We start from the raw sequence: 55284 nt of genomic DNA, 5'->3' as shown, positions 1-55284 counted from the left end.
CCGGCAGCAGGCTCTTGTGGTCCTGGGCAAGCGCCTTCACGGCGCCATCGTCCAGCACCAGGGTGCCACGCATCTGCAGGTGGCCGGCCAGCCACTGCTTGCGCGCCGCCTTGCGGCTCTGCTCAGGGGTCAGCAGGGTGCCGAGGCGCTCGCCGGAGCGCAGGCGATCCAGCACACGCTCGATACGCCCGCCGACGATCACCGTATGCGCACCGGAACGTGCCGCCAGGCGCGCCGCGCGCAGCTTGGTCTGCATGCCGCCACGCCCCAGCGCGCCAGCGCTGCCGCCCGCCACCGCATCGAGCTGCGCATCGTCGGCGCGCGCCTCGAAGATCAGCTGGGCATCGGGATTGTTGCGCGGATCGGCATCGAACATGCCGTCGCGATCGGTGAGGATCACCAGCAGGTCGGCCTCGACCAGGTTGGCCACCAGCGCCGCCAGGGTGTCGTTGTCGCCGAAGCGGATCTCGTCGGTGACCACGGTGTCGTTCTCGTTGATCACCGGGATCACGCCAAGATCGACCAGGGTGCGCAGGGTGTTGCGCGCATTCAGGTAACGCTTGCGGTCCGAGAGATCATCATGGGTCAGCAGGACCTGGGCGCTCTGCAGGCTGTGCACGCCGAAGCTGGACTCCCAGGCCTGCACCAGCCCCATCTGCCCCACCGCGGCGGCCGCCTGCAGCTCGTGCATGTCGCTGGGCCGGGAAACCCAACCCAGCCGGCTCATGCCCGCCGCCACGGCACCAGAGGACACCAGCACCAGCTCGACACCCGCGCAGTGCAGCGCGACCATCTGCTCGACCCACACCGCCATGGCCTCGCGGTCCAGACCACGACCGTCGGCGGTCAGCAACGCACTGCCAATCTTGACGACCCAGCGCTTGGCGCCGGTTACCTTCTCACGCATACCCTCAACCTTAGAAGTCAGGCTTCACACGTTTCATCCGGGCCGGCAGGCGCCGCTCCGATCAAGGCACGTAGAAGATTTCCGGCCCGTCGCCGTCGTCTTCGTCATCCTCGAAATCATCATCATCCAGATCATCGGCATTCTTCAGGCCGGCACGGCGCAGGGCGCGCGCATCGTCCAGCGCCTGCAGACGGGCACGGGCCTCGTCCTCGATACGCTGATCCAGCGCCGCCAGGGCTTCGCCATAGGCCGGCTCTTCCTCGATGCGCAGGGTGCGCTCGTCGAGGTACTTCATGATGTCCTGGCTCAGGGCCTCGGTGCCGTCACGCTCCAGGGCGGAGATCACGTAGACCGGACCTTCCCAGCCCAGACGCTCGACCACTGCCTGCTTGCGGCGCTCCTGCTCCTCGGGCTCGAGAATCTGGTCCATCTTGTTCAGCACCAGCCAGCGATCACGCTCGGTCAGCGCCGGGCTGAATTTCTCCAGCTCGTTGACGATGGTTTCCGCGGCATCGGCCGGATCGCTCTCGTCCAGCGGCGCCATGTCGACGATGTGCAGCAGCAGGCGGGTACGCGCCAGGTGCTTGAGGAAGCGGATACCCAGGCCGGCGCCTTCGGCGGCGCCTTCGATCAGGCCCGGGATGTCGGCGACCACGAAGCTCTTGAAGCGGCCAACGCTGACCACGCCCAGGTTCGGCACCAGGGTGGTGAAGGGATAGTCGGCGACTTTCGGCTTGGCGGCGGATACCGCGCGGATGAAGGTGCTCTTGCCGGCGTTCGGCAGCCCCAGCAGACCGACGTCCGCCAGCACTTTCAGCTCCAGCTTGAGGTCACGCGCCTCGCCGGGCTTGCCCGGGGTGGTCTGGCGCGGCGCACGGTTGGTGCTGGACTTGAAGCGGGTATTGCCCAGGCCGTGCCAACCGCCCTGGGCAACCATCAGGCGCTGACCGGGAGCGGTCAGGTCGCCGATGATCTCATGGGTGCCGGCATCGATCACGGTGGTGCCGACCGGCACGGGCAGGACCAGATCGTCGCCCTTGGCGCCGGTGCAGTCCTTGCTGCCGCCGTTCTCGCCGCGCTGGGCGTCGAAACGACGGGTGTAGCGGTAGTCCACCAGGGTATTCAGGTTTTCGTCGGCCTCGAGGAACACCGAGCCGCCGTCGCCACCGTCACCGCCGTTGGGACCGCCTTTCTCGATGAACTTCTCGCGGCGGAAGCTCATGAGGCCGTTGCCGCCGTCACCGGCTTTCACGTGGATGGATACTTCGTCGACGAATTTCATTGCGAACGCCTCCCGCCGGACCGGCGGGTTGAAAATAAGAAAAGGAGCATAGGATACAGCCAAGTCCGCGCAAACGCCCGAACCGACAGCACCTCGCCTGGAAACGCCAGAAACAAAAAAGCCCCGTCGCGAGACAGGGCTTTTTCAGTGAGGGCTCGCTTAGGCAGCGACGACGCTTACGTAGCGACGGCCAAAGGCGCCTTTCACTTCGAACTTGATCACGCCGTCGATTTTCGCGAACAGGGTGTGATCCTTGCCCATGCCGACGCCGTAGCCAGCGTGGAACTGGGTACCGCGCTGACGCACGATGATGTTGCCTGCTTTCACAGCCTGGCTGCCGAACAGCTTCACGCCAAGGCGTTTACTTTCGGAATCGCGGCCGTTGCGGGTACTACCGCCAGCTTTTTTGTGTGCCATGAGTCAATCTCCTGAAAAGGAATTAGGCCTGGATGCCGGTGATTTTGATTTCAGTGAACCACTGGCGGTGGCCCTGACGCTTCATGTGGTGCTTGCGGCGGCGGAACTTGATGATGCGCACTTTGTCGTGACGACCGTGGGAAACCACTTCAGCGGTCACTTTCGCGCCTTCTACCACCGGCAGGCCGATCTTGACGTCATCGCCGTTGGCAACCAGCAGAACGCGATCCAGGTTGATCGCTTCGCCGGTGGCGACGTCGAGTTTCTCGACCTTGAGGAATTCGCCTTCGGTGACTTTGTATTGCTTGCCACCAGTAACAATTACTGCGTACATCTGGATGTCTCCGTTAGACCTGCTCACCCGACGCTTTATAGAAAGAGGAATCGGTCGGCATGGCTGCATGGGGCCGGAAGGGACGCCCGTGCAATTGCGTAAGGCAGGGTATGCCAGGGAAGTTCGGGGCCGCGATTGTACGCAAAGCGATGTCCCGGATCAAGCCTCATGGGGCCTTGCCTTGACAGCCCTACCCCCGGCACCTAGCATGCCGCGCAATCTACGAGGAGCGCTGTCTTTGATGCAACCCCAGGCTTTCTATCGCGTGGTGGCGGACGACTTCACCGCCGTCGACGGCATCATCCGTCGCCAACTCACTTCCCGCGTTCCCCTGGTGGAAAAGATCGGCGACTACATCATCTCCGCCGGCGGCAAGCGCCTGCGCCCGCTGCTGGTGCTGCTCTCGGGCAAGGCCCTGGGCTATTCGGGCGATGACCTGCAACTGCTGGCCGCCACCATCGAATTCCTGCACACCTCCACCCTGCTGCACGACGATGTGGTCGACGCCTCCGGCCTGCGCCGCGGCCGCGCCACCGCCAACGCCCAGTGGGGCAACGCGCCGAGCGTGCTGGTGGGCGACTTCCTCTATGCGCGCTCCTTCGAAATGATGGTCGAACTGGGCTCCATGCCGGTCATGCGCATCATTTCCCAGGCCACCCGGGTGATCGCCGAGGGCGAAGTGCTGCAGCTGTCCAAGGTCCGCGACGCCAGCACCACCGAAGAAACCTACATGGAAGTCATCCGCGGCAAGACCGCGATGCTCTTCGAAGCCTCCACCCACAGCGCCGCCGCGCTGGCCAACGCCCAGCCGGAACAGGCCGAGGCGCTGCGCCTGTTCGGTGACGCCCTGGGCATCGCCTTCCAGCTGGTGGACGACCTGCTCGACTACCGCGGCGACGCGGCCAGCCTGGGCAAGAACGTCGGCGATGACCTCGCCGAAGGCAAGCCCACCCTGCCGCTGATCGCCACCATGCGCGACGGCACCCCGGAGCAGGCCACGCTGGTGCGCAAGGCCATCCAGCAGGGCGGCAGCCAGGACCTGGAAGGCATCCGCGCCGCCGTCGAGGCCGCCGGCGCCCTGGACTACACCGCCAACCTGGCCCGCGAGTACGCCGCCCGCGCCATCGATTGCCTGAAGGTGCTGCCGGAAAGCGAATACCGCGCCGCGCTGACCGAACTGGCCGAGTTCGCCGTCGCCCGCACCCACTGATCCAGCGCTTTTCGAAAAGCCCGCCCCGGTTCGCCGCGGCGGGCTTTTTGTTGCCCATCCGCAAACCGAGGCAACAGATCGACGCCTGCGCAAGAAAATTTTCGATCCGGGCTTGCTATTGAGATAATAAGAATTATTCTCAACAAACGCTTTGCACGGAGGAACTGCCATGACCTACATGATCGACGCTTGGCTGGATCGCCCGCATCCCTACCTGCGCATCCTGCATCGGGATACCGGGGAAGTCTGCGCGGTGCTGGAAGAGGAAGCCCTGGAGGAACTGCGCGAGCAGGGCGGACTGGAGCTGTCCGAGCTGTCCACCAGCGAACCCGGGGTGCACAAGGAGCTGGTGCGCAACCTGTTCCTGTTCTGTTACGCCCGCGCGCTGCGCTGAAGTCACTGGACGGCGCCGGATGCACCGTCGGTGCTCCGCTGCCCGGGAAGCGGATGCACAAAGGGGCGCCGCAGCGCCCCTTTTCCTGCGGAGTCGCCAGGGACGGCACTCCGCAGCGAACCTCCGGGTATCAGAGGATTTCCAGCAGCTCGACGTCGAACACCAGCACGCTGTGCGGCGGGATGCTGCCGACGGCCTGGCCACCGTAGGCCAGTTCGCTCGGCACGTGCAGACGCCACTTGCTGCCGGCGTTCATCAGTTGCAGCGCCTCGACCCAGCCGGCGATCACGCCGCCCACCGGGAATTCCGCCGGCTGGCCACGCTCGTAGGAGCTGTCGAACACGGTGCCGTCGACCAGGGTGCCGTGGTAGTGGGTGCGCACGGTGTCCTCGCGGGACGGCTTGGCGCCTTCGCCGGTGACCAGCACTTCATACTGCAGGCCCGACGGCAGGACGGTCACGCCCTCGCGCTTGGCGTTGTCCACCAGGTACTCGCGGCCAACGGCGGCGGCGGCTTCGGCCTTCGCCTGGGCCTCTGCCTGCATGCGCTCGCGGATCACCTGGAAGCTGGCGGACAGGGCCTCGCCCGGTACACGGCTTTGCGCATCGGCATAGGCGTCGGACAGGCCGGCCAGGACGGCGTCGAGGGTCATGCCCGGAACCGGGTTCTGGCGCAGCTGGTCGCCCAGCTGGCGGCCGATGCCGTAGCTGACGCGGGCTTCGTCGGTGGAAAGGTTGAGTTCGCTCATGGCGGGCTCCGCTGGGGGTCGAAAAAAGGGCCGCCAGCCTAGCACAGAAGCGCCACCTGCCCTACCGGCGCCCGCCTAATGCAGCGGGATGGGCACGCCATCGCCGATATCGAGCTCGTCCTGCATGCCGACCATCTCGTCATGCACCACCGCGTGCACCAGGCGGAACGGCACCACCGGCAAGGCATGCAGCACCTCGCGGGCATGGGCGACGGAGCGCACGCTGAGCACATGGCCCAGTACGTCCTGGACCGGATAGAAACGGCCGCCCATCCGCGCTTCCAGCACATAGATGTCGCCCTCCAGCGACACCAGGTTGATCTCGTCGATATCCCCGGCAAGGGAGCGGTTGGTCAGTTCCTCGAGGTTCATGGGGCACCTCCTGCACATGGCTTCATGCAAAAAGTCTTGTACAGCCACCCGTCACCGCAAGCCGGAAACGCAGCCGCCCGTCCGTTTCACAACGGCCGGGCGGCTGCAGAAACATGAACCGGGGTCAGTGGTCCTCGCGCGTGAACCTGTCCAGGGAGCCCATGGCGAATGCGGAGAGGACGAAGGTGAGGTGGATGATCACGTACCACATCATCTTGTTGTCATCGACGTTCTGGGCGTCCATGAAGATGCGCAGCAGGTGGATCGAGGAGATCGCCACGATGGAGGCGGCCACCTTCTTCTTCAGCGAAGTGGCATCCATCTTGCCCAGCCAGTGGAGCTTCTCCTTGCTGTCGTTGATGTCCAGCTGCGACACGAAGTTCTCGTAGCCGGAGAACATCACCATCACCAGCAGGCCGCCGACCAGCGCCATGTCGATCAGCGACAACAGCAGCAGGATCAGGTCCGCCTCGGCGATCGCGAGGACGTTCGGCAGGATGTGGAAGATTTCCTGGAAGAACTTGATGGTCAGGGCCAGCAGCGCCAGCGACAGGCCGATATAGATGGGCGCCAGCAACCAGCGGGCGGCATACAGGGTGTTTTCGACGATACGTTCCATGGTATTCGCGGGATTATTTGGGAGAACCGCAGTATAGCCAACGGATATTTGCCGGCTGCCCGGCTTCACCGTGGACAAACGCGGCCCGCCACGGGAGCGCCGGGTGTCCCGCGGACCGGCCAGCGTTCCGCGTCAGGATTCCGGGTGGAACTGATAATTCCCGAGGTGGCGGCAACGCTCGCCGTTCAGGCGGCGCAACTCCGCCTGCAGGTGCAGTTGCCAGATCGGTGGGTCGGAAGCCTCGACATAGCCCTGCTGGGCCAGGCAGTCGGAAATCGCTTCGAGCACGCCCTCGGCGACGAAGGGCCCGAAGAACGGGCCTTGCGCCTTGATGGCGGTAGGTTGTGCGCCGGCCATGCCGGCCGCACACAACAGGGTCCAGAGTCCATTCTCTCCGGCCAGCGGCCTGATCGCGCATTCGATTCGCGTGGTCAGCCCCAGACAGGGGCGGATAAGGCAGAGGTTACGCGGCATGGCGGCACCCTCGCGGTTGTCCTGATTTTGAGACTACACCCAGGTTCCGACACGCGAAAGCGCCGTTTTATCCACGCCGATTGTGGATAAGCATGTGAACTGCGCGGGGGCAGGCACGTCGGAACGGCGCCCCGCGCGGCCTGGAGCCGGCTGGTCAGGTTCTGCTCAGTCGGCGTCTTTCTTCTTGCGCGCCCGCTCCTTCTCCACCGCAGCCTTCTCCGTCCTGGCCTTCGCGGCGGCTTCCCTGGCCGGTTTTTCCTTCTCGTCCTCGTCCATGCCCAGCTCGGAGATTTCCTTCAAGCGCTCGACGACGCGGGCATTCACGCTGCCTTTCGGGAAATTGCCCTTGGCGTCCGGCGCACCGGCCGGCTGGCCGACCAGCAGGCTCAGCGCCTCGTCGGCCTGGCGCACCGCATAGATATGGAACTGGCCGTTGCGCACCGCCTGCAGCACGCGCTCATCCAGCATCAGGGTGGAAACGTTGGAGCGCGGGATGATCACCCCCTGCTCGCCGGTCAGGCCGCGGGCCTCGCAGAGGCGGAAGAAGCCCTCGATCTTCTCGTTGACCCCGCCGACCGCCTGCACCTCGCCGAACTGGTTGATCGAGCCGGTGATGGCGAAGCACTGCCGCAGCGGCGTGCGCGACAGCGCGGAAATCAGCGTGCAGACCTCGCCCAGCGAGGCACTGTCGCCGTCCACGTAGCCGTAGGACTGCTCCAGGGCGATGCTCGCGGAAATCTCCAGCGGGAATTCCTGCGCATAGCGGCTGCCCAGGTAGCCGGTGAGGATCATCACGCCCTTGGAGTGAATCGGCTGGCCGAGGCTCACCTCGCGCTCGATGTCGACGATGCCGCTGCCGCCCGGGTAGACGGTGGCGGAAATCCGCGCCGGCACGCCGAAGGCCGAGTCACCCACCTCCAGCACGGTCAGGCCGTTGCACTTGCCGACGGCGGCGCCTTCGGTGTCGATCAGGATGATGCCGGCGAGCATGTCGTCGAGGATCCGTCCGGACACCCGTCCGGTGCGGGTTTCCTTGGCCTTCAGGGCGCGCTCGATGTGACCGAGGTCGGTCACCCCCTCGCTTGCCAGTTGGCGGATGAAGTCCGCCTCGCTGACCAGTTGGAACAAGTCGCTGATGCGCGCCGACAGGCGCCCCTGGTGCTCGGCCAGGCGCGCGCTGTAGGTCGCCAGGCGGGCGACGGCGGCACTGGTCAGCGGCGCCAGCCCCTCTTCCGAGGTGCGGGTCTTCAACAGCTGGGCGAACTGTTCGAGGCTGTCCTCGCCCAGCGGGATGTCCTCGTCGAAGTCCACCAGGACGCGGAACATCTCCTGGAAGTCCGGGTCCAGGTCCTGCAGCGTGTAATAGATCTGCCGCGAACCGATGATGATCACCTTGATGTTCAGCGGGATCACCTGCGGCGTCAGGCTCATGGCAGCCAGGCGGCCCAGTTCGGCCAGCGGCGACTCCATCTTCAGCTGGCGCGAGTGCAGCGCGCGCTTGAGCGCATCCCAGACGAACGGCTCGCTGAGCAGCTTCTCCGCCTCCAGCACCAGGAAGCCGCCGTTGGCGCGGTGCAGCGCGCCCGAGCGCAGCTGGCGGTAGCTGGTGTACAGCGCGCCCTGGTCGGAGGCGTATTCGATGCGGCCGAACAGGTTGTCGTAGGTCGGATGCGACTCGAAGATCACCGGCGCGCCGCCGGTGGCATGGTGGCCGATCACCTGGTTGGGCGCGTACTGCTCCTGCAGCCCCAGCTTGCGCTGCGGATCGGTGCGGTCCGAGTCCACCAGCTGGTCGACCACGGTCTTCAGCAGGTTCAGTTGCATCGCCTGCAGGTAGGCGCTGACCCCGGAGTTGTTGTTGTACTTCTCCACCAGCGGCGCCAGCAGCGGCTGCAGGGCCAGGGTGATGGTTTCCTCGTTGAGCTGGCGCAGCTGGTTGCTCGACTCGCGCTTCCACTGCGGCAGGCTGGCCAGTTCCTCGTTGAGGTGCTCCTCCAGCTCGGCGATATCGATGTGGAAGCGCTCGCGCTCGGCCTCGGGCAGCTGGGCGAACTCCGCTTCGTCCAGCGCCTTGCCGTCCTTCATCGGGGTGAAGGCGATGTTGGCGCTGTCGCGGTACAGCGCGACTTCCTTCTCCAGCGCCAGGCGCTCGACGGTGTCCAGCGCCTTGTCGTAGCGCTGGTTGAAGGCGCGGTCGATGGCGCTCTTCTTCTGCTGGTAGGCCGGGTTCTCGAAGACCGAGGGGAAGGTCGAGAGCAGGTTGTCGATCAGCAGATCGAGGTCGGCGCCGAAGTTCGCCGCGCTGCCCGGCGGCAGCTCGATGGCGCGCGGCTCGCGGGACTCGTCGAAGTTGTTGACGTAGACCCAGTCCGCCGGCGTCGGCAGGCGCTTGCCTTCGGCCTTCAGGTAGCGCTGCACGAACGAGAAGCGACCGGTCCCCGGCTCGCCCATGACGAACACGTTGTACCCCGGACGCGGCATCGCCACGCCGAACTGCAATGCCTCCACCGCGCGCTCCTGGCCGAGTACGCCGAGGAAGGGCTCCAGTTCGTCGGTGGTGGTGAAGGGAAACTGTTCGGGGAAGAAGGGGCGGGTCAGTTCATCGGGCGCCAGGCGCAGGCCTGCTGCAACGGAATCGGGCATCGGAAGTCCTTGCTTCGGGCGGCGCGAAGCCGCGGAGAGTTGTCCGCATTCTCGCGCCGCCCGCGCGCCACTGGCAAGGCGGTATTGGTGACACTTCAGTCCACTTCATCGGCGCAGCGCAGGCAGTGCTCCGTGGCCGGCAGCGCCCGTAGCCGGCGCGCTTCGATCGGCTCTCCGCAGCGCGTGCACAGGCCGTAGGTGCCGTCCGCCAGACGCAGGCGCGCCAGCCCGACCAGCCGCATGCCCGCCTCCGCTTCCGCCAGCAGCGCGCGCAGGACGTCGTCGTTCTGCCGCTGCTGGGCCTGCTCGGCGAAATCCGGGGAATGGGTTCGGCCGAGATCGTGGCGGATCGCCTCGGCACGCCTGGAATATTCCGCCGCCAGTTGATCCAGGGTTGGACGCGGATCGAAATCGGCCATGACGAGCTCCTAGCACAGGGGACTCATTCAAGTGTGGCCCGTTCCCGGGCAACTGCCGCTGATGCCGATCAATAACCTGCCGGCGGCTCGCCGGAGGCTTGAATGCGCCGCACAAGGGCGAGCCTCTTGCCTTGACACCATCAGACCATTCCTAAAAGCTTCAGCCGGGCGCTGTTTGCTGTCAGCGATGCCAGTCCAAATTCGAAAGAGAGAAAAACGATGAAAAGGATTCTGCTCGGTACCCTCCTCGCCACCACCTCCCTCGGCGCTCTGGCCGACGCCCCCGGCAGCGACGGCTGCGGCTGGGGCAACATGCTCTTCAAGGGCCAGCGCGGCACCCCCGTCCACGTGCTCGCCGCCACCACCAACGGCACCAGCGGCAACAACACCTTCGGCATGACCACCGGCACCAACGGCTGCCACACCAACGGCGCCCTGACCTACGGCGGCAAGTCGATGATCGTGCTCAGCAGCATCATGGACGAACTGTCCGAAGACATGGCCAAGGGCGACGGCGAAGCCCTGACCACCTACGCCGTGGTCCTGGGCGTAGCGCCGCAGGACCGCGCCCGCTTCGCCGAAGTGACCCACCAGCACTTCGCGCAGATCTTCGACAAGGCCGACGCCACCGCCGCCGACGTGTACACCAACACCCAGGCCGTCCTGAAGCAGGACGCCCAGCTGGCCAAGTACGCCGAACAGGCCTGACGGCCGCGCGCGAGCCCACCGCCACGGTGGGCTCACCCCACTCCCTCCAGTAGCCCCTTCCATGCTCAAACGCCTGTTGCCCTGGATGGCGCTGTGCGCCTGCCCTGCGCTGTTCGCCGCCCCCCAGATCGCCCCGCAGCGCCTACAGGCACTGGCCGGCGAACCCTACTGGCTCGCCCTGGGCCACTACGAGCACGCTAGGCTGGGCGGCTGGCGCAGCTTCGTCGACGACCCGAAATTCTTCCTCGCCGCCGACGGCGACAGTCACCCCGACGCCGAACTGGCCGCCACCGTGAAGGCGCTCTACGCCCCCGCCGGGCTCGGCGACAGGCACGCCCAGTGCGTCTACCCGGCGCGCACCCGCTGGCTGCGCCAGCAGCTGCAGCTCGACGACCTGCCGCAGGTGACCTGCCAGGAGTACCGGACCTGGTACGCCGACATCAACCCGCACAGCGCGGTCCTGGTGTTCCCGGCGGCCTACCTGAACAGCCCGTCCTCGATGTTCGGCCACACCCTGCTGCGCATCGACCAGGCCGACGTCGACTCCGACAACACCGCCCTGCTGAGCTACGCGCTGAACTTCGGCGCCTACATCGAGGGCATGGACAACAGCATCCTCTACGCCTGGAAGGGCCTGATGGGCGGCTACCCCGGCCTGTTCGCCCTGGTGCCCTACCGCGAGAAGCTCTCCGAATACAGCCGGCTGGAGAACCGCGACCTCTGGGAATACCGGCTCAACCTCAGCCCCGAGGAAACCGGGCGGATGGTCGAGCACGTCTGGGAACTCAAGCAGGTCCGCTTCAAGTACTACTTCTTCGACGAGAACTGCTCGTTCCGCCTGCTGGAACTGCTGGAGATCGCCCGCCCCGGCACCGAACTCACCGACCAGTTCCCGCTCACCGCCATCCCCACCGACACCGTGCGCGCGGTGAAGAACGCCGGGATGATCGAGCGCATCGACTACCGCCCCTCCCGCGAGCGCGAACTGCTCGCCCGCGGCGCCCCGCTGAGCCACGAGGAAAAACTCCTGGCGCAGCGGATGGCGGACGACGACCGGCTGCTCGACAGCCCCGGATTCAAGGCCCTGCCCGCCGACCGCCAGGCGCTGGTGCAGGACACCGCCTTCCGCCTGGTGCGCTACCGCGCCACCGCCCGCGAGCGCGACAACGCCACCGCCACGCGCAGCTACAACCTGCTCAGGGCCATCAACCAGAACCCGCCGCCGGCCCTGGCGCTGGAGCGCCCCGGCCAGCCGGAAGACGGCCATGAGTCGCGCACCTGGCAGCTCGGCGCCGGCAGCCGCGACGGCGAAGCCTTCGCCCAGTACGGCCTGCGCATGGCCTACCACGACCTCGCCGACAACCAGTACGGCTTCCCCCTCGGCGCGCAGATCGAACTCGGCCAGCTCAAGCTGCGCCAGTACGAGGGCAATCGCTGGCAACTGCAGCAACTGGACCTGGTCACCATCCGCTCGATGACGCCGCGCAACGAGCTGCTGCAGCCGCTCTCCTGGCAGGTTTCCGGCGGCTGGGAGCGGGTGCCCGGCAAGCGCAGCGACGACGACCACGACACCCTGGCCGGCCACCTCAACGGCGGCGCCGGCGGCAGCTGGAAGCTGACCGACGACCTGCAGGCCTACGCCCTGGGCACCGCGCGCATCGAGAACAACCCGGACTTCGCCGCGACCATCGCCCCGGCGCTCGGCTTCGACAGCGGCCTTTTGTGGAGCAACCCGCTGGGCAACCTGACCCTGGAAGCTAAGGGCGACTACTTCCACAACGGCGAAGTGCGCCGCAGCCTGGGCTTCGGCCAGCAGGTGGAACTGGGCCGCAACCTCGGCCTGCGCCTGTCGGCCCAGCGCGAATTCAGCCACCTGGCCAGCCCGGTCAGTGAAGTGATGCTGGAGCTGCGCTGGTATCACTACTGAGCCCGGAGGTTCCGGCGCACAATGGCTTGTCGAGTGACCGCCGGAACCGCCCATGAGCAGCAAGACCCACCAACTGCTGGAAGTCCCCAACGGCAAACCGATCAAGCTCTGGACCCAGGGCGTGCCGGTGGAGGAAGACGCCCGGCAGCAACTGATGAACACCGCGAAGATGCCCTTCATCTTCAGGCACCTGGCCGTGATGCCGGACGTGCACCTGGGCAAGGGCTCGACCATCGGCAGCGTGATCCCCACCAGGGGCGCGATCATCCCGGCCGCCGTGGGCGTGGATATCGGCTGCGGGATGATCGCCGCGCGCACCTCGCTGATGGCGGCCGACCTGCCGGACAACCTGCACGGCCTGCGCACCGCCATCGAGAAGGCCGTGCCCCACGGCAAGACCTTCGGCCGCCGCGATCAGGGCGCCTGGGAGCACGTGCCGGATAACGCCGATGACGCGTGGAGGGCGCTGGCCGGCCGCTTCAGGGCGATCACCAGCAAGTACCCGACGCTGGAAAAGACCAACAACCGCCATCACCTGGGAACCCTCGGCACCGGCAACCACTTCATCGAGGTCTGCCTCGACGAGGCCGATCGCGTCTGGTTCATGCTGCACAGCGGGTCGCGCGGTGTCGGCAACGCCATCGGCAACCTGTTCATCGAACTGGCCCAGGCCGACATGCGCCAGCACCTCGCCAACCTGCCGGACCGGGACCTTGCGTACTTCGAGGAAGGCAGCCGGCACTTCGACGACTACGTGGAAGCCGTCGGCTGGGCCCAGGACTTCGCCCGGCAGAACCGCGAACTGATGATGTGCGCGGTGATCGCCGCGGCGCGACGGATCATCCGCAAGCCGTTCGAGGCCAGCCTGGAAGCGGTGAACTGCCACCACAACTACGTGCAGAAGGAACGCCACTTCGGCGAAGAGGTGCTGGTGACCCGCAAGGGCGCGGTGTCCGCGCAGAAGGGCCAGCTGGGCATCATTCCCGGGTCGATGGGCGCCAGGAGCTTCATCGTCCGCGGCCTGGGCAACGAGGAAGCGTTCTGCTCGTGCAGCCACGGCGCCGGCCGGACCATGAGCCGGACCCGCGCGAAGAAGCTGTTCAGCGTGGAAGACCAGGTGCGCGCCACCGCCCACGTCGAGTGCCGCAAGGACAAGGACGTGATCGACGAGATCCCGATGGCCTACAAGGACATCGACGCCGTGATGGACGCCCAGCGCGAGCTGGTGGAAGTGCTGCATACCCTGCGCCAGGTGGTGTGCGTGAAGGGGTAACGCCGCCCCGGAAACGACAGCACATCCGCGTCACACCGGCTTGACGCTTTCCTCACACGCCGCCCCATAGAGTGCCGCCACGCCACCCAGCCGGTGGCGTGCCTCTCCATCCGGCGCGTGCGCCCGCCCATCGGCGCACCGGAGTTTCCATGGCGCCCCGCGCCGCCCTCATCCTGCTTCTGCTCGCGTCCCTGGCCGGCTGCGAGACCACCCGCCAGACGCTGCTCGCCCAGGGCTATCCGCCCGCCTACGCCGACGGTTTCGACGACGGCTGCGGCAGCGGCCGCCAGGCGGCGGGCGCCATCACCGGCGCGTTCCGCAAGAACGTGCAGCGCTACCTGGCGGACAAGCAGTACGCCCTGGGCTGGGGCGACGGTTTCCAGCAATGCCAGGTCGGCTACCTCAGCCAGCAGCGCCAGCGCTATGAGTCGCAGCGCTACAGCGATCTCGACCGCGACTGGGAGCGGGACAAGGACCGCGCCCTGGGGCATGCCCTGCGCGGCGAGTGAGGCTGCGGCAAAGCCGCTCAAGCAGCTCGACGCGGCGGAAGTCGGCGACATCGTCGCCTTCCTCAAGACCGTCAGCGGCAGGCAGCCGCAGGTGGAATACCCGCTGCTGCCGCCGGTGAATTGACCGGGCAGCGGAATGCTCGCGTAGGAGCGGACCTTGTCCGCGATCACCGCGATAGCGGTGCAGGACCCAGCCACCGGCCTGTCGGCCGGATCGCGGACAAGGTCCGCTCCTACGAAAGCGATGCCGTCACCGACTGGAAAGAAAAACGGGCCCGATGGGCCCGTTCTTCATGCTGCCGGGGTGATCAGACCACGCCCTGGGCCAGCATCGCGTCGGCGACCTTGACGAAGCCGGCGATGTTGGCGCCCTTCACGTAGTTGATCCGGCCATGCTCCTCGCCGTGGGCGACGCAGGCATGGTGGATGTTCTGCATGATGCCGTGCAGGCGCTGGTCCACTTCGCCGGCGCTCCAGTGCAGGCGCATGGCGTTCTGGCTCATCTCCAGGCCGCTGGTGGCGACGCCGCCGGCGTTGGAGGCCTTGCCCGGCGCGTAGAGGGTGCCGGCCTCGAGGAAGATATCCACAGCGTCCAGGGTCGACGGCATGTTCGCGCCTTCGGCCACGCAGATGCAGCCATTGGCCAGCAGGGTGCGCGCGTCGTTGGCGTCCAGCTCGTTCTGGGTGGCGCAGGGCAGCGCGATGTCGCAGGCGAGCGCCCACGGGCGCTGGCCGGCCAGGAAGCGCAGGCCGGCGCCGGTCATTTCGCTGAGGCGGCCGCGACGGACGTTCTTCAGCTCCATCATCTCGTCCCACTGCTCCGCGGTCAGGCCGTCCTCGGCGAACAGGGTGCCTTCGGAATCGGACAGCGAGATCACCTTGCCGCCCAGCTCCATCACCTTCTGCGCGGCGTACTGGGCGACGTTGCCGGAGCCGGAGATGGCCACGCGCTGGCCGTCGAAGCCGCTGTCGCGGGCCTTGAGCATTTCCTGGGCGAAGTACACGCAGCCGTAGCCGGTGGCTTCCGGGCGGATCAGGCTGCCGCCGTAGGACAGGCCCTTGCCGGTCAGCACCGAGGTGAACTCGTTGGACAGGCGCTTGTACTGGCCGAACAGGTAGCCGATCTCGCGGGCGCCGACGCCGATGTCACCGGCCGGCACGTCGAGGTCCGCGCCGACGTGGCGGTACAGCTCGCTCATGAACGACTGGCAGAAGCGCATGACTTCGGCATCGCTCTTGCCCTTGGGATCGAAGTCCGAGCCGCCCTTGCCGCCACCCATGGGCAGCGAGGTCAGGGAGTTCTTGAACACCTGCTCGAAGGCCAGGAACTTGAGCACGCCCAGGTTCACCGACGGGTGGAAGCGCAGGCCGCCCTTGTACGGGCCGATGGCGCTGCTCATCTGGATGCGGAAACCGCGGTTGACCCGCACTCGCCCGGCGTCGTCCACCCACGGCACGCGGAACAGGATCGCGCGTTCGGGCTCGACGATGCGTTCGACGATGCCGGCATCCAGGTAATGCGGATTGGCTTCGAGGAAGGGCCAGAGGGAGCGCAGCACTTCTTCCACCGCCTGGTGGAATTCGGGCTGGTCGGGGTCGCGCCGCTTGAGGCGCTCGAGGAACGAGTCAACGGATTGGGTCATGTCTACACCGGTTCTTTTCTGGTTATGTAACGCTGTTTTTGCCGGCAGACTCTAACAATCCATGCCGCACCGAGATAGTGCGACATGACGCCTTTTTGAATCTTTTTGGTGCAAAATATATAAACCCAAGCACGCATCGCCCGGCAGGAAGGCGAAACATTGTATACAAAACAAATAACAAATCGCACACACGAATTCCCGCCCCGAGGTTCTCCCGATGCGCTTCCGCCCCGCCGTACTCCTCGCCGCCATCGCCTGCAGCCTCGCGCCGCCAACCCAGGCGGCCATCAGGATGGGCAGTTTCACCGAGTCCGGCGCGCTGCTGGTGGCCGACACCTTCGACAGCGAGGTTGTCCACAAGTCGGCGTTCAGCACCGACGACCTCAAGCGCATGACCCGGCAACTGGAAGACCAGCAACGCACGCTGCAGGAGCAGGCGCGGCAAATCGACACACTGCAGCGCCAGCTGGAAGAGCAGCGCCGCGCACTGGACGACCTCCAGCGCAGCCGCTGATCCCCGCCGGAAAAGACGCGGAAACGAAAACGGGGCCCGAAGGCCCCGTTTTCAGTGCGAAGCGGCTTACGCCAGCTTCTTGTAGCGCACGCGGTGCGGCTGCGAGGCCGCGTCGCCCAGGCGCTTCTTGCGATCGGCTTCGAACTCGGTGTAGTTGCCTTCGAAGAAGACCACCTTGCCGTCGTCCTCGTAGGAGAGGATGTGGGTGGCGATACGGTCGAGGAACCAGCGGTCGTGGGAGATCACGATGGCGGAGCCGGGGAAGTCCAGCAGCGCTTCTTCCAGCGCGCGCAGGGTTTCCACGTCGAGGTCGTTGGACGGTTCGTCGAGCAGCAGCACGTTGCCGCCCTGCTTCAGGGTCAGGGCCAGGTGCAGGCGGCCACGCTCACCGCCGGAGAGGTCCTTGACGAACTTCTGCTGGTCGGCGCCCTTGAAGTTGAAGCGGCCGACGTAGCTGCGCGACGGGACTTCGTAGTTGCCGATCCTGATCTGCTCGAAACCGTCGGAAACCTGCTCCCACACGGTCTTGTTGCCTTCCAGGCTGTCGCGGCTCTGGTCGACGCTGGCGATCTGCACGGTTTCGCCGATCTCGATGGTGCCCGAGTCCGGTTGCTCCTTGCCGGTCAGCATGCGGAACAGGGTGGACTTACCCGCGCCGTTGCCGCCGATCACGCCGACGATGGCGCCCTTGGGAATGCTCAGCGACAGGTCGTCGATCAGCTCGCGGTCGCCGTAGCCCTTGCAGACGTTGTGCAGCTCGATGACCTTGTCGCCCAGGCGCGGACCGGCCGGGATGTAGATCTCGTTGGTCTCGCTGCGCTTCTGGAATTCCTGCGACTGCATTTCCTCGAAGCGCTGCAGACGGGCCTTGGACTTGGCCTGGCGGCCCTTGGCGCCCTGGCGCACCCATTCCAGTTCGGCCTTCATGGCCTTGGCGTGGGAGGCTTCCTGCTTGGCTTCCTGGGCCAGGCGGTTGGCCTTGGATTCCAGCCAGCCGGAGTAGTTGCCTTCGAACGGGATGCCGTGGCCACGGTCGAGTTCGAGGATCCAGCCGGCGACGTTGTCGAGGAAGTAGCGGTCGTGGGTGATCGCCACCACGGTGCCGGGGAAGTCGTGCAGGAAGTGCTCCAGCCAGGCCACCGAATCGGCGTCCAGGTGGTTGGTCGGTTCGTCCAGCAGCAGCATGTCCGGGGCGGACAGCAGCAGGCGGCACAGCGCCACGCGGCGCTTCTCGCCACCGGAGAGGTGCTCGATCTTCGCGTCCCACGGCGGCAGGCGCAGGGCGTCGGCGGCGACTTCCAGCTGGCGCTCCAGGTTGTGGCCGTCGGAAGCCTGGATGATGGCTTCCAGCTTGGCCTGCTCGGCGGCCAAGGCGTCGAAGTCGGCGTCCGGCTCGGCGTAGGCGGCGTAGACCTCGTCGAGGCGCGCCTGGGCGGCCTTGATCTGGCCGACGGCTTCCTCGACGACGTCGCGCACGGTGGCCTGCGGGTCGAGCTTGGGCTCCTGCGGCAGGTAGCCGACGTTGATGCCCGGCATCGGGCGGGCCTCGCCCTCGATCTCGGTGTCGACGCCAGCCATGATACGCAGCAGGGTGGATTTACCCGCGCCGTTCAGGCCCAGCACGCCGATCTTGGCGCCGGGGAAGAACGACAGGGAGATGTCCTTGAGGATTTCACGCTTGGGCGGCACGACTTTGCCGACCCGATGCATGGTGTAGACGTATTGAGCCATGGATACCTGACTTCCGGGATGAAAAGTGATCGGAATGGGCCGGAACGGACTGCCGCAGGTTCCGGATCGCCGGCGCTGCTGGCCGGATACGGTGGAGCGCCGCCACCGGCGGGCGCGAAGGGCCGGTGCAGAGCCTTCGCGCGAAGCGTGGCGCGGTAGATTCAACCCGCGCGCGTGCGGCAAAGCTACCGGAATGGGCCGGGAAGGGCAAACGACGCTCGTCGGCCGTACTGGCACATCGCCGCACTTCCGGGCATCCTACGCGGCGCTAATCCCGCCGTATCGCCCCAGGTAACAGGTCCTTGTCTACAACACCCCGCCCCTCCCCGGACTCCCTGGCCAGGCCTGGCCGCGTGGCGAGCCGGACTGCCCTGTTGCTGCTGGTGCTGCTGATGCTCGGCCTGCTGCTCTGGCAGGTGCACCAGGATTTCCGCAACCAGGAACACTTCGAGCGCGAGCGGGTGTTGCTGCACGGCGAGCAGCTGGCCCAGCGCATAGCGCTGACCCAGGAGCTCAAGGCATCGGCCGCGCAGACCCTGCTCCAGCAAGGCGACGCCCCTGACGAAACCGACGGCCAGCCGACCCTGTTCGCCAGCCTGCGGCGCATCTATCCGGCGTTCCACAGCCTGGTGCGCCTGGACGCCGACGGCCAGCCCCTGAGCGACTCCGCCAGAGATTCCAATGACGCGGCCTTCATCGACGCCCTGCGCCAGCGCGGCGGGCAGCAGAGCTATCACTACGCCTTCAGTGAAGAGAACGGCGGCGTGTTCTACGTCTGGCTGCGCTCGCCCACGCCCGGCCAAGGCGACAGCGTCATCCGCCTCGACGGCAACCTCGCCCGCCAGCGCTGGAGCGCACAGATCCGCCCGGGGTCGCCGCCGTGGATTCTCGAGGACCGGCTGCGGCAGAAGGTCCTGTTCCGCTCCAGCGGCCTGCGCCCCGGCCCGCTCAGCGCCGCCTCGCCGCTGGAACAGGCGCAGAGCCTGGAAGGACTGCCGATCCCGAACACCGACTGGCAACTGCACCCGCTGTTCGACGCCCAGCGCGTGCGCACCGCGCTGCTGCCGCGGCTGAGCGGCGAACTGGCGCTGCTGCTGTTGCTCGCCGGCGTCGCCGGTGCCGCCCTGCTGCGCCTGCAGCGCGAACAGCAGAACCTGCGGGCGCTCACCGCCGACTCCCAGCAGCGCCTGCGCCAGGCTGCCCAGGCGCTGGGCGCGATCGACGAGCGGGTGCTGGTGACCCGCGCCGACGGCCACCTGGCCTACCTCAACCCGCAGGCCGAGCAATTGTTCGGCATCCCGGCCGAGCAGGCCGCCGAGCATCACCTGCTGGAACTCCTGCCGGGGCTGGGTGCGCTGCTCAACGGCGACGCCAGCCTGGCCGACGGCGGCAGCGAGCTGGTCCGGGTCAACCAGAGCGGTCAGGCGCGGCTGTTCGCGGTCAACCGCCACTCGCTGGACGACAATCCCCTCGCCCCGGCCCTGCCGTCGGCGCTGCGCGGCAACCTGCCGCAAGGCGGCCAGGTCTGGGTGCTGCGCGACGTCACCGAGGAGCAGCAGGCGCTGCACATCCTCGAAGAGACGCGGCGGCGCTACCAGGACATCTTCGACGGCGTCGGCGTCGCCCTCTGCGTGCTCGACCTGTCGGCGCTGCGGCAGAGCCTGGTGGACCTCAACCTGCGCCGCCAGGCCGACCTGCAGGCGTGGATCGCCGCGCACCCCGAGCGCCTGCCCTGGCTGCTGCGCCAGGTGCGCATCACCGAGATCAACAACGTCGCCCGGCGCCTGATGGGCGTCAACACCACCGAGCAGGCCTGGCAGGTCCTGATCGGCTGCACCGGCATGCGCCCGGACGGCGTGCGCAGCAAGGTGCTCGAAGCGGTGCTGGCCGGCCACGGCATGGTCGAGCTGGAAGCCTGCATCCGCACGCGCCAGGGCGAACAGCGCCACCTCTGGCTGCAACTGCGCGTGCCGGAGATGATCCAGGACTTCCACGCGGTCACCCTCAGCCTCTCCGACATCACCTCGCGCAAGGAGGTCGAGCTGTCGCTGATCGAGCGCGAGAAGTTCTGGTCCGACGCCGTGCGCGCGGTCCCCGACACCCTGTACATCCACGACATCGCCGCGCGCCGGGTGATCTTCAGCAACCACAACCTCGGCCATCAGCTGGGCTACAGCGACGCAGAGCTGGGCGCGATGGGCGAGCGCTTCTGGGAAAAGGTGCTGCACCCGGACGACGCCGAGTATTACTGGCGTGTGCGCAACCTGCAGCAGGTGGTGGGCGACGGCCTGCTGCTCGACAGCCAGCTGCGCTGGCGCCACCGCGACGGCAGCTGGCACTGGTTCGACGTCCGCGAGCAGGCTTTCACCCGCGACGCCGCTGGCCGCGTGGCGCGGCTGATCGGCGTGGCCAAGGACATCACCGGCACCGTCGAAGCGCACAACTCGCTGCGCGAAAGCGGCCGCCGCTACCGCATGCTGGCCGAGAGCATCAGCGACGTGATCCTCTCCACCGACGCCCAGCTCAAGCTCAACTACGTCAGCCCGTCGATCCAGCAGGCGCTCGGTTACAGCGTCGAATGGGTGCTGCACAACGGCGTCCTGCAGATGGCCGCCAACCCGGCGCAGCTGGAGCGCCTCGCCGCGCTGCTGGAGCGGGTGCACGCCGCCATCGGCGAACCCACGCGCCTCGCCGAACTGCGCGAGAACGCCGCGCCGCAGCTGTTCACCCTCGACTGCATGCACGCCGACGGCCACAAGCTGCCGGTGGAGCTGCGCATCGCCCTGATGTGGGACGACCACGGCCGCTTCGAGGGCCTGCTCGGCGTCGCCCGCGACATCAGCCAGCAGCGCCGCGCCGAGCGCGAGATGCGCATGGCCGCCACGGTGTTCGAACACTCCACGGCGGCGATCATGGTCACCGACCCGGCCGGCTACATCGTGCAGATCAACGACTCCTTCTCCCGCCTCACCGGCTACTGCGCCGAGGAAGTGCTGGACCAGCTGCCGCGCCTGCTCACCGCCGACCACCAGGAAGCCAACCAGCTCAAGCACGTGCTCGACAGCCTGCGCAAATGCGGCAGCTGGGAAGGCGAGATCCTGCAGAAGCGCAAGAGCGGCGAGCTGTACCCGTCCTGGGTCGGCATCACCGCGGTGCACGACGAGGAAGGCGACCTGGTCAGCTTCGTCTGCTTCTTCAGCGACATCAGCGAGCGCAAGGCCAGCGAGCGGCGCATCCATCGCCTGGCCTACTACGACGCCCTGACCCACCTACCCAACCGCACGCTGTTCCAGGACCGCCTGCACACCGCCCTGCTGCAGGCCGAACGGCACCAGCAGTGGGTGGTGCTGATGTTCCTCGACCTCGACCGCTTCAAGCCGATCAACGACTCCCTCGGCCACGCCGCCGGCGACCGCATGCTCAAGGAAGTGGCCGAGCGCCTGAGCCATTGCGTCAGCGACGACGACACCGTGGCGCGCATGGGCGGCGACGAGTTCACCCTGCTGCTGCCCGGCCAGCGGGACCGCGAGCGGGCACTGAAGCAGGCGATCCTGGTGGCCGAGCAGATCCTCGCCAGCCTGGCCCGGCCGTTCACCCTCGAAGGCCGCGAATTCTTCGTCACCGCCAGCATCGGCGTGGCGCTGTCGCCGCAGGACGGCGCCGAGCTCAGCCAGCTGATGAAGAACGCCGACACGGCGATGTACCACGCCAAGGAAATGGGCAAGAACAACTTCCAGTTCTACCAGGCCGAGATGAACGCCCGCGCCCTGGAGCGCCTGGAGCTGGAAAGCGACCTGCGCCGCGCCATCGAGCAGGACGAGTTCATCCTCCACTACCAGCCGCAGTTCACCGGCGACGGCCGCCGCCTGACCGGCGCCGAGGCGCTGCTGCGCTGGCAGCATCCCAAGCGCGGGCTGATCCCGCCGGCGGAATTCGTCCCGGTGCTCGAAGAGCTCGGCCTGGTCGCCCAGGTCGGCGACTGGCTGCTGGAGCAGGCCTGCCTGCAGCTCAAGGCCTGGCACCGCGACAAGGTGCGGGTGCCGAAGATCTCGGTGAACCTCTCCGCCCGGCAGTTCGCCGACGGCCAGCTCGGCGAGCGCATCGCCGGCATCCTCGCCGACACCGGCATCCCGCCGGCCTGCCTGGAGCTGGAGCTGACCGAAAGCATCCTGATGAGCGACGTGTCGCAGGCCATGCAGATCCTCTCCGGGCTCAAGCGCCTGGGCCTGGCCATCGCGGTGGACGACTTCGGCACCGGCTACTCCTCGCTCAACTACCTGAAGCAGTTCCCCATCGACGTGCTGAAGATCGACCGCAGCTTCGTCGACGGCCTGCCCCACGGCGAGCAGGACGCGCAGATCGCCCGCGCCATCATCGCCATGGCCCACAGCCTGAACCTGATGGTGATCGCCGAGGGCGTGGAGAGCCATGCGCAGCTGGAGTTCCTGCGCGAGCATGGTTGCGACGAGGTACAGGGCTTCCTGTTCGGCCGCCCGGTGCCGGCCAACCAGTTCGCCGCGCTGTTCGCCAGCAACGCGATCTTCCTGCTCGGCTGACGCCGAGCAGCTGCAAGCTGCAAGCTGCAAGCTGCAAGCTGCAAGCTGCAAGCTGCAAGCTGCAAGCTGCAAGCTGCAAGCTGCAAGCTGCAAGCCAAGGATGCTCTGGCATTTCGCTTGAAGCTTGTGGCTTATCGCTGGCCGTGAGGGCCATTTGTCCGGCGCATGACCGCCTTTCATGTGCCAGCACAGCCGCCATGGGTTAGAATGCGCGCCTTTTCCCCAGCACCGTTCCTTAAGAGGACCACCATGTTCAGCCGTGATTTGACCCTCGCCCGCTACGATGCCGAACTCTTCGCCGCGATGGAGCAGGAAGCCCAGCGCCAGGAAGAGCACATCGAGCTCATCGCCTCCGAGAACTACACCAGCCCGGCGGTGATGGAAGCTCAGGGTTCGGTGCTCACCAACAAGTACGCCGAAGGCTATCCGAGCAAGCGCTACTACGGTGGCTGCGAGTACGTCGACATCGTCGAGCAGCTGGCCATCGACCGCGCCAAGCAGCTGTTCGGCGCCGACTACGCCAACGTCCAGCCGCACGCCGGCTCCCAGGCCAACGCCGCCGTCTACCTGGCGCTGCTCAACGCCGGTGACACCATCCTCGGCATGAGCCTGGCCCACGGCGGTCACCTGACCCACGGCGCCAGCGTTTCCTCCTCCGGCAAGCTGTACCACGCCGTGCAGTACGGCATCGACTCCAACGGCCTGATCGACTACGACGAAGTCGAGCGCCTGGCCGTCGAGCACAAGCCGAAGATGATCGTCGCCGGCTTCTCCGCCTACTCCCAGGTGCTGGACTTCGCCCGCTTCCGCGCCATCGCCGACAAGGTCGGTGCCTACCTGTTCGTCGACATGGCCCACGTGGCCGGTCTGGTCGCCGCTGGCGTCTACCCGAACCCGATTCCGTTCGCCGACGTGGTCACCACCACCACCCACAAGACCCTGCGCGGCCCGCGCGGCGGCCTGATCCTCGCGCGCAAGAACGAGGAGATCGAGAAGAAGCTGAACTCCGCCGTCTTCCCGGGCGCCCAGGGCGGCCCGCTGGAGCACGTGATCGCCGCCAAGGCCGTGTGCTTCAAGGAAGCCCTGCAGCCCGAGTTCAAGGTCTACCAGCAGCAGGTCCTGAAGAACGCCCAGACCATGGCCGGCGTGTTCATCGAGCGCGGCTTCGACGTGGTTTCCGGCGGCACCCAGAACCACCTGTTCCTGCTCTCCCTGATCAAGCAGGACATCACCGGCAAGGACGCTGACGCCGCCCTGGGCCGCGCCTTCATCACCGTGAACAAGAACAGCGTGCCGAACGACCCGCGTTCGCCGTTCGTCACCTCCGGCCTGCGCATCGGCACCCCGGCCGTCACCACCCGCGGCTTCAAGGAAGCCGAGTGCCGCGAGCTGGCCGGCTGGATCTGCGACATCCTGACCAACATGGGCGACGAGTCCGTGGTGGACAGCGTGCGCGAGAAGGTCAAGGCCATCTGCGCCAAGTTCCCGGTGTACGGCAACTAAGCCGGACCCGCGAACCGCGACAAGAAAAAGCCCGGCAGATGCCGGGCTTTTTCATTAAGGCCCCCGATGCGCGTTACCTGTAGGAGCGAGCTTGCTCGCGAACAAGCCCCGCAGCGAGACCATTCGCGAGCAAGCTCGCTCCTACAAAAAGGCGCCCCGCAACGGCGAGCCACGCGGGAGCGCCAGTCACGGTTGCCCGGGCGCCCCCTGCTCCGGCTGCGCCGGCACATGGCGCAGCTCATTGAGCCGGCGCACCAGCGTCTCGGCCTCGGTCTGATTGGCGAAGCCCTGGAGCAGCACGCGGCCATCGGTCACGGGGCGGTCGACCTTCGGCAGCAGGCGCAGTTGCCCGTCGATCACCACCGCCAGGGACTTGCCCTGTTCCTCGCGGGTCAGGCGCGCCAGGCGCAGGCTGGCGTCCGGGGTGAACTGCACCTGCACGGCCGGTTGGCCGTCGGCGACGCTGGCCAGTTCGGCCTGCTGCACGTCCTGCTGGGTCAGGGTCGGCCGGGTGGTCACGAGGACCGCCTTGCCCTGCGGGTCGGCCAGGGTGCGGGTGCTGGCCGAGGCGTGCGCGGCCAGGGCGTGGACATCGAAACTGTGCTGCGGGGCGGTCGGCGGGGCGCCGGCGCAGGCGGCCAGCAGGGCGGCAAGGACAAGCGGTAGCGAGCGTTTCATCGGGAATACGGGTCAGGCACAGCGGCCGGTCGGGCCAGGGTCATAGAAGGTCAGACCACCGTGGCGGCACAAGTTGCACGCCCTTGGTCGGTACCGCGACTAAGCTTGCAGACGAACGGATGCTGGCGATCCGGTCAGAAATTTTCCGGCTCGGGGCAAGCTGGTATCATGCGCGCCTTTTGCCGGTCACAAGAAAGCTGCATGCCCCGGGCGGGCATGGGCTTTGCTTTTCCCGGCCAGAACGACAACGGCGCGGAGCGCGTCACGGGGAGCCAAACATGCTGGAAAAGCTGTTCCAACTCAAGGCGCACGACACCAACGTGCGCACCGAGATCCTGGCGGGAATCACCACCTTCCTGACCATGGCCTACATCCTCTTCGTCAACCCGAGCATCCTCGGCGCGACGGGCATGGACAAGGGCGCGGTCTTCGTCGCCACCTGCCTGGCCGCGGCCATCGGCTCGGCGATCATGGGCCTGATCGCCAACTACCCGATCGCCCTGGCGCCCGGCATGGGCCTGAACGCCTTCTTCACCTACACCGTGGTGCTGCACATGGGCCACACCTGGCAGGTGGCCCTCGGCGCGGTGTTCCTCTCCGCGTGCATGTTCTTCATCATTTCGATCTTCCGCATCCGCGAGTGGATCATCAACAGCATCCCGCTGGCCCTGCGTTCGGCCATCGCCGCGGGCATCGGCCTGTTCCTCGCGCTGATCGCGCTGAAGGAATCGGGCATCGTCGTCGCCAACCCGGCCACCCTGGTGGGCATGGGCGACCTGGCCAAGCCCGAGCCGCTGCTGGCGATCCTCGGCTTCATCCTGATCGTCGCCCTGGAAGCGCGCCGGGTGACCGGCGCGGTGATGATCGGCATCCTCGCCGTGACCTTCATCGCCATCGCCCTGGGCGTCACCACCTTCGGCGGCGTGGTGTCGATGCCGCCGTCGCTGGCGCCGACCTTCCTGCAGCTGGACATCAAGGGCGCGCTGGACATCGGCCTGACCAGCGTGATCTTCGCCTTCCTCTTCGTCGACCTGTTCGACAACTCCGGCACCCTGATCGGCGTGGCCAAGCGCGCCGGCCTGATGGGCAAGGACGGGCACATGCCGAAGATGGGCCGCGCGCTGATCGCCGACAGCACCGCCGCCATGTTCGGCTCGCTGCTGGGCACCTCCACCACCACCAGCTACATCGAGTCGGCGGCGGGCGTTTCCGCCGGCGGCCGCACCGGCCTGACCGCCATCGTGGTCGCCGTGCTGTTCCTCCTGGCGCTGTTCTTCGCCCCGCTGGCGGGCAACGTGCCGGCCTTCGCCACGGCGCCCGCGCTGTTCTTCGTCGCCGTGCTGATGGCCTCGGGCCTGGCCGAGATCGACTGGGACGACCTGACCGTCGCCGCTCCCGTGGTGGTCACCGCCCTGGCCATGCCGCTGACCTTCTCCATCGCCAACGGCATCGCCTTCGGCTTCATCACCTGGACCGCCTGCAAGCTGCTGTCCGGCCGCTTCCGCGAGCTGAATTCGGCGCTGGTGATCCTGTCGGTTCTCTTCGTCATCAAGCTGGGCTGGTACAACGCCTGATTTTCCTTTCGCGGCATGATGGGTATCGCCGCCCCCACCCACCCCCGACGTAGGATGGCGTGGAGCGCAGCGATACCCATCGAATGCCGCCGACCCACACGAGTTACCCGCCCCATGAGCAGTCCGCGTTTCGACCCGTCCCAATACGACAGCCAACTGGCCGCCAAGGCCGCCCGCCTGCGCGAGCTGCTGGCGCCCTTCGCCGCGCCGGAGCCGGAGCTGTTCGACTCGCCGCGCGAGCATTACCGCCTGCGCGCCGAATTCCGCCTGTGGCGCGAGGGCGAGACGCGCCACTACGCGATGTTCGAGCAGGGCGACAAGCACACGCCGATCCTGATCGAGGAATTTCCCATCGCCAGCCAGCGCATCAACCAGCTGATGCCGCGCCTGAAGGCCGCCTGGGCCGAGCCGGTGCTGGGCCACAAGCTGTTCCAGGTGGAGTTCCTCACCACCCTGGCGGGCGACGCGCTGATCACCCTCTGCTACCACCGTCCGGTGGATGCCGCCTGGGAAGCCGCCGCGCAGAAGCTGGCGGCCGAACTGGGCGTGAGCATCGTCGGCCGCTCCCGCGGCAAGCGTCTGGTCGTGGGCCGCGACTACGTGAACGAAGCGCTGACCGTCGCCGGCTGCACCTTCCGCTACCGCCAGCCGGAGGGCGCCTTCACCCAGCCCAACGGCGAGGTCTGCCAGAAGATGCTCAACTGGGCCTTCGATGCCCTGGGCCAGCGCGACGACGACCTGCTGGAGCTGTACTGCGGCAACGGCAACTTCACCCTGCCGCTGGCCACCCGCGTGCGCAAGGTGCTGGCCACCGAGATCAGCAAGACCTCGGTGAACGCCGCGCTGGCGAACCTCGCCGACAACGCCGTGGACAACGTGGCGCTGGTGCGCCTGTCCGCCGAGGAACTGACCCAGGCGCTCAACGAGGTGCGCCCGTTCCGCCGCCTGGCCGACGTCGACCTGAAGTCCTACGACTTCGGCAGCGTGTTCGTCGACCCGCCGCGCGCCGGCATGGACCCGGACACCTGCGAGCTGACCCGGCGCTTCGACAGCATCCTGTACATCTCCTGCAACCCGGAGACCCTGGCGCAGAACATCGCCCAGCTGCACGACACCCACCAGGTCAGCCGCTGCGCGCTGTTCGACCAGTTCCCCTACACCCACCACATGGAAGCCGGCGTGCTGCTGACCCGCCGCTGAGCACTCGCCGACCAACCAAGGGTTGGGCGGTGAGCCGCCATGTAGCGGCTAGGCTTGCGGGACAATGACAAGAGTGCCGTCCATGTCCCGCCTGATCCTTCCCCTGCTCTGCCTGCTGCTGGCCGCCTGCGCCGGCAGCGCCCCCGCCAGCATCAGCGTCTCCCCCGCCGCCAATGGCCGGCAAAGCACCTTCTTCATCCAGGCCGTGCGCGCGCCGGGCCACCGCGAAGACCTCGAAGAGCGCATCGATCTCGCCGTGCGCCGGGCGCTGGAAGCCAAGGGCTACCGCTTTCAGGACGGTTCGGGGGAGTTGCGGGTGATCTACGCCGTCGGCCTGGACAGCCAGGCCGGCATCGTCCAGCGCCCGGTGGTGACCGGCGCGGGGGGTGGTGACCCAGACGCAGATCACCAATCAGGATGAGGCGCGGCTGGCGCTGCAGATTCTCGACGATGCCTCGGGCGCGGTGCTGTTCCAGGCGCAGGTGGCGCGCCAGCTGCGCGATCCGGCGCTGCCGCAGCGGGCCGTGGACGACGGCATCGCGCGCCTGCTCGGGGATTTCCCCGCGCGGGCGGGGAATTGAGGGTCAGCTGTAGTTCGACGGCGACTTGCGCACGAACTTGATGCTGTACTTGAAGTCGGCCTTGCGCGTCACGCTGATGGCGCGGCGGGTCACGGTGTCGATGGTGACGTTCCAGAAGCCGGTGCTGGGCACCTTGATCTTCGCCGGGAAGCGGTCGAAGGCGCCGCCGTGGTAGGCATGGCGGCCGCCGTTCTTGAAGCTGCGGAAGTTGGCGTCGGTCATCAGGCGGATGTTGCAGGTCATGGAGCACTCGATGATCACCAGATCGCCTTCGTTCAGGTGTTCACGTTGATGTACGAACTTCATCTTTGGCTCCGCACCGGTTCTTCCGCAAAATCAGTACGATAGCACGTTGCGCGGGGCACTTCGGCATTCGCTGCAGCCCGGGAGTGCCCCGCTCATCCGAAGGTCAGTCCATGGCCTGCAGGCGGTCGCCGCGCACACTCACCTGTTGTCCGACGCGGAATTCGGCGTTTGGCGAACGCACGGTCCGCTCGCGCCCGGCGGTGTCACGGACGACGTAGGACTTCTGGCTGCCGCCGGATGCCTGCTGCGTCGCCGAACCACCGAAGAAGCCGACGCCCGCCCCCACCGCCGCCCCGATCGGGCCGCCCAGCGCACCGCCCAGCAACACCCCGGCACCGGTACCGAAACCGCGGCCGACGGTGTTGTCCGGAACCTCGGCAACCACCTCGTCGGCCAGCACGGCAACACAGGAAAACGCGCTGAACAGCACTACCGCTACACGCATGAAGCTCATGATTTTCTCCGTTGGCAATAAAACAGCAGATAAGCCATTCCAGTTTTCGTGCCAACGAAAGAAGTCATTAAAAACAATGAGTTATAAATATGCCAAGTCATAAAGACCGCAATTCATCGCAGTCTTTATGACTTCAAATGAGGTCAAAACAACCTGATCCGGCATTCAGAGCCCCTCGAAATCCGCGCGCTGTTCCTCCGGCTCGTCAGGCTCCTTTGCACTGGGCGGCGAACCCCGGTTCCGCGACTGCCGCTCCAGCCAGTAGAGGGCGAGGATCGCCAGCGCGGAAATCACGCCGCGGTAGATGACGCCGGCCAGTTGGGCGTCCATCGCCATCCCGCCTTCGGTCCAGGCGATCAGCAGGCGCGACAGGGTCAGGGTCAGCTGCACCAGGATCACCAGGATCAGCGCCGGGCGCACCAGCAGGCGGCGGCGCAGGGCGAACACCAGGAACAGCGCGAGGGCGAACTGGTGCCCGCCGTAGAACACCCGGGCATCGCTCACCGAGGAAGGCTCCATCAGCAGCATGCCGCTGAGGTTGGCCATTTCGTAGGGACGAATCCAATAGAGCAGCCCCAGGCCACCCCACACCAGGGCCTGGACCAGCAGGACGAGACGGGCGAAGAGCATCCTCTTTCTCCTTGGCCGGACAGCCATGCCACGCATCCACGGCGGCGGCCCGGAGCCGCGGACGCATCACCAATCAGCTACAGACCCCGGAGGGCGCCGCAAGTTCTGGCCTCCGGTCATATATCGAAACAGCTGGCCGATGGGGCGGCCGCGCCACCGGGGGTATCCTCGGGCGCATTCGCTCTCCGAGGTATCCACCATGCGCACCCTGCTCCTGCTCACCGCCCTCGCCGCCGGCGCCGCACAGGCCGCCGAACCGCTGACCATCGATGTGCACCGCGATGCCAATTGCAGTTGCTGCAAGGACTGGATCAGGCACCTGGAAAACAACGGCTTCACCGTCAACGACCACGTCGAAGCCGACATGAGCGCGGTGAAGACCCGCCTGGGCGTGCCCTACGGCATGGGCTCGTGCCACACCGGGGTGATCGACGGCAAGTTCGTCGAGGGCCACGTGCCGGCCGCCGACATCCTGAAGCTGCGCGAGCGCGCCGACCTGGCCGGCGCCGCCGTGCCGGGGATGCCGATGGGCTCGCCGGGCATGGAGATGGGCGACCGGCACGACGCCTATCAGGTGGTCGGGCTGACCAGGACCGGCCAGCGCGAAGTGCTGGCGGACTATCCGCAGCGCTGAACGCAGGACTGCCGTCCGCCGCCACCACCGACCCGGTGGCTGGCTATCCCGCAGCGAGCCTGAGATATCCCTCGGCCTGCACGGTCACCGATGGGTATCGCTTCGCTCCACGCCATCCTACGAAAGGCAGTGCTTCAGCAGGGACGGACTCCGCCGCGATGCTTGCCCTGGTCCTCTGGGTCAGGCGGACTGTTGATCCCGTAGGAGCGGACCTTGTCCGCGAAACCGCCGATAGGCGGCACGCTTCCTGGCGCTCGCGCAAAATACCCGCCGCAGGATGGATGGAGCTTGCGCCCCCCCATCAACAGAACCTGCCGGGAAACGATGGGTATCGCTTCGCTCCGCGCCATCCTGCGGAGCCGCGGAAATCAGCCCGCAAACGAAAGGGGCGGCCAACTGGCCGCCCCTTTCCGCATCACCGCCTCATTCCGCCTTCGCCGGCAGCAGGCCGTCGGCGCGGAACATCGCCTTGATCCCGCGCACCGCCTGGCGCAGGCGGTCGCGGTTCTCGATCAGGGCGAAGCGCACGTGGTCGTCGCCGTAGTCGCCGAAACCGACGCCGGGCGATACCGAGACCTTGGCGTCCTTGAGCAGCTTCTTGGCGAACTCCAGGGAGCCCAGGTGCGCGTAGGGTTCGGGAATCTTCGCCCAGATGTACATCGAGGCCCTGGGGTTCTCGACCATCCAGCCGGCCTCGTGCAGGCCCTTGACCAGCACGTCGCGGCGCTTCTGGTACTGCTCGGCGATGTCGCGCACGCACTGCTGGTCGCCTTCCAGCGCGGCGATGGCCGCCACCTGCAGCGGGGTGAAGGTGCCGTAGTCGTGGTAGCTCTTGATCCGCGCCAGGGCCGAGACCAGCTCCGGGTTGCCGACCATGAAGCCGATGCGCCAGCCGGCCATGTTGTAGCTCTTGGACAGGGTGAAGAACTCCACCGCGATGTCCTTGGCGCCGGGCACCTGCATGATCGACGGCGCCTTCCAGCCGTCGAAGGTGATGTCCGCGTAGGCCAGGTCGTGCACCACCAGCACGTCGTAGCGCTTGGCCAGGGCCACCACGCGCTCGAAGAAGTCCAGCTCCACGCACTGCGCGGTGGGGTTGGAGGGGAAGCCGAGGATCATCATCTTCGGCTTGGGAATCGACTCGCGGATCGCCCGCTCCAGCTCGTTGAAGAAGTCGATCCCCGGCACCAGCGGCACCGAGCGCACCTGGGCGCCGGCGATCACCGCGCCGTAGATGTGGATCGGGTAGCTGGGGTTGGGCACCAGGATGGTGTCGCCGTGGTCCAGGGTCGCCAGCATCAGGTGCGCCAGGCCTTCCTTGGAGCCGATGGTGACGATGGCCTCGGATTCCGGGTCGATCTGCACGTCGTAGCGGTCGCGGTACCAGTGCGAGATGGCGCGGCGCAGGCGCGGGATGCCACGGGAGGTGGAATAGCCGTGGGTGTCCTCGCGCTGGGCGACCTGGCAGAGCTTCTCGACGATGTGCGGCGGCGTGGCCCCGTCCGGGTTGCCCATGGACAGGTCGATGATGTCCTCGCCACGGCGGCGGGCGGCCATCTTCAGTTCGGCGGTGATGTTGAAAACGTAGGGGGGCAGGCGATCGATGCGTGCAAAGCGACGAGCTGAACGGGGTTCAGTCATGATGTCCTCGGGTTAACGTAGGCGCCCGGAACCGTCCGAGCGACGCCGGCCACTGCGGTGGCCTGGAAAGCGCGGCGCTGAGGCCTGCGCTTTCTTGTCGGCGAACATATAGCTCGCTAGGCTGGCTGTCGAGTATTTCCTATCGCGCCGCGCGAACGCGGCCCCTGGAGTCCCATGCCTCCCCTTCAGTACTGGCAGCTCGACGTCTTCGCGCAGCAACCGCTGGCCGGCAACGGCCTGGCGGTGTTTCCCGACGCGCGCGGCCTGCCGGCCCCGACCCTGCAGGCGCTGACGCAGGAGCTGCGCCAGTTCGAATCCATCTTCCTGTTCCCCTCCGCCTCGCTGGACACCTACTCGGCGCGCATCTTCACCGTCGACGAGGAACTGCCCTTCGCCGGCCACCCGGTGTTGGGCGCCGCCGCGCTGCTGCACCACCTGCACCAGCGCGGCGAGGAGGAAGTCTGGACCCTGCAACTGGCCGCCAAGGACGTGAAGGTCGCCACCCGCCGGCGCGGCGCCGGCTTCCATGCCGAGATGAACCAGGGCGCCGCCGACTTCGGTAGCGTGCTGGACGACGAGGCGCGCCGCTGGTTCGCCGAAGCCTTCTCGCTGACCGCCGCGGACCTGGCCGACTACCCCGCCGCCGTGGTCAGCACCGGCCTGCCCTACCTGCTGCTGCCGGTGAAAGCCGAGGCGCTGGGCCGCGTGCGCCAGCGCGCGGACCTCGATGCCGAACTGGCGAAACTCAACGCCGCGTTCGTCTTCGTGCTGGATGTGGATAACCGCGAGGGCCGCACCTGGGACGGCGCCGGGGTCATCGAGGACATCGCCACCGGCAGCGCCGCCGGCCCCGTCGCGGCCTACCTGGTGGAGCTCGGCAAGGCCCGCCGCGGCGAACCCTTCCACCTCGCCCAGGGCCGCTTCGTCGGCCGCCCCAGCCGCCTCGACGTGCAGGTCGGGCAGGACGACGAGGTGCGCGTCGGCGGCGACGTGCAACTGCTCGCCCGCGCCGAACTGCTGCACCGCCTGGCCTGACGACCGGGCTGGCGGCCCCCGCCAGCCACGGCAACACTGAAGCAACCTGTTCAAGGAGACGCCGCCATGCTCTGGCGCAAAGGACGACGCAGCGACAACGTAGAGGACGCACGGGACGAAAGCGGCGGCGGTGGCGGCCTGCGCATCGGCGGACGTGGCCTGAGCCTGGGCGGCGTGGCCATCGTGGTGGTGGTCGGCCTGTTGATGGGCCAGGACCCGATGACCATCCTCGGTTCGCTGCTCGGCCAGATGGACGTCTCGCAACAGGCCCCCAGCCGCCCGGCGCAGGGCAAGCCGGCCAGCGCCAACGACCCGCAGGTGGAGTTCGTCCGTGCCATCCTCGGCGACACCGAGGACACCTGGGGCGAGATCTTCGCCCGCAGCAACGCCCAGTACGAGCAGCCCAGGCTGATCCTGTTCAACGGCGGGGTGAACTCGGCCTGCGGCTACGCCTCCTCGGCGGTCGGGCCGTTCTATTGCCCGGGCGACCACCGGGTCTACCTGGACCTGGGCTTCTTCCGCGAAATGGAACAGAAGTTCGCCGCCGCCGGCGACTTCGCCCAGGCCTACGTGATCGCCCACGAAGTCGGCCACCACGTGCAGAACCTGCTCGGCATCTCCGCCAAGATCAACGCCGCCCGCCAGCGCGGCGCGCGCATGGAAGGCGCCGACGGCCTCTCGGTGCGCCAGGAACTGCAGGCCGACTGCTTCGCCGGAGTCTGGGCGCATCACGCCCAGCAGCGCCTGAACTGGCTGGAGCCGGGCGACGTGGAGGAAGCGCTGAACGCCGCCAACGCCATCGGCGACGACCACCTGCAACGCCAGGCGCGCGGCAGCGTGATGCCCGACTCCTTCACCCACGGCTCCTCCGCGCAGCGCGTGCGCTGGTTCAAGCTCGGTTTCGAGAGCGGCTCGCCGGGCAAGTGCGACACGTTCAAGGCGCAGGCGCTGTGAACCGCCCCGACTGACCTGGCTCAGCCCGCGCCGCCGCGCGGTCGGGTATAGAAGATCGGCGCGCGCCACCTCCGGCGCCCGTTGTCCCCTTGCGGAGCGCCGATGAGCCAGCTCGATTCCACTATCGCCAACGACATTTCCCGACTCGCCCGCACCGTGGAGGTGCCGGCGGGCACCCGCCTGTTCGCCCACGGCGCGGACTGCGCGCACTTCGTGCGGCTGCGCAGCGGGCAGGTCCGCGTGCAGACCGTCTCGCCCCAGGGCCGCGAAATCGTGCTCTACCGCGTGCATCCGGGCGAAAGCTGCATCATGACCAACGCCTGCCTGATGTCCCGCCGCCCCTATGCCGCCGAGGGCGTCGCGGAAACCGCCTGCACCCTGGAGATGCTCGCGCAGGCCGACTTCGAGCGGCTCATGCAGCAGTCCGCGGCGTTCCGCCAGTGGCTGTTCGCCAGCTGCGGCGAGCGCCTGGTGGAGCTGATGCTGCTGTTCGAGAACGTCGCCTTCCAGCGCATCGACATCCGCCTGGCCGCGCGCCTGCTGGAAAGCGGCCAGCCCAGCCTGGCCCTGACGCACCAGCAACTGGCCACCGACCTGGGCAGCTCCCGCGAGGTCATCAGCCGCCAGCTCAAGGAGTTCGAGCGGCGCGGCTGGCTGCGCCTGGGCCGCGCCAGCCTGGAACTGCTCGACCCGCTGGCCCTGCGGGCGCTGGCCGCCACTGTGTGACCAAGTCACTGAACGCCGCCGCGCACCTGCCTTACAACTGCAGTCTCCATCGCCATGAGGACAACGCCATGTTGTGCAGGAACGTCAGTACGCCGGACCGTATCGTCCGCATCATTCTCGGCCTGGGGCTGCTCGCCCTGGTATTCGTCGGCCCGCAGACGCCCTGGGGCTGGATCGGCCTGGTCCCGCTGCTCACCGGCGCGCTCGGCAGCTGCCCGGTCTACCGGCTGCTCGGCCGCAACAGCTGCAGCCGCTAGCCGCGGGATCATCGTCGGGCGGGGCATAAAAAAGGGCCGCACGAAGGCGGCCCTGGAAAGACGCCGGCAAGGCCGGCGCGTGGGATCAGCTCGCCTTGGCCAGCCCGGCCGCGCCCAGGCGCTCGGCGATCTCGCCGAGGATGGCCGGGTCGTCGATGGTCGACGGCGGCGCGTACTCCTCGCCATCGGCGATCTTGCGCAATACGGCGCGCAGGATCTTGCCGGAGCGGGTCTTGGGCAGCCGCTTGACCACCACCGCGCGCTGGAAGCAGGCCAGCGCGCCGATGCGCTCGCGCACCAGCGCCACCAGTTCGCGCTGCAGGGCGTCCTCGGCGCTCTTCGCGCCGTCCTTGAGCACCACCAGGCCCAGCGGGACATGGCCCTTGAGGCTGTCCTGCACGGCGATCACCGCGCATTCGGCCACGGCATCGTGCAGCGCCAGCAGCTCCTCCATCTCGCCGGTGGAGAGGCGGTGGCCGGAGACGTTAATCACGTCGTCGGTGCGGCCCATGATGTAGACGAAGCCCTCCTCGTCGACATAGCCGCCGTCGCCGGTGTGGTAGTAGCCGGGATAGGTCTTCAGGTACGCCTGCAGGTAGCGCGGGTGGTCGTTCCACAGGGTCTGCGCGCAGCCGGGCGGCAGCGGCAGGGCGATGACGATGGAGCCTTGCTCGTTCGGCCCCAGCACATGGCCTTCGTCGTCCACCACCTGCACGTGGTAGCCGGGCACCGCGCGGTTGGTGGAGCCGGCGCGCAGGTCGTGGCCGCCCAGGCCGACGCAGGGCGCGGTCACCGGCCAGCCGGTCTCGGTCTGCCACCAGTGGTCGTGCACCGGCTTGCCGGTGAGTTCCTCCAGCCAGTGCTGGGTGCTGCTGTCAAGCTTCTCGCCGGCGAGGAACAGGTGGCGCAGCGAGCTCAGGTCGTAATGCCTGAGCAGCGCGCCGTCGGGGTCTTCCTTGCGGATCGCGCGGATCGCCGTGGGCGCGCAGAACAGGCTGTTGACCTTGTGCTCCTCGATCACCCGCCAGTAGCTGCCGGCATCCGGGGTGCGCACCGGCTTGCCCTCGTAGAACACCGTGGTGCAGCCGTTCATCAGCGGGCCGTAGACGATCAGCGAGTGGCCGACCACCCAGCCGACGTCGGAAACGCCCCACCAGACGTCGCCCGGCTGCAGGCCGAAGATGGTCGGCAGCGCATAGTGCAGCGCCACCGCGTGGCCGCCGTTGTCGCGCACGATGCCCTTGGGTTTCCCGGTGGTGCCGGAGGTGTACATGATGTACAGCGGATCGCCGCTGGCCAGCTCCACCGGATCGGCCGGCTGGGCGCGGGCGACGGTCTCGCGCCAGTCCAGGTCGCGCCCGGCGAACAGTTCGGCCATCGCCTGCGGGCGCTGCCAGACCATCACGTGAGCCGGCTGGTGCAGCGCCAGTTCCAGCGCCTTGTCCACCAGCGGCTTGTATTCGATGACCCGGTCGAACTCCAGCCCGCAGGAGGCGGTGAGCACCAGCTTGGGCTTGGCGTCGTCGATGCGCAGCGCCAGCTCGTAGGGCGCGAAGCCGCCGAACACCACCGAGTGCACGGCGCCGATGCGCGCGCAGGCGAGCATCGCCATCGCCGCCTGCGGCACCATCGGCATGTAGATGATCACCCCGTCGCCGCGCTCCACCCCCAGCGCGCGCAGGGCGCCGGCCAGGCGTGCGACTTCGTCGCGCAGCTCGAGGAAGCTGAAGCGCTGCTGGGTGTTGGTGACGGGGGAGTCGTAGATCAGCGCGGTCTGCTCGCCGCGACCGAGTTCGATCTGGCGGTCCAGGGCGAGGTAGCTGGAGTTCAGGCGGCCATCGGCGAACCAGCGATGGCTGCCGTCGGGCAGGGATTGCAGGATGTCCTGCGGCGCGCGGTACCAGGCCACGCGGCGGGCCTGCTCGGCCCAGAAAGCGGACGGCTCCGCGATGGAGCGGTCGTGGCACTGCCGGTAGTTCATCATCTGAGCCTCTTATTTGTTGTTATCGAGGTCGAACAACGAGTATGGACGGGGTTCGCCACCCCACCATCAACCTTTGGTCGTATGCCGGTCGGCTTCAGGCAGCAGCCGGCTTTTATTGCGGGGAAGACGGCAGAACATTCCACGCCAGGGCAAAGCTATCACCGGCACAGGGCGGCGGAGATCGACTAAATTGTTCTCTTGCTGGATTAAATTGCTGAGCGAGCTACCCGTATGTCGAGAACCTCGGACTGGCCCCTTCCCGCCGACAGCCTGCGCCTGGTGCTGCCGCCGACGCTGCTGCAGAAGCTCGCCACGCACCCGCTCAGCCGCGACCTGCATCCCAGCTCCCTGGGCCACTACCGCCGCGCCCGCGACCACCAGATGAGCCGCGAGCAGCACGACGACCACCTGCTGATCTACTGCAGCGAAGGCCAGGGCTGGCTGGCCGCCGGAGGACAGGGCCAGGCGGTGGGCTGCGGCGACCTGATCTGGCTGCCGCCGGGCATGGCCCACGCCTACCACGCCGATCCCGCCAACCCCTGGACCATCTACTGGGTGCACCTGCGTGGCGACGGCGCCGCCTGGCTGCGCGACGCCGCCGGCTTCGGCGCCTCCCCGGTGCGCCACTGGGGGCTGCAGCACACCCTGGTCAGCGGCTTCGCCCAGCTGCTGGAGGCGCGCCACAGCGGCTACCGCTTCCAGCCCTTCCTGCTCGCCGCCAGCCGCCTGCGCGCCCTGCTCTGCCAACTGCCGCTGCTCAGCCCGGTGCGCGACACCGGGCTGGATCTGGAGGCCCTGCACGCCTACATGCGCGACAACCTCCACCAGCGTCTGGAGCTGCCGCAGCTGGCGGCCTTCTGCAACCTGTCCAAGTTCCACTTCGTCAACCGCTACCGCGCGCTCACCGGGCGCACGCCGATCCAGCACTTCCTGCACCTGAAGATCGAGTACGCCTGCCAGTTGCTCGACAGCAGCGCCTGCGGCGTCGCCCAGGTCAGCCAGGCCCTGGGGTATGACGACAGCTATTACTTTTCAAGACTTTTCAGCAAGGTCATGGGGCTCTCCCCCAGCGCCTACCGGCGGCGCCTGAGCCAGGGCCGCGGCGGCGCGTGAAGGGGCGCCCAGCCGGTTGTCGGCGACCTTGCGCCGCATCCTTCGCGGCTCCATGGCGGGTCTACACTGACATTCCCTTCAAACGACCGTTCAGGGGTGACCAGCCATGCACATCCTCGTTCGCCCGTCTTTTGCCAACGCCAATCAACCTTGGGAAGTCTGCCTGGATCAACAGGCCGTTGGCTTCCGCAGCGAGCGGGAAGCCCGCCACTTCGTCGCCACCCTGGAAGCGCGCCTGCACGCCCCGCACCCGTTGCCGGTGCGGCCCGATCTGCACCACCGAGTAGCCAGCTGAAGCCGCTCAGGCGGCGCGTTCACTGATCTGTCCGCTGTACCAGCCGAGCACCGCCGCGGCCAGGCCGCAGGTGGCGATCACGGCGGCCATCGGCAATGCCGAGCCCTCGTGCAGCGCGCCGACCAGCGCCGAGGCGCCCGCCGCCACGCTGAACTGCAGACTGCCCATCAGGGCCGACGCGCTCCCGGCGTGGCGGCCCTGGCTGGCCATGGCGCAGGCGGCAGCGTTGGGCAGCAGGAAGCCCAGGCAGGCGATGGCGCCGAACAGCGGGATCAGCAGCGGCCACAGCTGCGCCGGCCTGGCCAGGGTGACCGCCAGCAGCGTCACGCCGCAGGCGAAGTACACCCACACCGCCCGGCGCAGCCAGAAGCCCGGCCCGCGATAGCGCAGCAGCCGCGCATTCACCTGCGCCATCAGGATGAAGCCCGCCGCGTTGCTGCCGAAGATCCAGCCGAAGTGCTCGGCCGGCACGCCGTAGAGCTGGATGAACACGAAGGGTGAACCGGCGACGTAGGAGAACATCCCGGCGATGGCGACACCGCCGGTCAGCGCGTAGGTGATGAAGGAGCGGTCGGCGAACAGCGCCAGGTACTGCCGCCCCGCCCCGCGCAACGGCGCGCGCGGACCGGCCGGGATGGTTTCCGGCAGCCACAGGGCGATGGCCGCGCCGGCCAGCGCGCTGAACAGCGTCAGGCTGTAGAAGATCGCCTGCCAGCCGGACAGGTTCAGCAGCAGCCCGCCGCCCAGCGGCGCGAGGATCGGCGCCAGCCCCATCACCAGCATCAGTTGCGAGAAGGCCTTGGCGGCGGCGATCGGGTCGCACAGGTCGCGCACCACCGCCCGCGAAATCACCATGCCGGCGCAGCCGCCCAGGGCCTGGACGAAACGCGCGGCGATCAGCCACTCCAGGCTCGGCACGAACGCGCAGGCCAGCGAGGCCAGGGTGAAGATGCCCACCCCCAGCAGTAGCGGCAGGCGCCGGCCGATCCGGTCCGCCAGCGGACCGTAGAGCAGTTGGCCGATGGCCAGGCCGGCGAAGTACGCCGACAGGCTCAGCTGCACGTGCTCGACGTCGGTGCCGAAGGCCCGCGCCAGGGTCGGGAAGCTGGGCAGATAGAAGTCGATGGCCATCGGCCCGAAGGCGCTCAGGGCGCCGAGGATCAGCAGGATACGCAGATTCATGAAGTCCCCTGGGCACACTCCGGCTGCGGCGGATCGGGCGCCAGGGCGGATGGGTGCAGGATTGCGTCGCGCACGCGCGGCGCGACCAAGTCCCGCATTGTGACCATGGCCGAAAAATTAGCAAGCTCGCTAATCAATTCCCCGGAAGCGGACCGGCAACCGGCCGGCCCGCCCCGCCTTCAGGCCTCGGGAGCCCCTTCCTCCACGGGCTTGTCCTGCGGCTTGCGGCCGGAGAGCCTGTCGGCAGCCATTTCCACCAGCATGTAGAACATCGGGATGAGGAAGGTCGCCAGCAGGGTCGCGGCGAGCATCCCGCCGATCACCCCGGTGCCGATCGAGTGGCGGCTGGCCGAGCCCGCGCCGGTGCTGATCGCCAGCGGCACGCAACCGAGGATGAAGGCCAGCGAAGTCATGACGATCGGGCGGAAGCGCAGCTTGGCCGCCGCCAGCGCCGCCTGCATCGGCCCCATGCCCTGCTCCTCGCGGCAGATCACGGCGAACTCGATGATCAGGATGGCGTTCTTCGCCGCCAGGCCGATCAGGGTCACCAGGCCGACCTGGAAGTACACGTCGTTGTCCAGCCCGCGCAGCCAGATCGCCATGATCGCGCCGAACACCGCGAAGGGCACCGCGGTGACCACCGCCAGCGGCAGCGTCCAGCGCTCGTACTGCGCCGCCAGGATGAGGAACACCAGGACCAGGCCGAAGATGAACGCGGTGCTGCCCGAGCCCTGGGTCGCCAGTTCCTGGTAGGCCGAGCCGATCCAGGCCAGCGAGTAGTCCTCGCCCAGCACCTGGTCCGCCACTTCCTGCATCGCCGCCAGCGCCTGGCCGGAGCTGTAGCCCGGGGCCGGGCCGCCGAGCAGCTTGGCCGCCGGGAACACGTTGAAGCGGGCGTAGGAGTCCGGCCCGAGGATGCGCCGCACGCTGACCAGCGCCGAGAGCGGCACCAGGTCGCCGGTGGACGCGCGCACGAAGACCTGGCTGAGGTCGTCCGGCTTGCGGCGGAACTCCGGCTCGGACTCCAGGCTGACCTGCCAGGTGCGGCCATAGAGGGTGAAGTCGTTGACGTAGTAGCTGCCGAAGGTCGACTGCATCGCGGTGAACACATCGTTGATCGCCACCCCCAGCGAGCGCGCCTTGGTGCGGTCCAGGTCGATGTAGTACTGCGGCACGTTGGCGTTGAAGGTGGTGTTCACCCCCGCCAGCTCCGGGCGCTTGGCGGCGGCGGCGAGGAACTTCGTCACCACCTCCTCCAGCTGCTCGGAGGTGCCGCCGCTGCGGTCCTGGATATACGCCTCGAAACCGCCGGTGGTGCTCATGCCGGTGATCGGCGGCGGGTTGAAGGACATCACCACGCCGTCTTCCTGCGTCGCGCCCATGCGCATGAATTCATGGATCAGGTTGCGCGCGTCCAGCTCCGGCGAGGTGCGCTCCTTCCAGTCCTTGAGCGGCACGAAGGACACCCCGGCGTTGCTGCGGGTGCCGAAGGTGAGGATGTCGAAACCGGCGAAGGTCACCACGTCCTGCACCGCCGGGTGCTTCATCAACTCGTGGGTCACGTCGTCGGTGAGCTTCTGGGTACGGCTCAGCGACGCCGCCGGCGGCAGGAAGTAGGCGTTGAGCACGTAGCCCTGGTCCTCGTCGGGCACCAGCGAGCCGGGCACCCGGCCGAACAGCACGACCAGCAGCGCGATCATCCCGCCGAACAGCACCAGGCCGAGGGTCACCCGCTTGAGGAAGAACTGCACGCCGGCGCCGTAGCCATTGGTGGCGCGCTCGAACAGGCGGTTGAACCAGCGGAACGGCGCCGCCGGCTCCTTGTGCCCGGGCTTGAGGATCAGCGCGCAGAGCGCCGGCGAGAGCGTCAGCGCGACGATGCCGGAAATCACCACCGACACCGCGATGGTGATCGCGAACTGCTGGTACATCTGGCCGGCCAGGCCGCCGAGGAAGCCGACCGGGATGAACACCGCACAGAGCACCAGCACGATGGCGATGATCGGCCCGGTCACCTCCTCCATCGCCTTGATCGCCGCATCCTTGGGACTCAGCTTCTCGGTGCGCATGACCCGCTCGACGTTCTCCAGCACGACGATGGCGTCGTCCACCACGATGCCGATCGCCAGCACCATGCCGAACAGCGACAGCAGGTTGATCGAGAAGCCCAGCAGGTACATGCCGGCGAAGGTGCCCACCAGCGACACCGGGATCGCCAGCACCGGAATCAGCGTGGCGCGCAGGTTCTGCAGGAAGATGAAGACCACCACCATCACCAGGATCAGCGCCTCGACGAAGGTGTGGATCACCTCCTCGATGGAGACCTGGACGAAGATCGTGGTGTCGTACGGGATCTTGTAGGTGATGCCCTGCGGGAAGCGCCTGGCCAGGGTCTCCATGTGGTCGCGCACGGCCTGGGCGGTATCCAGCGCGTTGGCGCCCGGCTGCAGGTAGATGCCGAAGGCGGCGTTCTGCTGGCCGTTCAGCGAGGTCACCAGGGAGTAGTCCTGCGCGCCCAGCTCGACCCGCGCGACATCCTTGAGCAGCAGGCTGGCGCCGGTGGAATCGGTGCGCAGGATGACGCCCTCGAACTCCTTGGGATCGGTGAAGCGCCCCTGGGCGGTGGCCATGTAGGTGAAGTCCTGCGGCTCCTTCATCGGCTGCTGGCCGAAGCTGCCGGCGGCGAACTGCGAGTTCTGCTCGCGGATCGCATCGACCACGTCGGAGGGCGTCAGGTTGTACTGCGCCAGCTTGTCCGGGCGCAGCCAGATGCGCATGGCGTAGTCCTTGGAGCCGAACTGGCTGACGTCGCCGACCCCGGGAATCCGCTTGAGGTCGTCGATCACGTTGATCAGCGCGTAGTTGCTGATGAAGATCGGGTCGCGGGAGTTGTCCGGCGAGAACAGGGTCACCACCTGCAGGATGTCGGCGGACTTCTTCTCCACCTGCACCCCTTGCCGGCGCACCTCTTCGGGCAGCTTGGCGAGCGCGGCCTGCACCTTGTTGTTGACGTCGATGGTGGCCTGGTCCGGGTCGGTGCCCACCTCGAAGTACACGGTCAGGCTCATGGCGCCGCTGCTGTCGGAGTTCGACAGCTGGTAGATCATGCCCTGCACGCCGTTGATTTCCTGCTCCAGCGGCGCGGCCACGGTCTCGGCGATGACCTGCGAGCTGGCGCCCGGATAGGCGGCCGTCACCGACACCTGCGGCGGCACGATCTCCGGGTACTGGGCAACGGGCAGCGCGCGCATGGCCACCAGGCCCGCGAGCAGGATCACGATGGAGATCACCATGGCGAACACGGGACGTTCGATGAAGAAGCGCGAGATCACGATAGGCGCTCCTTACGACCGGGTCGGGGTATTGGCCGCAGACTCCTGCGCGCCGCCTTCGACCGCCGTCACCGGCTGGTCCGGACGGACCTTGATCAGGCCGTCGACGATGACCCGGTCGCCGTCGTCCACACCGGCCTCGATGATCCAGCGCCCCTGCACCGTCTGCCCCGTGCTGACCTGGCGTACACGGGCGAAGCCGTCCTTGTCCACCACATAGACGAAGGTGCCGCGCGGGCCCTGGGCCAGCGCGCGCTCGGGCAGGGTGACCGCGTCCTTGCGGGTGATGCCCTTGACCAGGATGCGCACGAACTGGCCGGGGATCAGCAGGTTCTGCGGGTTCGGCACCACCGCGCGGGCGTTCACCGTGCCGGTGCCGGTGTTGACGAAGCTGTCGGTGAAGTCGACCACCCCGTCGATGGGGTAGCGGCTGCCGTCGCCGAATCGCAGTTCCGCGGTCAGCTTGCCGTCCGCGGGCAACAGCAGCTTGCCGCTCTTGACGCCATCGTTGAGGATCGCCGCGGCGGTGTCCGGGTAGGCGAAGTTGACGTACACCGGGTCCAGCTGGGTGAGCTTGGTCAGCAGGCTGGAGTTCGGATCGCTGGCCACCACCAGGCTGCCCTCGGAGCGGGTTTCCTTGCTCGCCATGCCGGAAATGGGCGCGGTCACCGTGGTGTAGTTCAGGTCGATCTGCTTGGCGTCGACGTTCGCCCGGGCGGCCTCGACGTCCGCCTTGGCCTGCTCGAAGTCGGACACGTAGCGGTCCAGCTCGCTTTCGCTGGCGAAGCCCTTGCGCTGCAGCTCGCGGATCCGCTTCAGGTCGCGCTCGGTCTGGCGGTAGCGCGCCTGGGCCTGGGCCAGCGCGCCCTTGGCCTGCCCCAGCGCCGCCTGGTAGGGGCGCGGGTCGATGTGGAACAGCACCTGCCCTTCCTTCACCGAGCGGCCTTCCTCGTAGGTGCGGCGCTGCAGGATGCCGCTGACCTGGGCGCGCACTTCCACCTCGCGGTAACCGGCGGTCCGCGCGGCGTACTCGAAGATGAGCGGAACCGGCGCGCTCCGGGCGACCTCCACGGTCACCGGCGGCGGCGGAGGCGGCGCAGCGGCGGCGGGCTTGTCCGCCGCCTGCAGCACCGTGGCGAACAAGGCGGGCAGGCCCAAAACAGCGAGCGCAACGGGCAGACGGCGGGTGAACTGCATGGAACCTCTCCTTGGAATGGCGGCAGAACGCGCGGCAGCAGGCACCTTGACCAAGAGGAGATCGCCTACGACAGTGTCCGTAAGGCACTGTTCTCACTCTAAAATCAGTAAACTGCCAATTGATTAGTGATCCTAGCCCGTCTACCGGCAAGCGCCATGCGAAGAACCAAAGAAGATTCAGAGAAAACGCGCCAGGCGATACTCGACTCGGCCGAACAGCTGTTCCTTGCCAAGGGCGTCTCCAACACGAGCCTCGAGGAAATCGCCAGAAGCGCCGGCGTCACCCGTGGTGCGGTGTACTGGCACTTCCAGAACAAGGCCCACCTGTTCAACGACCTGCTCAACCAGGTGCGCCTGCCGCCCGAGCAACTGGCGCAGCGCCTTTCCGGCTGCGGCGGGCATGACCCGATCCAGTCGCTGTTCGAGCTGAGCGTGGAGGTCATCGAGAACCTGGCGCGGCACCCGCAGCGCCGGCGCATCCTCACCATCCTGCTGCAGCGCTGCGAGTTCACCGACGAACTGCGCGACGCCGAGGAGCGCCACAACCACTTCATCAGCCAGTTCATCGAGCTGTGCGAGCAGCTGTTCAGCCGCGAGAGCTGCCGCAGCCGGCTGATGCCCGGCGTCACGCCGCAGATCGCCTCGCGCTCGGTGCATGCGATGATTTTCGGCCTGCTCAGCGACTGGCTGCGCGACCCGCAACTGTTCGACGCGGAACGCGAAACCCGCCAGCTGTTCGACGTGCTGTTCAGGGGCCTGGTGCGCGACTGGAGCGCCCCCCGGGCCTGACGGGCCGGCGGGGAGCCGGCCCGGAAATAACGACGGCGCGGAGCCTGTTTACGATCTCGCGAGCTAGAGCAGAACAAGGAAAAAACAGGCGAGGAAGCGGAATTTACGATTGTAAATGAGCATTCCGAGCCTGTTTTTGACGCAGTTATGCCGACGCGCAGCAGATCGTAATCAGGCTCTCAGGACAGGTCGGCCTCGTAGCCCTCTTCGCGGATCGCCGCGAGAATCGCCGAGTCGTCCAGGCGGCTGGCGACGCGGACTTCGCCCTCGCCCAGATCGACCTGGACGTCCGCAGCGGCGTCGAGCGCCTGCACGGCCTGGGTGATGGCACGTACGCAGTGGCCGCAGCTCATGCCCTTGACCTGGAAGGTATGCATGGGAAATCTCCTGTCGTGTGATGGATCGTTGGCGACAGTCTCGACCTTCCCCTCGTGGCAAGGTCAAGCCTCCCGGCGATCCGCTCCCCGGCGCTTGTCCTGCGCCGGTCTCTCGGCCAAGCTGCGCAGATCATTCCCGCCCGGAGAACGCCCCATGCGCCGCGCCCTCGTACCGGCCCTCGGCCTGCTGATCTGCGCCCTGGCGCAGGCCGACGGCATGCCGCCCGATGCGCCGCCCGCCCCGCAGCCCCCCGCGCAACCGGCACCGGCGCCCGCCAGCCCCGGCTCCTGGCCGGTGCCCGACGCCCAGCCCGTCACCTTCGCGGTGCTGGTCGTCAGCCGCCAACGGCTGGACACCGGCACCGCCTGCGACATCGACCTCTACGTGCAGGACCAGAAAGTCTCGCGCCTGCAGCCCGAGGGCGAGATCGCCCTCAACCTCCCGCCGGGCCCGACCTCCCTGCGCCTGGCGACCGCCAGTTCCGGCCTCTGCCACCCCGGCGTCGAGCCGCTGCGCGCACAGTCGGTGGTGCTGCGCGCCGGCGAAGTGCGCAAGTTCCGCATCGCCAACAGCGCGAGCGGCCTCCAGCTGATGCCGGTTCCCGGCGGCAGCTGAACGGGGCGGAGCGGGCTGCGGCAAGGCGCCGCGGCGCAAGGCTTGACCTTGCCCTGGTGTCAAGGTTGATCCTGTCGGGGAACTTCAGGGAGAGCCCCATGAGCAGCGCAACCCCCATCGAACTCGACCTTCCCGTCTCCGGGATGACCTGCGCCAGCTGCGCCGGCCGCGTGGAACGCGCGCTGCGCAAGGTGCCCGGCGTGCGCGAGGCCAGCGTCAACCTCGCCAGCGAGCAGGCGCGCATCCAGCTGGCCGGGCCGTCCGGCGAAGCCCTGCCGGCCCTGGTGGCGGCGGTCGAGCAGGCCGGCTACAAGGTGCCGGCGCACAGCCTGGAACTGGCCATCGACGGCATGACCTGCGCCAGCTGCGTCGGCCGCGTCGAACGCGCCCTGCGCAAGGTGCCCGGGGTGCGCGAGGTGAGCGTGAACCTCGCCAGCGAACGCGCCCACCTCGACCTGCTCGGCGCGGTGGACCCCGCCGAGCTGATCGCCGCCGTCGACAAGGCCGGCTACAAGGCCCGCCCGATCGAATCCGAGCGGCCCGCCGTCGACCCGCAAGTCGCCCGCCTGGCCCGCGAGCGCTGGTGGCTGGCGGCTTCCATCCTGCTGTCGATCCCGCTGGTGCTGCCGATGCTCGGCGACTGGTTCGGCCTGCACTGGATGCTGCCGGCCTGGGTGCAGTTCCTCCTCGCCACCCCGGTGCAGTTCGTCATCGGCGCGCGCTTCTACGTTTCCGCCTGGAAGGCCGTGCGCGCCCGCAGCGGCAACATGGACCTGCTGGTCGCCCTCGGCACCAGCGCCGGCTACGGCCTGAGCCTGTACCTCTGGTACGCCGCCGCGCCGGGGCAGATGCCGCACCTGTACTTCGAGGCGAGCGCGGTGGTGATCACCCTGATCCTGCTCGGCAAGTACCTGGAAAGCCGTGCCAAGCGCCAGACTGCCGCCGCCATCCGCGCCCTCGAAGCGCTGCGCCCGGAACGCGCCACCCGCGTGCGCGAGGGCATCGAGGAAGACGTCGCCATCGCCGAACTGCGCCTGGGCGACGAAGTGCTGGTGCGCCCCGGCGAGCGCTTCCCGGTGGACGGCGAAGTGCTCGATGGCCAGAGCCATGCCGACGAAGCGCTGATCACCGGCGAGAGCCTGCCGGTGGCCAAGGGCGTGGGCGATGCCGTCACCGGCGGCGCCATCAACGGCGAAGGCGTGCTGCGGGTGAAGACCACCGCGCTGGGCGGCGAGACCGTGCTGGCGCGGATCATCCGCCTGGTGGAAGACGCCCAGGCGGCCAAGGCGCCGATCCAGAAGCTGGTGGACAAGGTCAGCAACGTGTTCGTCCCGGTGGTGATCGGCATCGCCCTGGTCACCCTGGTCGGCTGGCTGCTCGCCGGCGCCGGCTGGGAGCACGCGCTGATCAACGCAGTGGCCGTGCTGGTGATCGCCTGCCCCTGCGCCCTCGGCCTGGCCACGCCCACGGCGATCATGGCCGGCACCGGCGTGGCGGCGAAGCACGGCATCCTGATCAAGGACGCCGAGGCGCTGGAAGTCGCCCACGCGGTCAACGCCGTGGCCTTCGACAAGACCGGCACGCTCACCTCCGGCCAGCCGCGCATCACCAACCTCGCCGCCGGCGACGAGGCCGAGGCACTCGCCCTGGCCGGCGCCCTGCAACGCGGCAGCGAACACCCGCTGGCCCGCGCCGTGCTCGACGCCTGCGCCGAACGCGGGCTGAACCCGGCCGCCGCCGAGGCCACCCAGGCCCTGGCCGGGCGCGGCATCCAGGGCCGCGTCGACGGCCGCCTGCTGGCGCTGGGCAACCGCCGCCTGCTGGACGAACTGCAACTGCCGCCCGGCGAACTGGCCAGTTCCGCGCAGCACTGGGAAGCCGAAGGCCGCACCCTGTCCTGGCTGGTCGAGCGCGAACCGCAGGCCCGCGTGGTGGCCCTGTTCGCCTTCGGCGACAGCCTCAAGGACGGTGCAAAGCCCGCCATCGACGCCCTGCGCCAGCGCGGTATCGCCAGCCACCTGATCACCGGCGACAACCGCGGCAGCGCCAAGGTCGTGGCCGACGCCCTGGGCCTGGACGACGTGCACGCCGAGGTGCTGCCCGGCGACAAGGCCGAGGTGGTCGGCGCCCTGCGCAAGCACGGCAAGGTGGTGGCGATGGTCGGCGACGGCATCAACGACGCCCCGGCGCTGGCCGCCGCCGACGTCGGCATCGCCATGGGCGGCGGCACCGACGTGGCCATGCACGCCGCCGGCATCACCCTGATGCGCGGCGACCCGCGGCTGGTCCCGGCGGCGCTGGACATCTCGCGGCGCACCTACGCGAAAATCCGCCAGAACCTGTTCTGGGCCTTCATCTACAACCTGGTGGGCCTCCCGCTGGCCGCCTTCGGCCTGCTCAACCCGATGGTCGCCGGCGCGGCGATGGCCGCCTCCAGCGTCAGCGTGGTGAGCAACGCCCTGCTGCTCAAGCGCTGGAAGCCGCAGGACCACCAGTGAAATCACCGCCCCCGCGCTGGCGAGGGCGTTCGCTCAAGAGGAATCGGCATGAACATCGGCGAAGCGGCGAAGAAGAGCGGCCTGACCGCGAAGATGATCCGCTACTACGAATCCACCGGCCTGCTCGCCCCCGCCGGCCGCAGCGCCAGCGGCTACCGGCACTACAGCGAGCAGGACCTGCATACCCTGGCCTTCATCCGCCGCTCGCGGGATTTCGGCTTCTCCCTGGAGGAAGTCGGCCAACTGCTCGCCCTCTGGCAGGACCGCCAGCGCGCCAGCGCCGACGTCAAGGCCCTCGCCGCCCGCCATATCGACGCGCTCAACCGCAAGATCGCCGAACTCAGCAGCCTGCGCGACACCCTGCAGGAACTCAGCGACCACTGCCAGGGTGACCACCGGCCGGACTGCCCGATCCTCAAGGACCTGGAGTCGGGTTCCTGCTGTCACTGAATCAACCTGTACCTACTTCAAACGGCTCTCAAGAGCCACAACGGCCTTCGCTGCAAGCTCGCAGCCTCGATCGCCAGCTGCTCGGAAATAGGTCAGCTTCCTCTCCAGGGAGGCACGATCTACTCCACTCGTGCGCTTGGCCAAGTCGTAGTAGGCGTCAACTTCGAACTCTTTCTGGCTTAGCTCAGGAAACGGGAATGACGCTCGCTGATTGGCACCGCAGATGCGGTATGCAGGAGATGGCATCGGGTAGTAGGCCGCATCACGAGATGCATTCCCCAGGGCCTTGACCAGGGCGTTCTCTACATCCGCTTGATCCCGCTGCGGACAGAGACTGGGAGCGACTACCACTGCAGGAAGAAAGTACTGACCAGCACTGAGGGCCAATTGAGCGCAAACCTCCTCCCGACTGGAAGAGTCTCCACTCATTGCCACGCGAAGGGTCATCGCCAGCAAGTACTGGCCAGCAGCATTGCCCTCGTCAGCAGAGCGTCGCAACGCAGGCAACGCCTCCCTGGCGAAAGTCACATAGTTGACGAACTGGGTCTGCAAGGCAGGATCCGTCCCTCCTTGCGTCGTCAGGAGGTCGTAGTCCTTGATCGAACTCTGCGACAGGGCCAGCAACTCGCGCGCCTGAGCCAGGTCACTGTCACCTGGCGCGGCATACACGGCCAACGGCAACAACGAGAAGAGCCAAACCGCCGCGGCGAATTTCGAATACATATCCAGATATCCCTTCCAGAAAATCGAGGCGCGAGTGTGTACCAGGCGCTCGCCCCCGACAATTCAATCGTTCCGCTTACGCTCTGGCCACCGCGCGACGACGCCAGATCGAAGCCGGCAGCACGGTCACGGCCAGACCAACGAAGACCAGCACGCAGGCCATCCAGTCCTGGGTGGTGAGGTCTTCCCCCAGGAACAGCCAGCCCGACAGCAGCCCGGACACCGGCACCGCGAGGGCGAAGGGGGTGACCTGGCTGGCCGGGTAGTGGCGCAGCAGGAAACTCCACAGGCCGAAGCCGACGGTGGTGGCCAGGAAGGCGATGTAGACCAGCGCGCCGGCGCCGCTCCAGCTGATGTTGAGCACGGCGTGTCCGATCGCCTCGGGGCCTTCGAAGATCCACGACAGCGCCAGCAGGGGCAGCGGCGGGATCAGGCTGACCCAGCAGATCAGGCGCAGCATGTCGCTGGCGCCGGAGCGCTTGGTGGCGATGTTGGAGAAGGCCCAGGCCAGGGCCGCGGCGATCACCAGCAGGAACGCCAGCAGGCTGTCGCCCAGCGGCCGTTCCAGGCCGATCAGCAGCAGGCCGCCGGCGGCCAGCGCCAGGCCCAGCAAGGCACGCGGGCCGGGGCGTTCGCCGAGCAGCGCGGCGGCGATCAGCACGGTGAAGAACACCTGGCTCTGCAGCACCAGCGACGACAGCCCGGCCGGCATGCCCAGGTGCATGCCGACGAACAGCAGGCCGAACTTCACCACGCCCAGCAGCACGCCAATCTGCACGATGCGCCAGAACGGCGCCGGCAACGGGCCGCGCAGGACAATCAGCGGCAGCGCCGCCAGGGCGAAGCGCAGGGCGCAGAACAGCAGCGGCGGGAAGTCGTGCAGGCCGACCTTGATCACGACGAAGTTGACGCCCCAGATCAGGGTGACCAGCAGGGCGAGCAGGATATGGCGCAACGGCATGGCGGCAGGCTCGGAGTGGGATGGAGCAACGCTACCAGCCTCGCCCGCCGCTGTATGGATACAGTTGCCGCCGTACAGTTGGGGGGATGGCCGCTCTTGGGGGCGACGGTCTTTTTCCGTGAGATCCGGATTCACGCCAGCCTCCCGGGAGAGAGGCTTTTGATCTCGTAGGAGCGGAGCTTGTCCGCGAAGCGTGCAGCGCGCGCCGATATTCATTCGCGGAGAAGCTCCGCTCCTACGAGAGCCGATCCCGGATGCACTGTGCTTTGGGCTCTGGCTCTTGAAGACTTCCAGAGAAATATCCGCGCACTCCGGAGCGCCCCTTCAGGAGGCCGAGTGGAATCGGAGTTTCAGGGGTTGAGCGGCATGGATGCCGCGAGAGCCGCGATGGGCCAGGGATGGCCCTTCGCGGCGGGCCCCTGAAACTTCGATGGAGCGAGGGTATTTTTCGCCCAGGCGAAAAACCGGATGCAGGGGCACAGACCTTTTGGTTCCTTTTGTGTCGTTTGACAAAAGGGACTCGCCCGAGGGGGCGAAACAAAAAGTCCCAGCACACGCCGAAGCGGCGCAGAAACACCCAAAGAAAAACAAAAAGCATCGCGGACAAAGTCCGCCCCTACGGGAGCGCCCGGCCACAGCTACGGGTGTTCGATCTGCAGGTTTGGCCAGCGCGCCAGCCAGTGCTTGGCGGCGAGGCGCTCGCGGTAGAGGTCGAGCTTGGCGCGGAAGCGTTCGGTCGGCCGAACGCGCAGCGCCAGCAGGTCGTCGACGCCCAGCGGCGCCAGCAGTTCCGGGGATTCGCCGCGAAGGCGCAGCGCCACCGCCGTGCAGGTTTCCGGCCAGTGGCGCAGCGCATCGGCGCAGTCGCGGTAGGGCGCGTCGCCGTTGCGCAGGTGCATGCGCGCCTGGTTGCGCACCGACCACGGCACGCCGGGAAAGACCTCCCGCAGCCGGCGCTCCCAGGCCTCGTCAGCCTCGGGCGAAAGATGATCGGCGGCGAAATACAGGACATCCACGTCGGCCAGCGGCGTGGCCTCGGCATGGCCGTGCAGGGCGTCCCACACGGCGTTGCGCACGAAGCCGGCGCCGATCCAGGCATCGGCCGGGCCGTGATCGCGCACGCCGCACAGCAGGCGCATGCGTTCGGGCTGCGCGGCGATCAGGGTGAGGATATGCGCCGGGCCGTTCAGCCCGGTCACGCCCGCTCCCAGGGCGGGGGCGGCGGCTCGTCACGGGGCTGCGGCGCGTCCTGGGCGACGCGGCCGGCCTCGCGGCGGGCCTGCTCGCGCAGGGCCTCGGCAATCTCGCGCAGCACGGAGTCGACGTCCGCCTCGTCCTCGGGATCGTCGAAATGGCCGGTCAGCTGGGTGTCCGGCTGCAGCTTGCCCTCTTCGTACAGCGCCCACATTTCCTTGGCGTAGTGGGTGTACTTCAGTTCCGGGGCGAAGCGGCCGAAGTAGGCGGCCATGTTGCCGACGTCGCGCTCCAGCATGCGGAAGGCGTGGTTGTTGCCGGCGGCGTCCACCGCCTGGGGCAGGTCGATGATCACCGGGCCGTCCGGCCCCACCAGCACGTTGAACTCGGACAGGTCGCCGTGCACCAGGCCGGCGCAGAGCATCATGACGATCTGGCGGATCAGGAAGGCGTGGAATTCGCGCGCCAGCTCCGGCTCCATCTCCACGTCGTTCAGGCGCGGCGCGGCGTCGCCGTCCTCGTCGGCGATCATTTCCATGAGCAGCACGCCGTCGAGGAAGTCGTAGGGCTTGGGCACCCGCACGCCGGCATTGGCCAGGCGGAACAGCGCGGCGACCTCGGCGTTCTGCCAGGCCTCCTCCTGCTCCTTGCGGCCGTACTTGCTGCCCTTGGCCATGGCGCGCGCCTGCCGGCTGTTGCGCACCTTGCGCCCCTCCTGGTACTCGGCGGCCTGGCGGAAGCTGCGTTTGTTGGCTTCCTTGTAGACCTTGGCGCAGCGCAGCTCGTTGCCGCAACGCACCACATAGACCGCTGCTTCCTTGCCGCTCATCAGCGGGCGCAGCACTTCATCGATCAGTCCGTCTTCGATCAGCGGCTCAATGCGTTTCGGGGTCTTCATCGGCTTCCTGGCATACCTCTCTACGGGCGCTGCGCACCTTATACGGCAAACCCCGGCGGCCGCCCAGAGCGATCAGAGGGCCGGTGGCGTCAGTTCGATGCTTTCGGTCACCGCATCCTCCAGCCGCAGCAGCTCCAGGCCGATGGCCTCGTCGCTGTCGGCGTGGCGCAGGGCGATGCTGGCGAAGCCTTCGGCGGCCTCGCAGAAGGCTTCCACCACCCACGGGTCGAACTGGCTGCCGGCGCCGGCCCTGATCCGCGCCGCCGCTTCGTCCGGTCCCAGCGAGGTGCGGTAGGCGCGGCGGCTGGTGAGCGCGTCGTAGCAGTCGACCAGGCTCAGCATCCGCGCGGCCAGCGGTATGCGCTCGCCGGCCAGGCCCTCCGGATAGCCGCCGCCGTCCCAGCGCTCGTGGTGGCTGTAGGCGATCTCCTTGGCGTAGCGCAGGAATTCGGTCGGGTAGCCGAGCTTGCGTTCGGCCGCCGCCAGCGCGTCGCGGCCGACCGTGGTGTGGCTCTGCATGATCAGCCGGTCGGCCTCGTCGAGCTGGCCGGGGCTGTGCAGGATGCGGTCGGGCACCGCGACCTTGCCGATGTCGTGCAGCTGCGCCGAGCGCGCCAGCAGCTCGATGTTCTCCAGCGACAGCTCGCCGGAGAACTCGTTGCGCAGCGCCAGGGTGTTGCCGAGCAGGCGCATGTAGTGCTCGATGCGCACCAGGTGCTGGCTGTGCGGGTTGTCGCGCAGGTCGCAGAGGGTCGCCATGGCTTCCAGCGTGGCGTCCTGGATGGCCTGCAGCTCGCGGGCGCGGCGGCGCACTTCGAGCTCCAGGTACTCGCTCTTGTCGCGCAGGAAATCGGCGTTGGCCTTGAGGTTGAGGTGCGCGCGGATGCGCGCCAGGGTCACCGGCGGGCTGATCGGCTTGGTGATGTAGTCCACCGCGCCGAGGTCGAGGCCCTTCTGCTCGTCGGCGGCGGCGACCATGCCGGTGAGGAAGATCACCGGGATATCGCGGGTGTACGGGTCGGCCTTGAGCTGCCGGCAGACTTCGTAGCCGTCCATCTCCGGCATCATGATGTCGAGCAGCACCAGGTCCGGGCGCGGGTCGCTCTGCACCAGGCGCAACGCCTTGGCGCCACTGGAGGCGACACGCACCTGGTAGCGGTCCATGAGCAGCTCGCTCATCAGCATCAGATTGTCCGGCTGGTCATCCACTACCAGGATCAGTTCCTGTTCCGGCCGGTCCAGCATGCTGTCCATTGCATTCCCCTTATCGATCAGTCTGCCACGCGGCTCCGGATCGGACCTTTTATCCGCTCCGGCGTTCAGATCCTGATGTCGCGCTCCCTCGCGAGATTCACCAGGTTTTCCAGGGCTCGCTCGAACTCGAAGCGCCGGATGTTCGCGGCGATGCCCTCGTATCCCTCATTGAAGACGTTGCGCAGCAGGCTTGCACGCTCGCCCAGCAGACGCCCGGCGCGCGGGTCGTCGGCGGCCAGCAGCTGCGCCAGGCGCCGGCAGACGCGCTCGACCTCCAGCGAGCCGCCGCCCGGCTCCAGCGTGGGCGCTTCCTCCGCCTCCGGCGGTTCGGGCGGCGGCAGCGGGTCGTGGCGGATGCTGTCCAGGTTCACTTCCACGGCATCGTCCACCCGCCCCAGCGGCAGCCGGCACCAGAACAGGCTGCCCTGCCCCGCCGTGCTTTCCATGCCGACGCTGCCGCCCATCGCTTCGGCCAGCCGCTTGCAGATCGCCAGCCCCAGCCCCGAGCCGCCATAGCGCCGGGTGATCGAGCTGTCGGCCTGGCGGAACGACTCGAACAGCCGCTCCTGCTGCGCCGGGGTGATGCCGATGCCGCTGTCGCGCAGGCCGAAGTACAGCTGCAGGCTGTCCTCGTCCTCGCCTTCCAGCTCGACGATCAGCACCAGCTCGCCGCGCTCGGTGAACTTCAGCGCGTTGTTGGCGTAGTTCATCAGGATCTGCCGCAGGCGCAGCGAGTCGCCCACCACCTGGGCCGGCACCCGCGGGTCGATCTCGCAGCGCACCGCCAGGCCCTTGCTCGCCGCGCGGATGCTGAGCAGGTCGAACAGCTCGCCGAGCTGGCGTTCGAGGTCGAAGGCGAGGTGCTCGAATTCCAGCTTGCCGGCCTCCACCCGCGACAGGTCGAGGATGTTGCTGATCAGCTCCAGCAGGAACTGGCCCGAGCCCTGGATCTTGCCCAGGTAGTCCAGCTGCTGCTGGTCCAGGGCGGTTTCCTGCAGCAAGTGGGCCAGGCCGATGATGATGTTCAGCGGCGTGCGGATTTCGTGGCTCATGTTGGCGAGGAAGTCGCTCTTGAGCTGCGCGGCCTCCTCGGCGAGGTCGCGGGCCTGGGCCAGCGCCACTTCGGTGGACTTGCGCGCGGTGACGTCGCGGCTCACCCCGACCAGCCCCAGCAGGCGCCCGTGGTCGTCATGGAAGGCGCTGCGCAGGGTGTCGAAGAGCACCCGCCGGCCGTCGGGGTAGACCACCCAGCCCTCGCTGGCGTAGGGCTCCCGGCCGGTCAGCGCCTGCTGGTCGCGCTCCCGCCGGCCGGCGCCGGCGTTGCGGCTGAACATCTGCCGGTCGTTGCGCCCGATGATCTCCTCCGGCGGCCGCCCGAGGCACTCGGCGAATGCCTGGTTGACCCCCAGGTAGCGGCCCTGGGTGTCTTTGAACCAGATCGGGTCGGGAATCGCGTTGATCAGCGCCAGCAGCGTGCTGCGCTGGCGGCGCTCCTCGGCTTCGGCGCGGGCGCGCTCGGCGACCTGGATCGACAGCCGGCGGTTCCACACCAGCACGAAGGCCAGCAG

At 67.8% G+C, this 55284-nt stretch carries 51 protein-coding genes and 2 pseudogenes (2 of these 53 running past the window's edge); 25 read left to right on the top strand and 28 right to left on the bottom strand.

The features are described 5' to 3' along the window. The 4 genes from proB to rplU all read right to left on the bottom strand — a co-directional run. Positions 1 to 907, bottom strand: the 5' portion of a protein-coding gene (gene proB, locus AC3B6A_RS04500) for a glutamate 5-kinase (protein WP_488401108.1). 212 nt of this gene lie to the left of the window's left edge; only the first 907 of its 1119 coding nucleotides appear in the window; its start codon is at positions 905 to 907; its stop codon lies off the left edge, out of view. A gap of 61 nt (positions 908 to 968) precedes the next feature. Next, the gene (cgtA, locus tag AC3B6A_RS04495) at positions 969 to 2189 is read right to left on the bottom strand and encodes an Obg family GTPase CgtA (protein ID WP_488401107.1); all 1221 of its coding nucleotides are present in this window, start codon (positions 2187 to 2189) and stop codon (positions 969 to 971) included. A 159-nt stretch (positions 2190 to 2348) separates the two neighbouring features. Continuing rightward, positions 2349 to 2606 carry a 50S ribosomal protein L27 gene (gene rpmA / locus AC3B6A_RS04490; RefSeq protein WP_009617551.1) on the bottom strand — a complete coding sequence of 86 codons (258 nt, stop codon included), beginning with the start codon at positions 2604 to 2606 and terminating at the stop codon, positions 2349 to 2351. 22 nt (positions 2607 to 2628) lie between these two features. Then, positions 2629 to 2940: a 50S ribosomal protein L21 gene (gene rplU / locus AC3B6A_RS04485; RefSeq protein ID WP_017521623.1), complete on the bottom strand. Its 312-nt coding sequence runs from the start codon at positions 2938 to 2940 to the stop codon at positions 2629 to 2631. 241 nt (positions 2941 to 3181) lie between these two features. On the opposite strand from rplU, the gene AC3B6A_RS04480 reads away from it, so the two are divergent. Beyond that, a complete protein-coding gene (locus AC3B6A_RS04480) occupies positions 3182 to 4150 on the top strand; it encodes a polyprenyl synthetase family protein (RefSeq protein ID WP_488401106.1) in 969 nt (322 codons plus the stop codon). Positions 4151 to 4319: 169 nt separating this feature from the next. Beyond that, positions 4320 to 4544 carry a PA4570 family protein gene (locus AC3B6A_RS04475; protein WP_488401105.1) on the top strand — a complete coding sequence of 75 codons (225 nt, stop codon included), beginning with the start codon at positions 4320 to 4322 and terminating at the stop codon, positions 4542 to 4544. A 130-nt stretch (positions 4545 to 4674) separates the two neighbouring features. On the opposite strand, the gene bamJ is transcribed toward AC3B6A_RS04475, so the two are convergent. The 6 genes from bamJ to AC3B6A_RS04445 all read right to left on the bottom strand — a co-directional run bounded on the left by bamJ (position 4675) and on the right by AC3B6A_RS04445 (position 9819). Next, on the bottom strand, positions 4675 to 5292 hold the full coding sequence (gene bamJ, locus AC3B6A_RS04470) for a BamJ family beta-barrel-assembly machinery protein (RefSeq protein ID WP_488401104.1): 618 nt from the start codon (positions 5290 to 5292) through the stop codon (positions 4675 to 4677). A 75-nt stretch (positions 5293 to 5367) separates the two neighbouring features. Further along, on the bottom strand, positions 5368 to 5664 hold the full coding sequence (locus tag AC3B6A_RS04465; protein WP_488401103.1) for a DUF6482 family protein: 297 nt from the start codon (positions 5662 to 5664) through the stop codon (positions 5368 to 5370). A gap of 124 nt (positions 5665 to 5788) precedes the next feature. Then, on the bottom strand, positions 5789 to 6283 hold the full coding sequence (locus AC3B6A_RS04460) for a TIGR00645 family protein (RefSeq protein WP_488401102.1): 495 nt from the start codon (positions 6281 to 6283) through the stop codon (positions 5789 to 5791). A 132-nt stretch (positions 6284 to 6415) separates the two neighbouring features. Beyond that, positions 6416 to 6757, bottom strand: coding sequence for a PA4575 family protein (locus tag AC3B6A_RS04455; RefSeq protein WP_488401101.1), 342 nt, complete (start codon positions 6755 to 6757; stop codon positions 6416 to 6418). Positions 6758 to 6922: 165 nt separating this feature from the next. Then, positions 6923 to 9400: a Lon protease family protein gene (locus AC3B6A_RS04450; protein WP_488401100.1), complete on the bottom strand. Its 2478-nt coding sequence runs from the start codon at positions 9398 to 9400 to the stop codon at positions 6923 to 6925. Between the two features lie 95 nt (positions 9401 to 9495). Continuing rightward, the gene (locus AC3B6A_RS04445) at positions 9496 to 9819 is read right to left on the bottom strand and encodes a TraR/DksA family transcriptional regulator (protein ID WP_488401099.1); all 324 of its coding nucleotides are present in this window, start codon (positions 9817 to 9819) and stop codon (positions 9496 to 9498) included. Between the two features lie 219 nt (positions 9820 to 10038). Here AC3B6A_RS04445 and AC3B6A_RS04440 point away from each other — a divergent pair, with 219 nt between their 5' ends. From AC3B6A_RS04440 to AC3B6A_RS04420, 5 genes and pseudogenes are all read left to right on the top strand, one after another. Then, complete coding sequence (locus AC3B6A_RS04440) at positions 10039 to 10527, top strand: DUF3015 domain-containing protein (protein WP_488401098.1); 489 nt, start codon at positions 10039 to 10041, stop codon at positions 10525 to 10527. 61 nt (positions 10528 to 10588) lie between these two features. After that, the gene (locus AC3B6A_RS04435) at positions 10589 to 12454 is read left to right on the top strand and encodes an Lnb N-terminal periplasmic domain-containing protein (protein WP_488401097.1); all 1866 of its coding nucleotides are present in this window, start codon (positions 10589 to 10591) and stop codon (positions 12452 to 12454) included. 52 nt (positions 12455 to 12506) lie between these two features. After that, positions 12507 to 13727, top strand: a complete 1221-nt coding sequence (locus AC3B6A_RS04430; RefSeq protein ID WP_488401096.1) for an RtcB family protein — start codon at positions 12507 to 12509, stop codon at positions 13725 to 13727. A 149-nt stretch (positions 13728 to 13876) separates the two neighbouring features. Then, positions 13877 to 14236 (top strand): hypothetical protein, encoded by a 360-nt coding sequence (locus AC3B6A_RS04425; RefSeq protein WP_488401095.1) that lies wholly within the window; start codon positions 13877 to 13879, stop codon positions 14234 to 14236. A gap of 19 nt (positions 14237 to 14255) precedes the next feature. Beyond that, positions 14256 to 14360: pseudogene (locus tag AC3B6A_RS04420) on the top strand (cytochrome C biogenesis protein CcsA); the annotation flags it as partial. A 184-nt stretch (positions 14361 to 14544) separates the two neighbouring features. Here AC3B6A_RS04420 and gdhA read toward each other — a convergent pair. Further along, positions 14545 to 15879, bottom strand: coding sequence for an NADP-specific glutamate dehydrogenase (gdhA, locus tag AC3B6A_RS04415; RefSeq protein WP_488401094.1), 1335 nt, complete (start codon positions 15877 to 15879; stop codon positions 14545 to 14547). 217 nt (positions 15880 to 16096) lie between these two features. On the opposite strand from gdhA, the gene AC3B6A_RS04410 reads away from it, so the two are divergent. Further along, positions 16097 to 16393, top strand: a complete 297-nt coding sequence (locus tag AC3B6A_RS04410) for a hypothetical protein (protein ID WP_488401093.1) — start codon at positions 16097 to 16099, stop codon at positions 16391 to 16393. A gap of 66 nt (positions 16394 to 16459) precedes the next feature. Here AC3B6A_RS04410 and ettA read toward each other — a convergent pair whose 3' ends face one another. Beyond that, positions 16460 to 18124, bottom strand: a complete 1665-nt coding sequence (gene ettA / locus AC3B6A_RS04405; protein ID WP_488401092.1) for an energy-dependent translational throttle protein EttA — start codon at positions 18122 to 18124, stop codon at positions 16460 to 16462. Between the two features lie 353 nt (positions 18125 to 18477). Here ettA and AC3B6A_RS04400 point away from each other — a divergent pair, with 353 nt between their 5' ends. Continuing rightward, complete coding sequence (locus AC3B6A_RS04400; RefSeq protein ID WP_488401091.1) at positions 18478 to 22680, top strand: EAL domain-containing protein; 4203 nt, start codon at positions 18478 to 18480, stop codon at positions 22678 to 22680. 249 nt (positions 22681 to 22929) lie between these two features. After that, complete coding sequence (gene glyA, locus AC3B6A_RS04395; protein WP_488401090.1) at positions 22930 to 24183, top strand: serine hydroxymethyltransferase; 1254 nt, start codon at positions 22930 to 22932, stop codon at positions 24181 to 24183. 186 nt (positions 24184 to 24369) lie between these two features. Here the strand turns inward: glyA and AC3B6A_RS04390 are convergent, their stop codons facing one another. After that, positions 24370 to 24861, bottom strand: a complete 492-nt coding sequence (locus tag AC3B6A_RS04390; RefSeq protein ID WP_488401089.1) for a SecDF P1 head subdomain-containing protein — start codon at positions 24859 to 24861, stop codon at positions 24370 to 24372. 278 nt (positions 24862 to 25139) lie between these two features. Between AC3B6A_RS04390 and AC3B6A_RS04385 the strand changes: the two genes are divergently transcribed. The 4 genes from AC3B6A_RS04385 (at position 25140) to AC3B6A_RS04370 (ending at position 28216) form a co-directional block, all read left to right on the top strand. Further along, positions 25140 to 26435 (top strand): NCS2 family permease, encoded by a 1296-nt coding sequence (locus tag AC3B6A_RS04385; protein WP_488401088.1) that lies wholly within the window; start codon positions 25140 to 25142, stop codon positions 26433 to 26435. A 114-nt stretch (positions 26436 to 26549) separates the two neighbouring features. Further along, on the top strand, positions 26550 to 27635 hold the full coding sequence (gene trmA, locus AC3B6A_RS04380) for a tRNA (uridine(54)-C5)-methyltransferase TrmA (RefSeq protein WP_488401087.1): 1086 nt from the start codon (positions 26550 to 26552) through the stop codon (positions 27633 to 27635). Between the two features lie 82 nt (positions 27636 to 27717). Continuing rightward, positions 27718 to 28056, top strand: coding sequence for a hypothetical protein (locus AC3B6A_RS04375; RefSeq protein ID WP_488401086.1), 339 nt, complete (start codon positions 27718 to 27720; stop codon positions 28054 to 28056). Then, positions 28025 to 28216, top strand: coding sequence for a hypothetical protein (locus AC3B6A_RS04370; protein ID WP_488401085.1), 192 nt, complete (start codon positions 28025 to 28027; stop codon positions 28214 to 28216). The genes AC3B6A_RS04375 and AC3B6A_RS04370 overlap by 32 nt, the downstream gene beginning before the upstream one ends. 3 nt (positions 28217 to 28219) lie before the next feature. Here AC3B6A_RS04370 and AC3B6A_RS04365 read toward each other — a convergent pair whose 3' ends face one another. From AC3B6A_RS04365 to AC3B6A_RS04355, 3 genes are all read right to left on the bottom strand, one after another. Further along, positions 28220 to 28522, bottom strand: coding sequence for a DUF1883 domain-containing protein (locus AC3B6A_RS04365; RefSeq protein ID WP_488401084.1), 303 nt, complete (start codon positions 28520 to 28522; stop codon positions 28220 to 28222). A 103-nt stretch (positions 28523 to 28625) separates the two neighbouring features. After that, complete coding sequence (locus tag AC3B6A_RS04360) at positions 28626 to 28976, bottom strand: hypothetical protein (protein ID WP_488401083.1); 351 nt, start codon at positions 28974 to 28976, stop codon at positions 28626 to 28628. 165 nt (positions 28977 to 29141) lie between these two features. After that, a complete protein-coding gene (locus AC3B6A_RS04355; RefSeq protein WP_488401082.1) occupies positions 29142 to 29606 on the bottom strand; it encodes a DUF4345 family protein in 465 nt (154 codons plus the stop codon). A gap of 199 nt (positions 29607 to 29805) precedes the next feature. Here AC3B6A_RS04355 and AC3B6A_RS04350 point away from each other — a divergent pair, with 199 nt between their 5' ends. After that, positions 29806 to 30240 carry a DUF411 domain-containing protein gene (locus tag AC3B6A_RS04350; RefSeq protein ID WP_488401081.1) on the top strand — a complete coding sequence of 145 codons (435 nt, stop codon included), beginning with the start codon at positions 29806 to 29808 and terminating at the stop codon, positions 30238 to 30240. 423 nt (positions 30241 to 30663) lie between these two features. Here the strand turns inward: AC3B6A_RS04350 and alaC are convergent, their stop codons facing one another. Then, positions 30664 to 31881, bottom strand: a complete 1218-nt coding sequence (alaC, locus tag AC3B6A_RS04345; RefSeq protein ID WP_488401080.1) for an alanine transaminase — start codon at positions 31879 to 31881, stop codon at positions 30664 to 30666. Positions 31882 to 32055: 174 nt separating this feature from the next. Here alaC and AC3B6A_RS04340 point away from each other — a divergent pair, with 174 nt between their 5' ends. From AC3B6A_RS04340 to AC3B6A_RS04325, 4 genes are all read left to right on the top strand, one after another. After that, the gene (locus tag AC3B6A_RS04340; protein ID WP_488401079.1) at positions 32056 to 32916 is read left to right on the top strand and encodes a PhzF family protein; all 861 of its coding nucleotides are present in this window, start codon (positions 32056 to 32058) and stop codon (positions 32914 to 32916) included. A gap of 66 nt (positions 32917 to 32982) precedes the next feature. Next, on the top strand, positions 32983 to 33870 hold the full coding sequence (ypfJ, locus tag AC3B6A_RS04335; RefSeq protein WP_488401078.1) for a KPN_02809 family neutral zinc metallopeptidase: 888 nt from the start codon (positions 32983 to 32985) through the stop codon (positions 33868 to 33870). A 102-nt stretch (positions 33871 to 33972) separates the two neighbouring features. After that, positions 33973 to 34596: a Crp/Fnr family transcriptional regulator gene (locus AC3B6A_RS04330; protein WP_488401077.1), complete on the top strand. Its 624-nt coding sequence runs from the start codon at positions 33973 to 33975 to the stop codon at positions 34594 to 34596. Between the two features lie 68 nt (positions 34597 to 34664). Further along, on the top strand, positions 34665 to 34853 hold the full coding sequence (locus AC3B6A_RS04325; protein WP_488401076.1) for a YgaP family membrane protein: 189 nt from the start codon (positions 34665 to 34667) through the stop codon (positions 34851 to 34853). 85 nt (positions 34854 to 34938) lie between these two features. Here the strand turns inward: AC3B6A_RS04325 and AC3B6A_RS04320 are convergent, their stop codons facing one another. After that, a complete protein-coding gene (locus AC3B6A_RS04320) occupies positions 34939 to 36834 on the bottom strand; it encodes a propionyl-CoA synthetase (RefSeq protein WP_488403510.1) in 1896 nt (631 codons plus the stop codon). A gap of 234 nt (positions 36835 to 37068) precedes the next feature. Here AC3B6A_RS04320 and AC3B6A_RS04315 point away from each other — a divergent pair, with 234 nt between their 5' ends. After that, the gene (locus AC3B6A_RS04315; protein WP_488401075.1) at positions 37069 to 37950 is read left to right on the top strand and encodes an AraC family ligand binding domain-containing protein; all 882 of its coding nucleotides are present in this window, start codon (positions 37069 to 37071) and stop codon (positions 37948 to 37950) included. A gap of 106 nt (positions 37951 to 38056) precedes the next feature. Then, on the top strand, positions 38057 to 38245 hold the full coding sequence (locus tag AC3B6A_RS04310; RefSeq protein ID WP_488401074.1) for a hypothetical protein: 189 nt from the start codon (positions 38057 to 38059) through the stop codon (positions 38243 to 38245). 6 nt (positions 38246 to 38251) lie between these two features. On the opposite strand, the gene AC3B6A_RS04305 is transcribed toward AC3B6A_RS04310, so the two are convergent. From AC3B6A_RS04305 to AC3B6A_RS04295, 3 genes are all read right to left on the bottom strand, one after another. Continuing rightward, positions 38252 to 39427, bottom strand: coding sequence for a Bcr/CflA family multidrug efflux MFS transporter (locus tag AC3B6A_RS04305; protein WP_488401073.1), 1176 nt, complete (start codon positions 39425 to 39427; stop codon positions 38252 to 38254). Between the two features lie 179 nt (positions 39428 to 39606). Then, the gene (locus AC3B6A_RS04300; RefSeq protein WP_488401072.1) at positions 39607 to 42759 is read right to left on the bottom strand and encodes an efflux RND transporter permease subunit; all 3153 of its coding nucleotides are present in this window, start codon (positions 42757 to 42759) and stop codon (positions 39607 to 39609) included. A gap of 12 nt (positions 42760 to 42771) precedes the next feature. Then, complete coding sequence (locus AC3B6A_RS04295) at positions 42772 to 43956, bottom strand: efflux RND transporter periplasmic adaptor subunit (RefSeq protein WP_488401071.1); 1185 nt, start codon at positions 43954 to 43956, stop codon at positions 42772 to 42774. Positions 43957 to 44112: 156 nt separating this feature from the next. Between AC3B6A_RS04295 and AC3B6A_RS04290 the strand changes: the two genes are divergently transcribed. Beyond that, positions 44113 to 44745: a TetR family transcriptional regulator gene (locus AC3B6A_RS04290; protein ID WP_488401070.1), complete on the top strand. Its 633-nt coding sequence runs from the start codon at positions 44113 to 44115 to the stop codon at positions 44743 to 44745. Between the two features lie 179 nt (positions 44746 to 44924). Here the strand turns inward: AC3B6A_RS04290 and AC3B6A_RS04285 are convergent, their stop codons facing one another. After that, the gene (locus AC3B6A_RS04285) at positions 44925 to 45122 is read right to left on the bottom strand and encodes a heavy-metal-associated domain-containing protein (RefSeq protein ID WP_488401069.1); all 198 of its coding nucleotides are present in this window, start codon (positions 45120 to 45122) and stop codon (positions 44925 to 44927) included. Between the two features lie 154 nt (positions 45123 to 45276). Here AC3B6A_RS04285 and AC3B6A_RS04280 point away from each other — a divergent pair, with 154 nt between their 5' ends. From AC3B6A_RS04280 to cueR, 3 genes are all read left to right on the top strand, one after another. Continuing rightward, the gene (locus AC3B6A_RS04280) at positions 45277 to 45738 is read left to right on the top strand and encodes a hypothetical protein (protein WP_488401068.1); all 462 of its coding nucleotides are present in this window, start codon (positions 45277 to 45279) and stop codon (positions 45736 to 45738) included. Positions 45739 to 45836: 98 nt separating this feature from the next. Beyond that, positions 45837 to 48236 carry a heavy metal translocating P-type ATPase gene (locus AC3B6A_RS04275; RefSeq protein ID WP_488401067.1) on the top strand — a complete coding sequence of 800 codons (2400 nt, stop codon included), beginning with the start codon at positions 45837 to 45839 and terminating at the stop codon, positions 48234 to 48236. 48 nt (positions 48237 to 48284) lie between these two features. Then, positions 48285 to 48686 carry a Cu(I)-responsive transcriptional regulator gene (gene cueR / locus AC3B6A_RS04270; protein WP_488401066.1) on the top strand — a complete coding sequence of 134 codons (402 nt, stop codon included), beginning with the start codon at positions 48285 to 48287 and terminating at the stop codon, positions 48684 to 48686. Positions 48687 to 48698: 12 nt separating this feature from the next. Here cueR and AC3B6A_RS04265 read toward each other — a convergent pair whose 3' ends face one another. The 6 genes and pseudogenes from AC3B6A_RS04265 to AC3B6A_RS04240 all read right to left on the bottom strand — a co-directional run. Further along, positions 48699 to 49409: a hypothetical protein gene (locus AC3B6A_RS04265; RefSeq protein ID WP_488401065.1), complete on the bottom strand. Its 711-nt coding sequence runs from the start codon at positions 49407 to 49409 to the stop codon at positions 48699 to 48701. Between the two features lie 63 nt (positions 49410 to 49472). Beyond that, positions 49473 to 50370: pseudogene (locus tag AC3B6A_RS04260) on the bottom strand (EamA family transporter). 638 nt (positions 50371 to 51008) lie between these two features. Further along, positions 51009 to 51509 carry a nucleotidyltransferase family protein gene (locus tag AC3B6A_RS04255; RefSeq protein ID WP_488403509.1) on the bottom strand — a complete coding sequence of 167 codons (501 nt, stop codon included), beginning with the start codon at positions 51507 to 51509 and terminating at the stop codon, positions 51009 to 51011. A gap of 56 nt (positions 51510 to 51565) precedes the next feature. Beyond that, positions 51566 to 52462: a PA4780 family RIO1-like protein kinase gene (locus tag AC3B6A_RS04250; protein WP_488401064.1), complete on the bottom strand. Its 897-nt coding sequence runs from the start codon at positions 52460 to 52462 to the stop codon at positions 51566 to 51568. Between the two features lie 72 nt (positions 52463 to 52534). Then, complete coding sequence (locus AC3B6A_RS04245) at positions 52535 to 53716, bottom strand: response regulator (RefSeq protein WP_488401063.1); 1182 nt, start codon at positions 53714 to 53716, stop codon at positions 52535 to 52537. A gap of 65 nt (positions 53717 to 53781) precedes the next feature. Next, positions 53782 to 55284, bottom strand: partial view of an ATP-binding protein gene (locus AC3B6A_RS04240; protein WP_488401062.1) — the 3' portion only. The gene runs 840 nt beyond the window's last position; the window shows 1503 of its 2343 coding nt (coding positions 841-2343); the start codon falls outside the window, past its right edge; its stop codon occupies positions 53782 to 53784.

Source organism: Pseudomonas sp. B12(2026), from assembly GCF_057767015.1.
This window is presented reverse-complemented; position numbering and strand designations above follow the sequence as displayed.

What these genes read in the sequence shown, in the direction of transcription:
- cgtA (WP_488401107.1), bottom strand. Translation starts at nt 2,189, where the DNA reads ATGAAATTCGTCGACGAAGTATCCATCCACGTGAAAGCCGGTGACGGC.
- rpmA (WP_009617551.1), bottom strand. Translation starts at nt 2,606, where the DNA reads ATGGCACACAAAAAAGCTGGCGGTAGTACCCGCAACGGCCGCGATTCC.
- rplU (WP_017521623.1), bottom strand. Translation starts at nt 2,940, where the DNA reads ATGTACGCAGTAATTGTTACTGGTGGCAAGCAATACAAAGTCACCGAA.
- AC3B6A_RS04480 (WP_488401106.1), top strand. Translation starts at nt 3,182, where the DNA reads ATGCAACCCCAGGCTTTCTATCGCGTGGTGGCGGACGACTTCACCGCC.
- AC3B6A_RS04475 (WP_488401105.1), top strand. Translation starts at nt 4,320, where the DNA reads ATGACCTACATGATCGACGCTTGGCTGGATCGCCCGCATCCCTACCTG.
- bamJ (WP_488401104.1), bottom strand. Translation starts at nt 5,292, where the DNA reads ATGAGCGAACTCAACCTTTCCACCGACGAAGCCCGCGTCAGCTACGGC.
- AC3B6A_RS04465 (WP_488401103.1), bottom strand. Translation starts at nt 5,664, where the DNA reads ATGAACCTCGAGGAACTGACCAACCGCTCCCTTGCCGGGGATATCGAC.
- AC3B6A_RS04460 (WP_488401102.1), bottom strand. Translation starts at nt 6,283, where the DNA reads ATGGAACGTATCGTCGAAAACACCCTGTATGCCGCCCGCTGGTTGCTG.
- AC3B6A_RS04455 (WP_488401101.1), bottom strand. Translation starts at nt 6,757, where the DNA reads ATGCCGCGTAACCTCTGCCTTATCCGCCCCTGTCTGGGGCTGACCACG.
- AC3B6A_RS04450 (WP_488401100.1), bottom strand. Translation starts at nt 9,400, where the DNA reads ATGCCCGATTCCGTTGCAGCAGGCCTGCGCCTGGCGCCCGATGAACTG.
- AC3B6A_RS04445 (WP_488401099.1), bottom strand. Translation starts at nt 9,819, where the DNA reads ATGGCCGATTTCGATCCGCGTCCAACCCTGGATCAACTGGCGGCGGAA.
- AC3B6A_RS04440 (WP_488401098.1), top strand. Translation starts at nt 10,039, where the DNA reads ATGAAAAGGATTCTGCTCGGTACCCTCCTCGCCACCACCTCCCTCGGC.
- AC3B6A_RS04435 (WP_488401097.1), top strand. Translation starts at nt 10,589, where the DNA reads ATGCTCAAACGCCTGTTGCCCTGGATGGCGCTGTGCGCCTGCCCTGCG.
- AC3B6A_RS04430 (WP_488401096.1), top strand. Translation starts at nt 12,507, where the DNA reads ATGAGCAGCAAGACCCACCAACTGCTGGAAGTCCCCAACGGCAAACCG.
- AC3B6A_RS04425 (WP_488401095.1), top strand. Translation starts at nt 13,877, where the DNA reads ATGGCGCCCCGCGCCGCCCTCATCCTGCTTCTGCTCGCGTCCCTGGCC.
- gdhA (WP_488401094.1), bottom strand. Translation starts at nt 15,879, where the DNA reads ATGACCCAATCCGTTGACTCGTTCCTCGAGCGCCTCAAGCGGCGCGAC.
- AC3B6A_RS04410 (WP_488401093.1), top strand. Translation starts at nt 16,097, where the DNA reads ATGCGCTTCCGCCCCGCCGTACTCCTCGCCGCCATCGCCTGCAGCCTC.
- ettA (WP_488401092.1), bottom strand. Translation starts at nt 18,124, where the DNA reads ATGGCTCAATACGTCTACACCATGCATCGGGTCGGCAAAGTCGTGCCG.
- glyA (WP_488401090.1), top strand. Translation starts at nt 22,930, where the DNA reads ATGTTCAGCCGTGATTTGACCCTCGCCCGCTACGATGCCGAACTCTTC.
- AC3B6A_RS04390 (WP_488401089.1), bottom strand. Translation starts at nt 24,861, where the DNA reads ATGAAACGCTCGCTACCGCTTGTCCTTGCCGCCCTGCTGGCCGCCTGC.
- AC3B6A_RS04385 (WP_488401088.1), top strand. Translation starts at nt 25,140, where the DNA reads ATGCTGGAAAAGCTGTTCCAACTCAAGGCGCACGACACCAACGTGCGC.
- trmA (WP_488401087.1), top strand. Translation starts at nt 26,550, where the DNA reads ATGAGCAGTCCGCGTTTCGACCCGTCCCAATACGACAGCCAACTGGCC.
- AC3B6A_RS04375 (WP_488401086.1), top strand. Translation starts at nt 27,718, where the DNA reads ATGTCCCGCCTGATCCTTCCCCTGCTCTGCCTGCTGCTGGCCGCCTGC.
- AC3B6A_RS04365 (WP_488401084.1), bottom strand. Translation starts at nt 28,522, where the DNA reads ATGAAGTTCGTACATCAACGTGAACACCTGAACGAAGGCGATCTGGTG.
- AC3B6A_RS04360 (WP_488401083.1), bottom strand. Translation starts at nt 28,976, where the DNA reads ATGAGCTTCATGCGTGTAGCGGTAGTGCTGTTCAGCGCGTTTTCCTGT.
- AC3B6A_RS04355 (WP_488401082.1), bottom strand. Translation starts at nt 29,606, where the DNA reads ATGCTCTTCGCCCGTCTCGTCCTGCTGGTCCAGGCCCTGGTGTGGGGT.
- AC3B6A_RS04350 (WP_488401081.1), top strand. Translation starts at nt 29,806, where the DNA reads ATGCGCACCCTGCTCCTGCTCACCGCCCTCGCCGCCGGCGCCGCACAG.
- alaC (WP_488401080.1), bottom strand. Translation starts at nt 31,881, where the DNA reads ATGACTGAACCCCGTTCAGCTCGTCGCTTTGCACGCATCGATCGCCTG.
- AC3B6A_RS04340 (WP_488401079.1), top strand. Translation starts at nt 32,056, where the DNA reads ATGCCTCCCCTTCAGTACTGGCAGCTCGACGTCTTCGCGCAGCAACCG.
- ypfJ (WP_488401078.1), top strand. Translation starts at nt 32,983, where the DNA reads ATGCTCTGGCGCAAAGGACGACGCAGCGACAACGTAGAGGACGCACGG.
- AC3B6A_RS04330 (WP_488401077.1), top strand. Translation starts at nt 33,973, where the DNA reads ATGAGCCAGCTCGATTCCACTATCGCCAACGACATTTCCCGACTCGCC.
- AC3B6A_RS04325 (WP_488401076.1), top strand. Translation starts at nt 34,665, where the DNA reads ATGTTGTGCAGGAACGTCAGTACGCCGGACCGTATCGTCCGCATCATT.
- AC3B6A_RS04320 (WP_488403510.1), bottom strand. Translation starts at nt 36,834, where the DNA reads ATGAACTACCGGCAGTGCCACGACCGCTCCATCGCGGAGCCGTCCGCT.
- AC3B6A_RS04315 (WP_488401075.1), top strand. Translation starts at nt 37,069, where the DNA reads ATGTCGAGAACCTCGGACTGGCCCCTTCCCGCCGACAGCCTGCGCCTG.
- AC3B6A_RS04310 (WP_488401074.1), top strand. Translation starts at nt 38,057, where the DNA reads ATGCACATCCTCGTTCGCCCGTCTTTTGCCAACGCCAATCAACCTTGG.
- AC3B6A_RS04305 (WP_488401073.1), bottom strand. Translation starts at nt 39,427, where the DNA reads ATGAATCTGCGTATCCTGCTGATCCTCGGCGCCCTGAGCGCCTTCGGG.
- AC3B6A_RS04295 (WP_488401071.1), bottom strand. Translation starts at nt 43,956, where the DNA reads ATGCAGTTCACCCGCCGTCTGCCCGTTGCGCTCGCTGTTTTGGGCCTG.
- AC3B6A_RS04290 (WP_488401070.1), top strand. Translation starts at nt 44,113, where the DNA reads ATGCGAAGAACCAAAGAAGATTCAGAGAAAACGCGCCAGGCGATACTC.
- AC3B6A_RS04285 (WP_488401069.1), bottom strand. Translation starts at nt 45,122, where the DNA reads ATGCATACCTTCCAGGTCAAGGGCATGAGCTGCGGCCACTGCGTACGT.
- AC3B6A_RS04280 (WP_488401068.1), top strand. Translation starts at nt 45,277, where the DNA reads ATGCGCCGCGCCCTCGTACCGGCCCTCGGCCTGCTGATCTGCGCCCTG.
- AC3B6A_RS04275 (WP_488401067.1), top strand. Translation starts at nt 45,837, where the DNA reads ATGAGCAGCGCAACCCCCATCGAACTCGACCTTCCCGTCTCCGGGATG.
- cueR (WP_488401066.1), top strand. Translation starts at nt 48,285, where the DNA reads ATGAACATCGGCGAAGCGGCGAAGAAGAGCGGCCTGACCGCGAAGATG.
- AC3B6A_RS04265 (WP_488401065.1), bottom strand. Translation starts at nt 49,409, where the DNA reads ATGTATTCGAAATTCGCCGCGGCGGTTTGGCTCTTCTCGTTGTTGCCG.
- AC3B6A_RS04255 (WP_488403509.1), bottom strand. Translation starts at nt 51,509, where the DNA reads ATGCGCCTGCTGTGCGGCGTGCGCGATCACGGCCCGGCCGATGCCTGG.
- AC3B6A_RS04250 (WP_488401064.1), bottom strand. Translation starts at nt 52,462, where the DNA reads ATGAAGACCCCGAAACGCATTGAGCCGCTGATCGAAGACGGACTGATC.
- AC3B6A_RS04245 (WP_488401063.1), bottom strand. Translation starts at nt 53,716, where the DNA reads ATGGACAGCATGCTGGACCGGCCGGAACAGGAACTGATCCTGGTAGTG.